Below are 54,861 nucleotides of genomic sequence, written 5' to 3'. Positions count from 1 at the left end.
TGATGCGCGAAATCTGCTACTGGTTGCTAAGCGGTCCGAATGGTTCGGAAATCGCGAGGCTGGCGTCGACCGAAAGCCCTTCTCACAGCCTGCTGCGGGCGGTGGAAAAATTGCGTGCGCGGTTTGCGGAACCCGTACGGGTGGAAGACCTGGCGGCAGTCGCCCAACTGAGTGCCTCGGCGTTCCACCGGCAGTTCAAGGCGCTGACAGGGCTGCCGCCCCTTCAGTACCAGAAGCAGTTGCGGCTGCTGGAAGCGCGCAGACTGCTGCTTTCGCAGTCGATGAGCGTACAGGCCGCCGCATTCGAGGTGGGATACGAGAGCGCCTCGCAGTTCAGCCGCGAATACACGCGAATGTTCGGGGCGCCACCGAAAAAAGATTCTTCTCAAGCGAAGACAATGCGCGAGGCCGCGTAGCCAGTTCCGGTGACACGCGGCGCGAGAGCGGTGCGTCCGCTCTCGCGCCGTGCACGTGTCACGCCGGACGCGTCACATCACTTGCCGTACACGTCGAAGTCGAAGTACTTCTTCTCGATCTTCTTGTACGTACCGTCCTTGATGATGCTGGCGATCGCGCCGTCGATCTTCGTCTTGAGCGCGGTGTCTTCCTTGCGCAGGCCGATGCCGGCGCCGTTGCCGAGCGTGGCCGGATCGTCCAGATCGCCGCCCGCAAAGCTGTAGCCCTGGCCGCGCGGCGTCTTCAGGAAGCCCACTTCGGCCTGCACGGCGTCTTGCAGCGCCGCGTCCACGCGGCCGGCCAGCAAGTCTTGATAGACCTGGTCCTGATTCTGGTAAGGCACGACCTCTACGCCAGCCGCTGCCCAATGCGCCTTTGCATAGGTCTCCTGAATCGTGCCCTGCTCCACGCCCACGCGCTTACCCTTGAGCGATTCCGCGGTCGGCATGATGCCCGAGCCCGTCTTGACGACGAGACGCGTCGGCGTGTTGAACAACTTGTCCGAGAACGCGATCTGCTCTCTGCGCGCCGGGGTCATCGACATCGACGACAGCACGCCGTCGAACTTGCGCGCCTTCAGCGCCGGAATCATGCCGTCGAAGTCGTTCTCGATCCAGACGCATTTGGCATTCAGACGGTGGCAGATCTCGTTGCCGAGATCGATGTCGAAGCCGACCAGTTTGCCGTCCGGGGCTTTCGATTCGAACGGCGGATAGCTTGCATCGACACCAAAACGAATGGTGTCCGCCGCAAAGGCACCGACGCTGGCCGTGGAGGCGATCAAGGCAATAGATACGGCTGCAAACAACTTTTTCATGGGATCCCCTCGGTTCTGGATATCAGGGTGGTCAAGACATGGACACCGCCCGCATGGTTGCGGCGCGGACATTCCCCCGCGGCGCCCGCCGCAAGCGTGATCGACGCTGCGGGGTGCACCTGTGCCCGGTAAGGTAGCAGTCCAGAATACTCGCGTCGAGTCGTCAAAAACAGGCGGAAACACCTATGGCAGGGAAGACCCTAAAGGGAGTTGCAGGTCCCGGTTGATAGCGGCAGTTGAGGGCTTACCGGAATGTCCAGTTGCTCTTGCCGGCGCGCGCCGGTTCGGCAGTTCCGTCATGTCGTCGATCAAGGCGCGTTGTGCGAGATGCTCGTTGGCGAGCGTGAGTTGTTCGATGAGCCGCTCGCGCTCGATATGCTCCGAGATCAGTTTCGCGAAGACATTCAGCGCGCCGCGCGCCCGCGCGTTGACTTCGAGACTCTCGCGGCTGATGCCGCATAGCGTGCCGATGACGGCGCCGCCTTCCGCGCAGACCGGCGCGCTCGCGTAGGTGCAAATGCCGAGGTCCGAGGCCGCCCGCGAATCGCCCCAAATATCCTTGACGTTGCTGACCACGCGCCGCCCGCTTTCCAGACTGCGCTTGCAGAGGGTGTCGAACCACTGAACCTGCAGGCCCTCCATCATCTGCACGTCGCCCTCGTTGCGCGAATAGAGGACGGTCTGCACCTCACGACGGAAGTCCACCGATGTCAGGTAGGTCGACTCAAGTCCGGTCAATATTCCAAGCATTTCGAGAAGCGGCCGCACGAGTCCTTCCAGATTCTGCGCCGCGACAACCTTCTGGGAAAGCCGCTCAAGCAATTCATCCATATTGGCGATTCACCGTAAAGCAATTGAAACCCTGTTGTGGCAACGGCCTGCCAGCCGGGGTTTTGTGCCAATGACAGTAGCAGGTTTTCTATGACGAATCCAAGCGGCTTTATCCCTGATAACGGGCGAGCGTAGTGCCGCTTTAAAAGCGCGTCGCCGGACGAACGGCGCGGCGAAGATCGCGGCGCACTGCGCGAAGCCGCCAGACGCGGCGGCGCGAGCGGGCCGCACGCATGCCCGCACTGTCACGCAATCGGGACAGACCGCTTTCCCGTTCGATGGCGGCGTCGTCTAGCGCGCAGCACGGGAAGTCGATCAGAGCGGAGAAGTCGGATTCTCGCCCAACGGGAACGAAGACTCGGGCGAGTTCGGAGAAGAGGCGCTTGAACATGGGCAGTTATCCGGCATGAACACCGTTGCGGACGCCATTGCCCGGGTAATGATTGGCCTGCCCGGTACGACGCGCCGGGTCGCACGAAGCCGGCGTCGCTGCCGGTTTTCGTCAGCGCGAATTTTCCCTGGAATAAATTTGCCGGGCAAGCATTTCTTTAACGCGATTCGGCGAGGTAGCGGGCTTCGCCTTCCTCGGCATCCGATGTCATGACGACGCGATTGCGCCCCGCCGCCTTCGCGACATAGAGCGCAGCGTCGGCGCGCACCATCGCGCTCTCCAGCGTATCGCCCGGCACGAACCTGCCGACGCCCGCGCTGAGGGTGCAGCGCACCCCTTCGGCGGACGATCGTTCGACAGCGAGCCGCAGCGTATTCGTCAACGTCGCTGCATCGTGCTTTTGCGCGTAGGCAAAGAGGATCGCGAACTCTTCGCCGCCCAACCGCCCGAACAGATCGCATGACCTCAATTGCGCGGAGACGACCGAGGCGACGTGCGCCAGGATGCGATCGCCGACCGCATGGCCGAAGCCGTCGTTGACGGCCTTGAAGTTGTCGATGTCGAGAATCGCGATCGACAACGGATCGCCCTTCTCCCGCGCCTGCGCGAGCAGGACCTGCGCCCTGGCGATGAACGCACGGCGCGTGAGCGCGCCCGTCAGTTCGTCGATCGTCGCGAGCTTTTCCATGCGCCCAAGGATCCGGTCGTGAGCGAGCATCACCATGCCGATCGACATGCAGGGCAACGTGACGATCGCAAGGCCGAGCAGCGCCACGTTCCAGGGCGACGGCTGCACGAACGTAAGCGACGGCACGGCCCCGGAGACGATCGCGGCGATGCGCGCGACATACACGAGCGCACCGACCCCGGCGGCCACGGCGATCAGCCGGCATGCGTAGCGCGTACCCTCGCGCGAGGCGTGCCGCAGCACCAGCGTACCGATCGCGAGCCGCCCATAGATGAGGCCCAGCGAGACGAGCACGCCTCGCGCGCCGACACTGGGCGACACCCACATGAAATAGACCAGCGCAGCGCAGATCATGACCAGCGCCGCCGATTCCGTGTGCCACACGGCGCGCATGCCGAAGAACTGGCGCGTGCCCTGCACGAGCAGCACGACCGCGCCCAGGGTCGCGACCGACGTCGCGACGATCGTGATCGCGCCAGCACCCGGGCCGGCGAGCACGATCCAGGTGGAGGCCGTGGCCACCAGCGCATAGCCCAGACACCAGCGGCCCACGCCCGGCACGGCGGTTCGGATCAGCGAGCCCAGGATGGCGACGCTCATCAGGCAAGATACGATCAAGATCCCGAATAGAGCGAAGGCGCTGAGCATGAGAACGGGCCGGGCAACGAAAGGAGAGAGTCACGACGCGTGAGGCGGCACTCGACCGGTGAAAGCAGATTGAAAAGAATTTCGGCCGCGTGTGGCGCATATTGCTTGAGCGTCGGGGACGTATCGTATCGCAGGTTCGGCCTGAATCCATGCAATCCGGATCGAGCTGGTCGGCCGGCAAGAATCCCGCGAACGATCGACGCTACACTAGGCGGCACTCGCGGACTCGACGATCGAGGTACTTGCCATGCCAGCACCTGACGCCAGGCGCTCAATGCGACTTGTCTGCACCTTGCTTTGCATGCTGTTCTGGCTAGGCGGCTGCGCGGGAATGATGGGAGACCCGCTGCGGGTCAACGTGGCAGGGCTCGAGCCGCTACAGGGCGAAGGCATGGAGATGCGCTTCAACGTGAAGCTGCGCATCCAGAATCCCAACGACACACCGGTCGAATTTAGCGGCGTGTCATTGCAACTGGACCTGAACGGTCAATCGTTTGCCAGCGGCGTGAGCGATCAAAGCGGCGTCGTGCCGCGCTTCGGTGAAGCCGTGATCGTCGTGCCGCTGACCGTGCCGGCCTTCGCCGCCGTGCGCCAGGCTTTCGCCTTTGCGGGCAGCGCACAGGCCGGCAACGTTCCCTACGAAATACGCGGACGCCTGGCCGGCGGCATCGGCGGCGGCACGCGCTTCGTCGATCACGGCAAGCTGTCGCTGCCGACGCAGGGGCTGTTCGGCCCGTGAACGGCGCCAGCGCTCCGGCCGGGTATACCGCGGCTTGCCGCGGCGCTCAGGCGTTACCTCCCTCGACGCCGAGCGCCGGACGCGCTTCGTCCGGCGGAAAGATGTACCAGCTGCCGTCGTCGTGACGGAAGAAGAACATGCCCGATTGGCCCACGGTGCCGTCCGCGCTGACGTAGACGCACGAGCGGTGCTTCCTTGCACCCTGCGCGACACGCGTGACGTGCACGCGCGTGTCCGGCCGCAAGATAAGCCATTTATCGGCCATGGCTCGCAATGATCGTGATTTCCTGCGCATCGTCGTTTCCCTCCCAGCTCACCCCGATGTTCCAACCCCGGCATCCCCATTTATCAGTGCATCGGGCATGCCGGCATGGTCAGACAATCGGCCTTATCGGATACCTTTAAATTCGCATCGCATGTTCCTGCGGCGCCCACGTGGCGGGCTCGTTGCAAACGCAACTGGATATAACCCTATTTACAAGCCGGCAACACACGGCTCTGACAAAGCCGCATAGAATATGCGGATTGCCGGTACTGGGCGCCCCCGTACAGAACCACTATGACGACGCGAGACGCAGATCCGTTAATCGTCGACGACCTGATGGAAGTGGCGCGCATCAACAGCGGTGCGATTGCGCTGCGCCGGCGCCGCATCGATATCCATACCGTGCTGGAAACCGCGCTTGACCTGAGCCGGCCGGCCATCGAGAAGGCGCGGCATGCGCTGGCGGTGAGCAAGGCGGCCGCGCCGCTGCATCTGCACGGCGACGACGTGCGGCTCGCCCAGGTGTTCGCCAATCTGCTCAACAACTCGGCGAAATACACGCCCGCGGGCGGCCGCATCGAGATTGCCGTGGAATGCGACCTGAACCGTGTGGTCGTCACGGTCACCGACAACGGCATGGGCTTCACGCCGGAGGAGTCGTCCCTGCTCTTCACGCTGTTCGGACGCCTGCAGCCCGAGCGGCACATGGACGGACTCGGCGTGGGGCTCGCGTTGTCGAAGAAGCTCGTCGAACTCCATGGCGGCACGATCTCGGCAACCAGCGAAGGCAGGAACCTCGGAAGCCGCTTCGTCGTTTCACTGCCCGTCGACCACGCCTTCGAGCCGGCCGCGCCCATTAACGGAGCCGCCGCCGTCGCCCGGCTCGACGGCACCAAGGTGTTGATCGTCGACGATAACCGCGACGCCGCGGACAGCCTCGGCGAACTGCTTGGCGTACTCGGCTGCGAGTGTGCCGTGTTCTACGACGGGGAAACGGCGCTCGCTGCGCTGGAACGGTCCACGCCGGCGATCGCATTCGTCGATCTCGACATGCCGGGCATCGACGGCTGCGAGTTCGCGCAGCGGGTACGCGCACGCGCAGGCTTGCGCGATCTGTGGCTCGTCGCGCTCACCGGCTGGGCGCAAGCCGGCGACGTGCTGCGCAGCGCGCAGGCCGGCTTCGACCGGCATCTCGTCAAACCCATCGGCCTCGATCAGATCACCGCCGCGCTCACGCTTGCGCGCGAGCGCTGATTCGCCTTTGCTTCATCGATCGCCGTGCTGCGGGCATTCGCGTTGCTCCACCGTGATTGCGCAAGTGGAGCGCGCATATTCAATGACCCACCCTGAGCACAGGAGCACGATCATGGACACGAGACACGCACACGCCGTCGCGAGCGAGGTCGCGGGAGAGGCGCAGCACCTGGCCGGCCGCATGCTGGGCGACCCCGCCATGGGCCTGGCCGGCAAGGCAAAGATCCTGTATGGCAAGTCCCAGCAGGCCCTGAACAATGCCGCCGACGCCACACGCGACAACGTCGCCGACAAGCCCATGACCGCGCTCGGGCTCGCCGCCGCCGTCGGCTTCGCGCTCGGCGCGGCATGGGTCTTGAACCGCAATAAATCGGAAGGCTGAGCATCCGCCGCGGCGCGGGAACGCTTTATGCGCGTGGTCTGAAACAGCCTCACTGATGCGAATCGTGTGTCATCGCGAGGCGTAGTCAGGAGCCCCGCCCATGACGATTGGCTGTCCCGAATGCGGCGCCCTCGAGGACATCCCTCCGCTCGGCCCGCGCATGCTCGCGCGCTGCAGGATCTGCCACTACCCGCTGGAGCGGCGCAGCGGGCGCAGCATCAGCGCTTCGCTCGCCTGCGCCATTACGACATTCGTCCTGCTGTTCCCCGCCAACCTCGCGCCGCTGATGACGGTGCACATGCTCGGCGCCGATCGTTCCGCCGTTCTCGCGTCGGGCATCGTGTCGATCTGGCGCGACGGCTGGCTCGCGCTCGCGCTGTTGCTCGGCGCGTTCGGCATCGTGCTGCCGTTCGTGCGCTTCGGTGTGCTCATGATCGTGCTTGGACTGGTCCGCTTCGGCGTGCGATTCAGGCATATCGGCACGCTCTTTCGCTGGTCCATCGCGCTCGACATCTGGGCCATGCCCGATGTGTATCTCGCGGGCTGCCTCGTCGGCTATGCGCGCGTCACGCAAAACCTCACCGGAACGATCGGGGCGGGAGGCTACTGTTTCATCCTCGCCGCGCTCATGTCGATGCTCACGCGCGCCTCGCTCGATCGCCGCACTGTCTGGCGCGCCATCGTCCCCGACCAGCAAGCGCCGCACGGGCATGGCGCGCTGTCCTGCCCCGTGTGCGACCTCGTCGTGCCCATTGCGCATGAGGGCCGGCCATGCCCGCGCTGCGGCCTGAAATTGCGCGCGCGCAAGCCCGACGCCGTGGTGCGCGCGGCCGCGCTCACGCTTGCGGCGCTCGTGCTCACCGTGCCCGCCAACTTCTATCCGATGACCATGTCGCGGCAGCTCGGGCGTTACGACTCGCACCGCATCATCGACGGCGTTTATCAGCTCTTCCACGTCGGGTTATGGCCATTCGGCATCCTGATCATCTGCACGAGCATCGTGATTCCCGTTGCGAAGCTCGGTGGCATGGCATGGTTCATCACCTCGGTGTTGTGCCATTCGCGCCGGCATCTGCGCGCCAAGGCCCATCTCTATCGCTGGATCGACGAGCTCGGACGCTGGTCGAACGTCGATGTCTTCACGATCGCGGCCTTCGTGCCGCTGATCCACTTCGACGGCGTGGCGGTGGCTAGACCCGCCATCGGCGCGACGGCGTTCGCGCTCGTCGTCTTCTTCACGATGATGGCTTCGCGCAGCTTCGACCCGCGCATGATGTGGGACGCGCATACGCGGAGAAAGCCATGAGCGGCCCGCGTCGCCACCGCACGCAGGCCGAAGTGCGGCGCAGCGCCTGGCCCGGCTGGATCTGGGCCGTGCCGATCGCCGCCATTGGCACGACGGGCTGGCTCGGCCTGCGCGCGCTCATCCATGACGGCGAGACCGTTGTCGTCACGTTCGACAATGCTTACGGCATGAAGCCCGACGACACGATCGTCACGCTGCACGGCGTGAAGGTGGGCACTGTCTCGGACGTATCGCTCGCGCCAGATGGAAAGCATGTCGAAACAAAGCTCCGGATCGACCGGGCGGAGAATCCGTATTTGCGCTCGGGCACGCGGTTCTACCTGCGCGGCGCGAAGGTGGATTTGAGCGATCCGGCCTCGCTGAAGGGCATGCTTTCGGGGCCCGAGATCGTCATGGAGCCGGGTCCCGGCAAACATGCCGACCACTTCGACGGCAGCGATCGCCGGCCTCCGCTCGCACCCGAACACGGCCCGATGGTGACCTATGCGGTGCGCTTCGACGGCGCGGTCGGCAACCTGGAGACCGGCTCGGAGGTGGATCTGCGCGGCTTTCCCGTGGGCACCGTCACGAGCGTGCGCCTGAGCTACGACGCGCGCACGGGCGCGCTGAGCACGCCCGTTCAGCTCGCGCTGGATCCGTCGCAGCTCGGCATCGTCGGCGCGCCGCCGCCCGCGGACGGCAACTGGCGGCCGCTCGTCGACGGCATGCTCGATCACCTCGTCGCCGACGGGCTGCGCGCGCGCCTTTCGCAGGACCCGCCGCTCGTCGGGCCGCGCAAGGTCAATCTCGACTTCGTTGCGGGCGCGGCGGGCGCGACGCTCACCGCCGACAACGGGCTTCCCGTGATTCCGAGCGTCGCCCCTGCCGATTTCGACACCATGACCTCGCGCGCCAGCGACGTGATCGCGAAGATCGACGACCTGCCCATCAAGCAAACGGGCGACGAAGTGCGCAGCATTGCGGCGCACGTGAACGCCATCAGCTCCTCGCCGCAGATCCGCGACAGCCTGAAGCACATCGACCGCTCGGTGGCGCAAATCGATCAGACGCTCGCGCAGGTGTCGCCCCAGATCGGCCCGCTCGTCGCGCAGCTGCGCGAGACGGCGAACGAAGCCGATCGCACCGTCGCGGCGGCCAATCGCACGCTGGGCGCCGACGCTTCGAGCCAGAACGACCTGCCCGCCGCGCTGCGCGAGCTGACCGATACCGCGCGCTCGGTGCGCGCGCTCGCCGACTATCTCGACCGGCACCCCGAAGCGCTGCTGCACGGCAAGGCGCAGGAGGAGAGCCAATGATGCGCCGCCAAGCGCGCTGCGCCGGATGCGCAGCGGCCTCGATCGCGCGACTGCTGCGTGCGGCCGTGGTCGTGGGCATCGGCGCCGGGTTCGCCGGATGTGGCCACAGTCCGCCCACGCGTTACGTCACGCTCAACGCGACGCCCGCGCAAGCGCCGCTTGCCACCGCCGCCATGGCGCCGGTGCAACTGAGCGCCGTGCATATTCCCGCCGTGCTCGACCGGCCCGAAGTGGTGACGCATATCGCGCCCAACCGGCTCGCAGTCGACGACAACGACCGCTGGGGCGCGCCGCTCGCGCAGATGATGCGCAGCACGCTCGCGCAAGACCTGCTGCCGCGCCTGCCGGCCGGCGCATTCGTTTTTCCGGACGCGCCCGCGCCCGCCGGCACGCGCACGCTCGTCGTCACGGTGCTCGACTGCAACGCGAGCGCAGGCGGCACGCTCACGCTGCAAGTGGCGTGGACGCTCCTGGCGGGACAGCCCGCACGCACCACGCTTTCCCAGCAGGCGGCGCTGAGCGCGCCGGTCGAGGGCCACGATGCGACCGCACAAGCCGCTGCGCTCAGTCGCGTGCTCGGCGAACTCGCCGACCGGATCGCGGCATCGATCGCCGTGCGCTGACACGGCGATCGACGGCACCGATGGCTCACCCCGCGGCGCTAACCTCCCGTCTGGAATCCTAACGACGCCGCCTTCGCGCGCAGGTCCGCGAAGCGGTCCACGTTCGGATTGGTCGCGAGCTGCGACTGATCGATCGACGACACCGGGTTCGACGACGACGTTCCGGGCGTCCCCGAGCACTCCCCGCCGAACGTGCCCTGGGCAATCGTGAACGCCGGCGCGTCGGTGCGCGGCGCATCAGTGAAGTCGAGCGCATAGGCGAGATTGAAGGTTGCCGAATCACTGCCGCGCACGCCGAGTGGCTGCAAGCCGAAGCGCCATTGCAGCAGTGCGTGAATGGAACTCGGGTCGAACGGGTAGCGCGTGACCGTGCCCGCGCGAACGCGCGGCCCCAGGAGCGCGAGCGGCACGCGAAAGCCCAGCTTGCCGTCGTTGCCGAGCGCGAGCTCGTTCTTGCTGATCGGCCGCGTGGGCGGCACCACGTGCTCGAGAAAGCCGCCCCATTCGTCGTACACGACGATCATCAGCGTGCGGTTCCAGGTCGGGCTCGTGCGCAGCGCCTCGTACACCTGGCCGAGAAACGCCTCGCCGTTGCGAATGTCCGCGTGCGGATGATCGTCCGCGGAAGTGCCTTGCGGCTCGCCCGCGAACGCCGGATCGACCATGCAGAACGGCGGCAGCGTGCCCGCCTCGGCACGCGCGACGAAATCCGCAAACGGACGCGAAATGCCGACATAGCGCGTGCCGTAGAGCGCCGTGAACGGCACGTCGTGATAGTAGTAGTTGCCGCCGATATTCGCGTCGCTGAGCCGGTCCCAGATCGTAGGGAGCGTCGAATTGTCGATACCGTCGTCGAGGCGGTCCGTTGCGCCGCTGTGCAGATAAAGGCGGTTGGGAAACGTGCTGGTGAGGATGCCGCTGAAGTAGAAGTCGCCGATCGTGTAGCTGCTCGCCACGGCGTCGAAGAACTGCACATCGGCCGACGTGTAATAACCGATGGGCAGCAAGTCGCCCTGATGCAGGCTCGTGCCCGGCGTGAGGAGAAAGCCGTTCATCTCGCCCGAAGCCAGTTGCGTGCGCGCGCCGTCGTAGCTGTGATTGGGGTCCTGGTACGCGCACGCCTGGTAGCCATAGGCGGCGTTCGCCGCGAGCGAAAACGGCGTTTGCGTCGCGCCGAACGCGTCCTTGAACTGGCGGTTCGCGGGCGTGCCTTCGGCGCCCGGCACCCAGCCGAGGAAGTGGTCGAAGGAACGATTTTCCATCGTGACCAGCACGATGAAATCGATGCCCGAACTCGCCGGATCGGGCAACCCCGGGCGCGGCAGGCTATAACGGTCGGCGCCGTCCGGTGAGGGAACGTCGCCGATCGATGGTGCAGGCGCGTCACTGTCGTGGCCGCCCGGGTCGTCACCGCCGCCGCCTCCGCAGCCCGATAGCGCAACACTGCCGGCAACCGCCGCTACGCCGGCGAGAAAACGGCGCCGGTCGTACCCGTGATGCGGGCCATTCTCGTCTCCCATGACACGTCTCCTGGTTGGATGCGACGCCGGCAATCCGCTCATGCCTCGCTGCGGCGAAGCGAAACGCGCTCGCCACGGCGAGCACCGGACGGCCTTTGCCCGCAAGCGTCGCGCCCGCTGTGGTGCAGTCAGGACAAGCCCGGAGTGTTGCGATGGGAGAGGAAGACGAGAGAGGTCAGCATGCGCGCGGCGGTGTCACGACTGCTCGATCAACGCCTTGATGCGTTCGGCCTGCCCGGCATCGACCGGGTTGTAGACGATCATGTGCAGGTCGGGCCGGCCATCGACGGAAAACGCCGACTGCTCGAGCGCGATCAGACCCAGCGTGGGATGGTGCAAGCGCTTCACGTGGTCGGCTTCCGCGTGCGCGAGCACTTCGTTCTCGCGCCACAGGGCGTCGAACTCGGGGCTCACGCTGCACAACTCGTCGACGAGTTCGCCAACGGCCGAAACGAGACCCGCGCGTGCAACGTCGGCCCGGAACGCGCCCACCACGAAGCGCGCCACGTTATCCCAGTCGTGCTGCTTGGCGCGCACGTCCGGGTTGCAGAACAGGAAGCGCAGGATGTTGCGCTGGCCGGGCGGCAGCTTGCCGTAGTCGGTGAGTACGATGGCCGCGGCGCGATTCCAGGCCACGACCTCCCAGGTGGCCGTCTTGACGATGGCCGGGCTGTAGCGCAGCGAGTCGAGCAGGCGTTGCAGCCGCGGATTGACGCCGTCCACGGGCTTGTAGCGCACTTCGGGCGGCCGCCCGAGCCCCAGCATGAAGAGGTGCTCGCGCTCCGGATCGGTGAGCATCAGCGCGCTGCAGATGCGTTCGAGCACCTCCGGCGAAGGCGCGCCGCCACGCCCCTGCTCGAGCCACGTGTACCAGGTCGGACTGATACTGGCCCGCTGCGCCACTTCTTCGCGACGCAACCCCGGCGTGCGCCTGCGACCGCTGAAACCGAAGCTCGCGGGGTCGAGCCGCGTACGGCAGCGCTTCAGGAAGTCGCCGAGCGAGCCCGCCGAGTGGATCGGAATGGAAAGCCTGTTAGTCATCTTAATATGATGAACTCACTACTTTAACGGTATAGAGAATTTGGAGATAGTACGCCAGTCATGACCCAGGAGAGATGACCATGCGTATTTTTCTGACCGGCGCGACCGGCTTCATCGGCTCGGCGCTCGTTCCGGAACTCATTGAAGCCGGTCACGAAGTGATCGGCATGACCCGCTCCGAAGCGGGCGCACAGGCGCTCGCGAGGGCGGGCGCACGCGTGCATCGCGGCACGCTCGAGGAACCGGCAAGCCTGCGCAGCGGCGCGGAGCAAGCGGACGCCGTGATCCACACGGCCTTCGACCACGACTTCTCGCGCTTCGTCGAAAACTGCGAGAAGGACAAGCGCGCCATTGCGGCGCTCGGCGCCGCGCTCGCCGGCTCCGATCGTCCGTTGCTGATCACGTCCGGCACGGGCATCGGTAATGCCCAGCCAGGCGAGCCGGCAAGCGAGGACGTCTTCAATCCGGGTCATCCCAACCCGCGTATTGCTTCCGAGTTGGCTGGGCAGGTACTGCTGGAACAAGGGCTCAATGTAGGCGCGGTGCGGCTGCCCCAGGTCCACAACCCGTTCCGGCAAGGGCTCATTACGCCGCTCGTTGCGATCGCCCGCGAAAAAGGCGTTTGCGCCTACGTGGGCGACGGCCAGAACCGCTGGCCCGCCGGCCATCTCTCCGACGTCGTGCGCCTCTATCGGCTCGCCGTGGAAAAAGGTCAGCCGGGCGCGCGCTACAACGCGGTCGGCGAAGAAGGCGTGACGAGCCGCGCAATCGCCGAGGCGCTGGGCCGCGGGCTCGGCCTGCCGGTCGTTTCGATCGCGCCGGAAGAGGCGGCCGCGCATTTCGGCTGGATGGGGATGTTCGTGGGCCTCGACATGCCCGCTTCGAGCGCGCTCACCCAGGCGCGGCTCGGCTGGCGCCCGACGGGTCCCTCGCTGATTGCCGATCTGAACGAAGCGCGCTTTGCGGAGGTGGGCGCTTCAAATTGATCCGATAGCGGTCCTGAATATCCTCACCTCACCGTCTCGTGGTCGCTAGCGGCCGCGAGACAGGCCCCGTGCTCGACGAGGTCATCGCGGCGCTCACGCGGGGTCGCGTCGCGCGCCCTGCGCGCGCAATGCCTCGGCGAACCGGCCCGGCTCCCAGTCCTCGCGCAGCGCGCGCTGCATGAGTGCCTGCTGGCTTTCCGGCGCGAGGCCACCCAGAGGCGGGTCACGGTCGAGATTCGTGGGAAACGGATAGCCCTCGGCACACGCTGCGATGACCGCCACGGTCGCGAGGTCGACTGCATCGCCTTGGCTCTTCCTGTGCCGCTCGCGCAGGACGGAATAAACCGCCTCGCACATGCTCGTGCGGTCGAGCGCTTCCATTGCGCGCCCCATTGCCGATGAAACCTGCAGCAGGTTCGCCATACGCTGCACGTCGGCGGTGCGGTTCGCGCCCGCGGCATGAAACAGCGCGGGATTGAAGAACAAGGCGTCGCCTTTGGCAAGCGGCAACTGCACGCAATGCGCCTCGAAATACGCGCGGAAATCGGCTCGCCGCCACGCAAGATAGCCCTCGGCATAGCGTTGCGAGTACGGCAGGAGTTTCGTCGGCCCGCTCTCGACCGGCATTTCGCTGTGCGCCACTGCCCCCTGGAGCGTGAGGAAGGCGGAGACGTGATGCACATGCGCCGGATAACGCTGCGCCTCTTCGATCGTCTGGAATCCCAGGTGATAGTCGCGGTGCGCTTCCTGCGCCGCGCCGCCCGGACGCACCACGTTGACCTGCGAGGTCATCTGATAGCACGGTCCGAGCCACGCCTCGCACACGGTCATGAGCGGCAGGTTCGCGAAGTAGTCGACGAATACGGCAGGCGCTTCGAGGCAGAGCTTCTGTTGCGCATTCCAGATGCGGTCGTTTGCGCCCGCCTTTGCAAAATGGTCCGCACCGCTCGTGCCCTGCTCCCGCTCGGCCCGGATGATGGCTTCGAACACGGCGGTCGCATCGTCCACTGGCTGCGTGTTGGAGTAAGCGCGCTCGAGCACCAGCACGCCAGCGCCGTCGCGCAGCACGTGCGCCCATTCCGCCTGCAATTGCGCGCGCTGCGCCGCGTCGAGAAGCACGCCTTCAAGCGCCGCGCAGTCGTACACCGGAATGCTCTGCCTCACATCGCATGCGTAACGCAACGGGCTGCCGTCGTCGCGCAGACGCTCCACGAAGGCCTCCAGCGAGCATTCGCGTTCGACGTACCATTGCCGCCCCAAATCCGTCACCGGTGTTTCGTGCTGGTCCATGCGTCTGCCTCCGTGTTGCGTCAAGCATAACGTCGGCACCGGGCGCCGTGGATACCAATAATCTATCAAGAACGCATCAGGAAGGCGGCGGCATGGCTGCGTGCGCCAGGTCACTCCAGCGGAAAGCCATCCTTGAACGTCTGCCGCAGAAACTCCGTAAAGTGCTTGACCGCTCGCGGCACCTGCGCCCCATACGGCCGCACGACGTGCAATTGCGAAGCGAACGCGCCCACGGGGCGCCAGTTGGGCAGCAGCACGACGAGCTTGCCGGCCTGCAGCGCGGCCTGCGCGCTGAAATCGGGCAACAGTGCGATGCCGAGATGCTCCAGCGCCGCGTCGCGCAACGCCTCGCTGTTGTTCGCCGAGAACGGGCCATTCACCGTCACCGTCTCGCGCGCGCCTTCGGCGCGGCGGCCGGCTTTCTCGAACGACCACACCCCCGCGCCCAGCGGGCGCGGATAGAACAGACAGTCGTGCTGCGCCAGATCGGCGGGCGTTTGCGGCATGCCGCGCTGCTTGAGGTAAGGCCGCGTGGCGACGATGACCGAGCGCGTGTCGCAGAGCTTCCAGGCCACGTGGGTTTCCGGCACCTGCGCGCTATGGCGAATCGCAAGATCGAACCCTTCGGTCGCGATCGAGCTGAGCCGGTCGGAAAGCTCCAGCTGCACGCGCACTTCGGGATGCGTGCGCGAAAACTGCGCGAGACGCGGCACCAGTTGCTGGCGCGCGAAGGCCACGGGCGCGGTGACGCGCACCGTGCCGCGCGCGACATCGGCCATCTCGCGCACGCTCGCAAAGCTGGCGGCAATGCTGTCGAACTGTGCGCGCGTGTCCTCCACGAGCCGCAGCCCCGCCTCCGTGAAGCGCACGCTGCGCGTGGTGCGCTGCACAAGCGGCACGCCCGCCACGCGCTCCAGTTCGGCAATGCGCTGGCTCACCGCCGCCTTGCTCACGCCGAGGCGCGTCGCCGCCGCGGTATAGCTGCCCTGGGTGGCCAGCACATTGAGCCAGTGCAAATGCGTCCAGAGTGCTTCGACTCGCTGTGTATCCATCGATAAAAAGTCCGCGTCAAAACTCGTGATTCCCGCGCCGATACTAGCATGCCGCTCGTGGACTTTTCACAGACCACGCGAGCGATTGTTCACAGCTGAAAACAATCAATTCAGCGCCAGCGTCTTTCCTCGCCCCCGCACCCTCCGTAGACTGGCGGCACGCACTCACCCAACGAGGAGATGACATGCAGCCCTATACCGATTCCGCAGACGTAGTCCACTTCATCGGCGGCAAGACCGGGCGTGGCACGGGCGACCGCACGCAAGCGATCTTCAACCCCGCGACCGGCGCCGCCGCGCGCCGCCTCGTGCTGGGCGAAGTTGCCGACGTGGATGCCGCCGTGGCGAGCGCGAAAGCCGCGTTCCCGAAGTGGCGCGACACGCCGCCGATTCGCCGCGCACGCGTCATGCTGCGTTTTCTCGAACTGATGAATCGCCACGCGGACGAACTCGCGGCAATCATCACGGCCGAGCACGGCAAGGTCTTCTCCGACGCGCAGGGCGAAGTGGCGCGCGGCATCGACGTGATCGAATTCGCCTGCGGCATTCCGCAACTGCTCAAGGGCGACTACACCGAGCAGGTTTCCACGGGCATGGACAACTGGACCGTGCGCCAGCCGCTGGGCGTGGTGGCCGGCATCACGCCGTTCAACTTCCCCTGCATGGTGCCGTGCTGGATGTTCCCGGTGGCACTCGCAGCCGGCTGCACGTTCATCCTCAAGCCTAGCGAGCGCGACCCTTCGGCATCGCTCTTCATGGCGCGTCTGCTCAAGGAAGCCGGCCTGCCCGACGGCGTGTTCAACGTCGTGCAAGGCGACAAGGTCGTGGTCGACGCCCTGCTCGCGCACCGCGACGTGAAGGCCGTGAGCTTCGTGGGCTCCACGCCGATCGCGAACTACATCTACGAGACCGGTGCGAAGCACGGCAAGCGCGTGCAGGCGCTCGGCGGCGCCAAGAACCATATGGTCGTGATGCCCGACGCGGACCTCGACAAGACCGTCGACGCCCTGATCGGTGCAGGCTACGGCTCGGCCGGCGAGCGCTGCATGGCGATCTCGGTGGCGGTGCTGGTGGGCGATGTGGCCGACAGGATCGTGCCGCGCCTCGCCGAGCGCGCACGCAGCCTGATCGTGAAGAACGGCATGGAAGCCGATGCGGAAATGGGCCCGATCGTCACGAAGCAGGCGCTCGAGCGCATCGAAGGCTATATCGCGAGTGGCGTGGAAGAAGGCGCGACGCTCGTGGTGGACGGGCGCGGCCTCAAGGTGCCGGGCCACGAAGCAGGCTTCTTCACCGGCGGCACGCTGTTCGACAACGTCACGCCCGAGATGCGCATCTACAAGGAAGAGATCTTCGGACCGGTGCTCGCCTGCGTGCGCGTGAAGGACTTCGCTGAGGCCGTGCAATTGATCAACGATCACGAGTTCGGTAACGGCGTCGCCTGCTTCACGAGCGACGGCCACGTGGCGCGCGAGTTCGGCCGCCAGATCGAAGTGGGCATGGTGGGCATCAACGTGCCGATTCCGGTGCCGATGGCATGGCACGGCTTTGGCGGCTGGAAGCGCAGCCTCTTTGGCGACATGCACGCATATGGCGAAGAAGGCGTGCGCTTCTATACGAAGCAGAAGTCGATCATGCAGCGCTGGCCGGAAAGCACCGAAAAGGGTGCGGAGTTTTCGATGCCGGTGGCGAAGTAACGGTTGTTGGTGAAAGCAAAAAGCCCACTTCGGTGGGCTTTATTTTTGGTTCATCGCGGGCGGCGTTACATCTGCCCCCGCCGCGAGCAGATCTGGGCGATGCGCGAGATCGCGGACGGTTCCCTCGCACCGGGCATATTCTGCAGGATGCACTCATGGTATGCCTTCTCGCGCGGCAACAGCATTTCGCCGTTCCGGTACAGCGCATAGCACGAGCGCTGGATATAGTTCGATGCCATCTCATTACGGGCGTCGCGCAAGCCAGCCAGCATGCAGTCATCATAGGACGACTGACCATAGGCCAGCGCGGCATGCGCGGTCAGGAGACCCAGCACGCCAATCGCAGTGCGCAGGGCGGCGCTCCATCTGCCATTCTTTACCATGACGTTCCTTATTATGCTTCTTGTCTGTCTGCGTGAGTTTGCGTGGCGTGGACACTGGCCTCGCAGTCGCAGCAGTGTAGCAAAGGACGTCATTTATGCATCGAAGGAAGTGTCACCTGAGAGTCGGCATTGGTCTCATGACGACTTCCGTATTGCGAGCTTCGTACGAGGTTCATGCGATTGAGGGAATACTGCTGCAAACGGACGGAGACGCCCCATGACGGACACCGCATCGCCGCGCCGCAAGCGCACGGCGCGTTTCGTGGAGATTGCCGAAGCCGCGGGCGTGAGCCCCGCCACGGTGGACCGCGTGCTCAACGAGCGCGGCAGCGTGTCCGCCGCGATGCGCGCGCGGGTCGTTGCGGCCGCCCGCCAGCTCGGCGTGCCGCGCGTATTACCCGAAACGCATCACGGGCTCGTGCATATCGACGTTCTGCTGCCGCAAAACAGCACGCCGTTTTTCCAGCGGCTGACGCTGGGACTCGAGCGCTCCATGCAGATGCTCGACCGGCGCATCGTGCTGCACCGGCAGTTCCTCCCCGAAGCCGACGACGCCGTCATTACCCGCGCCATCCTGCAGCCGAACTACAAGCGCGCGGGCCTGATCGTCACCACGCACGACACGGAGGCGGTGCGCGACGCGCTGCGCACCGTGATCGACCAGGGCGAGGCCGTGGTGACGATGGTCACCGACATCGACGGGGTCGAGCGCGTGCATTACGCGGGCATCGACAACCGGCTTGCGGGGCGCACGGCGGGCTATTTCGTCGGGCGCCTCGCAAAAGCGCCGGGCCGCGTGCTGCTGATCTGCTCGCGCAAGGACTATCACGCGCATATCGAACGGATCAGCGGGTGCCGCGAACAGCTGGCCGAATCGTTTCCGCACCTCGTCTGCGACGAAGAGGCAGTGGAAACGCTCGACGACGTGGACCAATGCCATCGCGCGGTGCTCAAGTCGCTCAAGCGCGGCGGCGTGGTCGGCATCTACAACAGCGGCTATGCGTCGGCAGGAATCGAGGCCGCGTTGCGCAAGGTGGGCGCGACGGGAAAGATCGTGTGGGCAGGCCATGAAATGCTCGACCTGCATCGCCAGTACATCGAGCAAGGAACGATGGATATCGCCATCGACCAGGACCCGGACGGTCAGGTCATTTCAGCGTTGCAGCACGCGCTCAACGCATGCGGCGTGCTCGAAACGCCCGCGCCGCCGGGGCCGGTGGAGTTCCGGATTTTTTGCTCGGCGAATGTGCGGCGCAATCCGTATCTGGGCGTGGGGAATTGAGTGACTGGCTTCACGCCGCGGCACTGTCGCGCGCGGATTCCTTTTCGACCGCTTGCCACAACTCGCGAATCCAGTCGCGCATGAGCAGCGATTCGCGCCAGCGGTCGGTCGTGTCGTTGCCATCCGGCCCGATGATCGCGTAAGGCTGCGGCCCCAGCTCGCAGGTGAACGCGAGCGTGTCGTCCGCGCCCGCGCGCTTGCGCCACGAATGAAAGCCGTAGCGCCACCAGTCGAGAAAGAGATCCACCCATTTGCGGTGCGGCGCGAACGACAGCTCGATCTGCACCTGCTCGCGGCTCGCCACACGGCCATGAAACGCCCACGATGCGTCGAGTATGCGATGCATGAGCGCGTGATTCTCCTGCGAAACCGGCCACGCGAACTCGCGCCCCACCAGGTAGTGCGAAATGTCGCCGAGCAGCTTGAGGTCCGGGCGCGCATCGAGCAGATCGAGCGTGAAATACAGGTCCGTCGTCATGCGGTCGCGATGCGTTTCGATGTAGACCGGGATCTCCACCTGCTCGGCTAGCCGCTGCCAGCCGTCCAGCAACGCGAGCGCCTCGCGCTGCGTGCGCGGGCGCACGTCGGGCTGCAGGTCGACGTGGTGCAGGCCGAATTCGGTTGCGAGTTCGAGCACCGGTTGCAGGTCGTCGACGGTCGTCGGGAAGCATTGGCCTTCCGCCGCCAGCCCGTAGGTCTTGCGCAGTTCCGCGAGGCGCTTCACGTCCTCGCGCTGCGTGCAGTGCGCGCTCACGCCGTCGAAGCCCGCCTCGGCGATCATCCGCACGTTTTGTTCGAGCGTGCGCTCGTAGCCGTCGCTATGGCGGCGTTCCATCGACCAGAGCGACTGGAACACCAGGAGTCGTTGCGCCATCATGTCTCCGTTTTTCGTCTCAAAGCAGCCTCTTGAGCTTGACCTCGGGGTTGGCCAACGCCGATGGCAACGCGTAGCGCACCTCCTGGGATCAAACATAAGCGGCGCGCCTGTCGCGCTCAACGGAAACCTTGATGAAATTTCGTCAATTTTCGTCCGGGTCGATGAGGTCCATCGGGTTCATAGGGTCTTGTTCAGTGCCGAGCATGCGCGAAATATCCGCGACGAGCGCATCCACGGCCACGCGCACCTTCGACGGTATGTGCCGCGCCTTCTGCCGCACGACGTGAACTTCGTCGCCCATCACGCTCTTGCTGTCCATGACGAGTTCGAGCCGACCGTCGCTCAGATACGGGCTCATGAGCCAGCACGGCAGCCACGCGAGACCGGCGCCGGCGGCGGCCGCGTCGGCGATCGCCAGCAGGTCGTCGAAGCACAGCCGCGACGCGAGCCGGCACTCCTCGACTGCGCCGCCGGGGCCGCGCACGCGCCACGCCGGGCTCTGTCCCGCGCGGCCATAGGCGATGCCGGTGTGCGTGGCGAGCGCCGCGACGTCCGCGGGCTTGCCGTGCTGCGCGAGATACGCCGGCGACGCGCAGATGCCCATGCGCTGCACCCCGAGCCGGCGCGCGACGAGCGTGCCGTGGTCGGGCAGCGTGCCGATGCGCACGGCCAGATCGAAGCCGTCCTCGACGAGATCGGCCACGCGGTCGCTGAACGAGAGTTCGACATTGAGACGCGGATGCGCCTCGACGAGCCGCCGCACCACGGGCGCCACGCACTGGCGCCCGAACAGCACCGGCGCGCTGATCCGCAGGCGCCCCGCCGGCTCGCGCCGTCCGTGATCGAACGCGGCTTCCACGGCGCTCAGCTCGCCCAGCACGCGGCGGCACTGTTCGTAGTAGGCGTGGCCTTCGTCGGTAAGGCTCAAGCTGCGCGTGGTCCGCTGCAGCAGGCGCACGCCGAGGCGCTGTTCGAGCCGCGCGACGATCTTCGCGACCGCCGAGCGCGTCACGCCAAGGCGCTCGCCCGCGGCGGAGAAGCTGCCCGCGTCCACCACGTCCACGAATTCGGCCACGCCGCTCAGGCGGTCGTTCATATCCCCACTCCTTTTGTATCCCTTACGGCGACAACCAAGCTCCAGAATCTCACCAATGTCGCCTCGCAAGCAACACTATCATAGGTGTTCCCACTCGTACTGGAGCAGTCATGAACGCATGGAAACTGAAGGCCGGCAGCGGCCATGGCGCACTCGTGCGCGCCGACTTCACGCCGCGCACGCCCGGCCCGCATGACGTGGTCGTGAAGATTCACGCGGCCTCGCTCAACTATCGCGACCTGATGTTCGCGCGCGGCGATTACCTCGGTCTTGGCGACACGCCGCTCGTGCCGGTCGCCGACGGAGCGGGCGAAGTGGTCGAAGTCGGCGCGGCCGTCACGCGCTTCAAACCCGGCGACCGCGTGATCAACACCTACTTCCCGCATTGGGTGGACGGCCCGCCCACGCCGTCGAAAGTGCGCGAGACGCCCGGTGCGCAATTCGACGGCGTGCTCGCCGAACGCTTCGTCGCCGCGGAAACTTCGCTCGTTGCGATTCCCGCGCACCTGAACTACGAGGAAGCCGCGACGATCTCGTGCGCCGGCATCACCGCCTGGAACGCGATCTTCGCCGATGGCGGCGCACGGCCCGGCGCGACCGTGGTGCTGCTCGGCACCGGCGGCGTGTCGATCTGGGCGTTGCAACTCGCCCATGCGGCGGGCTTGCGGACCATCATCACGTCGTCGAGCGACGAGAAGCTCGAACGCGCCCGCACGCTAGGCGCGAGCGAGACGATCAACTATCGTTCGCATCCCGAATGGCAGGACGAAGTGCTGCGGCTCACGGGCGGCGAAGGTGCGGATATCGTCGTGGAAGTGGGCGGACGCGATACGCTGCCGCGCTCGGTGGCGGCCGCGAAGATGAGCGGGCTCGTGACGATCATCGGCGGCGTGACGAGTTTCGCGGGCCCCGAACTGGGACTGCTTGCGGTGATCGGCGGAATCAAACGTCTGCACGGCATCATGGTCGGCAGCCGCGCGATGCTCGACGACCTCACGCGTTTCGTCGCCGCCCAGCAGATTCGCCCCGTGGTGGATCGCGTGTTCGCATTCGACGAAGCGCCCGAAGCTTATGCATGGCTGGAAGCCGGCAAGCATTTCGGCAAGGTGGTGATACGCTTGGCCTGACGGCACGTATGCAGAAAAGCGAGGCGGGCACGCCAGGTGCCCGCTTCTTTTTGGATGTCCCGGTCGCTTTAGAAAACCGGATGCCCGTTGATCACGCTGGGCAGCCACGTCGAGAAGAACGGAAAGTAGGTGACCAGATTGATCGCGCTAAAGATCGCGAGATAGTACGGCCACGCGACCTTGGTCGTCTCCCCGATCGACACGTCGCCGATTGCACAGCCGATGAACTGCACCGAGCCGATTGGCGGATGCACGAGGCCGAGTGCGCAGTTCAGCAGGATCATGATGCCGAACTGCACCGGGCCCACGCCGCTATGCATGGCGAGCGGCAGGAACAGCGGCGTCGTGATGAGGATGTGCGCCGCCATGTCGATGAACGTGCCCAGAAACACCTGGATGATGTTGATGTAGAGAAGCATCAGCCAGGGTAGCGTCGTGGCATGTTCGAGCACGCGCTCGATGGCCTCCGGAATCTCCAGATACGCCATCTGATAGCGCAGCATGTTCGACACCGCGATCAGCAGCAGCACGACGCCCGTCGTCTTGGCCGCGCGCGAGAGGGCGAAGAACAGCTTCTCCTTCGTCATCGAGCGATACACGACCACGGTGAGCGCGAGCGAATACACCACGGCAATCGCGGCCGCTTCGGTTGCGGTCGCAATGCCCCGCGCCACGCAGAACAGAATGATCGCGATCACGAGCAGCCCGGGCAGCGCGCCGAGGAACGCCCGCACCACGGCGAGCCAGCCGGGAAACACCTGCAGCCTGGTCGAACCGTCCGCACTGCGCGGATAGCCGAAGCGGCGCGCCTGCCAGTACGCGGCAACCAGCACGAAGCCCATGACCCACAACACCGGCAGCAGGCCCGAGAACAGCAGGTCGCCAATCGACACGCCGCTCATCTGCTGGCCGTTCAGCGTGCCCGTGATGCCTTGCGCCGCGAACGCGTAGATGATCATGTTCGTCGAGGTGGGCATCAACGCGCCCGCCAGCGACGAGTGCGTCGTCACGTTGACGGCGTAGGCCGCGCTATAGCCCTCGCGCTTCATGAGCGGAATGACCACGCCGCCCATGGCCGACGTGTCGGCGGAAGGCGAACCGGAAACGCCGCCGAACAACGTGCAGGCGACGACATTGGCCATGCCGAGACCGCCGCGAAAATGCCCCACGGTGGCCTGGGCGAAGCGCAGGATGCGGTCGGCAATGCCGCCGTGCAGCATCAGCTCACCGGAGAAGATGAAGAACGGCACCGCGAGAAACGAAAACGCGTTCATGCCCGAGATCATCGACTGCATGGCAGTCGCGGCCGGCAGTCCTTCGTAAAGGTACGTGCTGACGCAGGCGAGACCGAGGGAGAAAGATACCGGCACCCCAACGGCGAGGAGCACCAAAAAACTGAGCGAAAGAATTGCGAGTTCCATGTTTTCCCTACTTTGCCTTGCGTACGAACAGCGCCAGCAGATGCTCGAGCGAGAACAGCACGATGCAGGTGCCGGCCACGACCGGAATGACATAGCGCACCGCTTCCGGTATGCCGAGAATCGCGATGTGGTCGTCCATGGTCGTGTCCGCCATTTGCAGGCAGCCGAAGAAAATCGCCACGCCGAGCGCGATCAGGCAGAGGTGCTGGAACGCCTCCGCGATCAACTGCCCCCGCGGGGACAGCTTCTTGACGAGCGAATCGAGACCGATATGGCCGCGCTCGCGCACCTTGAGCGCGGCGCCGAACATGGCGATCGTGACCACCAGCAACAACGCGACCGGCTCGACGAAATCCGGCGCGCTCTCGAACACGTAGCGCATGATCACGCCGTAGAAGACGAGAACCGTCAGCGCGGCGAGCGCGACCGAGGCAACGATCGTCAGCAGGCGAAACAGCAAATCGTTGGGGAGTTTCAGGAAAGTCATGATCCATCCTTGCACGGCACACACGACACAACTGCGTTGCTTCGGCTCCGCGCCGCTCGCGACGCGGAGCCCCGGGCTTTAGTGAATCGCCTGGATTTCGTCCACGATCTTCTTCATGTCGGCCGTCTTTTCATACTTCGTCCAGACCGGCTGCATCGCCTTCACGAAGGCCGCGCGATCGACCTGCGCGGCCGGAATGATGGTCGCGCCGCCCTTCTCCACCGTCTTGCCCGCCGTATCTTCGCGCGCCGTCCAGAGCTTTACGTAGTACGGCACCGAGTCGGCGGCCGCCTTCTTGATGATCTCCTGCTCCTGCGGCGTGAGCGTGTCCCATACCTTCTTCGAGAACACGAGCACTTCCGGCGTCATCGCGTGATCGGTCTCGGAGTACACCTGCGCCACTTCGTAGTGCCTGGTTTCCTCGTACGACGGCAGGTTGTTTTCCGCTGCGTCCACGAGGCCGGTCTTCAGGCCCGTATAGACTTCGGCGAACGGCATCGGCGTGGGCGTGCCGCCCATCGCCTTGATTTCGTCGACCATGAGGTCGGACGGCTGCACACGCACCTTCAGGCCCTTCATGTCGGCCGGCGACTTGATCGGACGCTTCGCGTAGATCGAGCGCGCGCCGCTCTCGTAGAACGTCAGCGCGATCATGCCCTTGGCCTTGAACGCGTCGAGAATCTTCTGGCCTTCGGGGCCGTACATCACCTTGCGGAAATGGTCGATGTCGCGAAAGAGGAACGGCAGCGAGGGAATCATCGATTCCGGCACGATCTCGTTGAACGCGGCGCCATTGGCGCGCACCATGTCGAGCGCGCCGATGCGCACCTGATCGATCGTGTCGTTCTCCGAACCGAGCGCGCTGTTGCCGAACACCTTGATGGAATCCTTGCCGCCCGTGGCCTGCGAAATTTCCTCGCCCATGTGCTTGAGCGCCATGTTGGTCGGGAAGGTGTCGCTGTGCACGTCGGCGACGCGGAACACGCGCGCGTGCGCGGCGCCTGCGGTGAGCGCGAGCGCCGCCGCCAGAACGGTCATTGCGGCGCGTGCGCTACGTGAATTGCGAAAGGTCTTTTTCATCGCTTGCCCCAAGAATGGATGAGTTGTTTTCGAGCCGTGTTTGGGCTGATTCGCTGGCCAACCGGGTGTCTCATAACCGGTGGATGATGCCTGCACCTGCTGCGACCATGCTGCGTGACGAAGACGGCGCGGCCTGGAAGCCGTCGCCGCTCGTTGCGGTCGCGTTGATGATCTGCGTAGCGTTGCCTGCGGGCGTGAGGGTCTTGCCGTTGGCACGCTGGAAAGCCTGCAACGCGTAAAGTCCCGTGCGCCTGGAACGCGTGAAGGACTGCGAGAGATTGAACTGCCGGTATTGCGCGGTGCTCGTGATGCCGTTGGCTCGCGTGGCGCGTGTCGGTGTAGCCGGTCGCAAAGACCTGCGTCGGGACTGGCTTCCCGTGCAGGACGACGCAAAGGCGGGTGCGGCGCCCGCAATCGCCACCCCGACCACAGCGCACTTCAACCGGCGCCTGTTCTCCGCCATTTCCCGATCTCCTTTTGTTCTTCGCGCGCCATTTCTGGAAAACGTTTTCTCGAAATTTAATGCGTTCCTTTTGAAATGGCTAGTAGGTAGTTACGCGGAGCGGCGCAGGGTCGGCGCAGGGTCGGCGCAGGGTCGGCGCAGGGTCGGCGCAGGGTCGGCGCAGGGTCGGCGCGGGCGAGGCGGCGGATCGGGAGCGGGCGTGGCGAGGCCGCCGGCCGTTGTCTGGCGGCCAGCGCGGGGGATCTACAGCGATCAGGAAATCAGCGGCAGGCGACGGTCGAGTCGCGCACGACGAGGCGGGGTTCGAGCACGACCTGCTCGACATCGGCGCGGCCGGCGAGGACGTCGATGAGCTTTTGCATGGCCAGCTCGCCCATGCGCTCGCTCTGCCCGTCGATCGTGGTGAGGCGCGGCTCGACATATTCGCCGTAGGGCACGTTGTCGATGCCGGCGACCGAGACGTCCTGCGGCACGCGAAAGCCGAGCGACCGGGCCTCCTTCATGAAGCCGAGCGCGATCAGGTCGTTGTAGCAGATCACCGCCTGCGGGCGCTTCGGTCCCAGCATCACCCGCGAGCAGGCCTGCTCGCCCGCCTGGGCGGTCGGCGCGTGCGTCTCGTAGACGTCGAGCGTGAGGCCGGCCTCGGCCAGCGCCTCGGTGGCGCCGGCAATACGCTCGTCGTTGATGGTCGCCGCGGCGAAGCCCAGATAGGCCACATGGCGGTGCCCGAGATTGAGCAGGTGGCGCACCAGCATGGACGTCGCGAGCCGGTTGTCGAATCCCACGGTGGGCATGTCGAGCCCGCGCACGGTCCGGAGCATGACGACCGGCTTGCCCAGATTCATCGTCCACCGGGCGATCTCCTCGGAAGCCCGCGAGCTGACGATCAGCCCGTCCACGCGCGGCGCGAGCGCTTCGATGAGCGAGCGCTCGCGCGCGAGATTCTCTTCGGCGTCCACGAGAAGCAGCGTGTAGTCGTGCTGGAGCGCCACGCGGTTCGCGCCCTTGACCACGTTCGTGAAGTGCGGGTTCGCGATGTCCAGAATGGCGATGCCGATGGTGCGCGTGCGCCCCGTGATCATCGAGCGCGCCAGCGGATTGGAGCGGTAGCCGAGCCGCTCGATGGCGTCCTTGACCTTCGCTTCCACCGCCGGCGAAAAGCGCTGCGTGCCGTTCACGTACTTCGATACCGTCGCGACCGAGACGCCGGCCATGGCGGCGACATCGCGAATCGTCGGGGAACCACTTTTCATAGATTGGCAACGCCAGGGAGGATCGACGGCGAGCATTGTCGCAGAAACGGACCTGGGGTGAACCCCGGGTATTCGCCGCAGGTATTCCTCCATTGACGCTGCGACTCGCGATGGCTATATTCGGAAAACGTTTTCCTCGCGTTTTCCATATCAAAATAATTCCCAGGGAGCCCTGATGTCGCAACACTCACTTGCAGCCAAACCGTTCGGCCGCCTTCTTCTCACTGGCGCGGGCGGCAATCTGGGCCGTCAGTTGCGCGGCGCGCTCGCGAACTGGGCCGACGTCGTGCGCGTCAGCGACATCACGGAACTGGGCGAGGCGGCGCCGCACGAGGAAACGCGCCGCGTCGACCTCTCGGACCGCGAGGCGGTCATGCAACTCGTGGAAGGCGTGGATGCGATCGTGCACCTGGGCGGCATCTCCATCGACGCGCCGTTCGACGATCTGCTCGAAGCCAACATCCGCGGCACGTACAACCTCTATGAAGCCGCGCGCAAGCACGGCATCAAGCGCATCGTCTACGCCAGCTCCAATCACGTCACGGGCTTCCATCCTGTGACGAGCGTGCTCGATACCGATGCCGCGCACCGGCCGGACAGCCTGTACGGCGTGACGAAATGCTTCGGCGAATCGCTGTCGCGCTATTACTTCGATCGCTTCGGCATGGAAACCGTCTGTCTGCGCATCGGTTCGTCGTTCGAAGAACCGAAGAACGCACGCATGCTCGTCACGTTCCTGAGCTATCGCGACTTCATCGAACTCGTGCGCTGCTCGCTGTTCACCAACCGCGTGGGCCATGCGATCGTCTATGGCGTGTCGGACAACCCGGCAAGCTGGTGGGACAACGGCAAGGCGGGTTTCCTCGGCTACCGGCCGCGCGACAGCTCGGCGGCGTACGCCGAGCGCTTCCCGGCGACCGCGCCGAACGCCGAGCTGGCCGACGCCGCGCAGCAGTATCAGGGCGGACCGTTCGTGCTTGGCGAGCCGATGCAAGGCGCCGAACTCTGATCGGAGTCCTGATAGAAAGCGGAGACTGGCGCAGACGCCTGAAAGCAGACCGCTCTGGCCGCGAAGCGGCTGGGGCGGGGTTGGGCGGCGATTGACAGTTAGTTGCACATTCGCCGGCACCACGCGCGCCCAAGGCGCCCTCGCCCGGCAGCGAATACAACCTGCAGGCTGTATTTTCAAATTACAGCCTGTGATTTGTATTTTTACTTTACAGGGTATAGACTGTATTCGACCGCGCCGCGCGTTTCCGTTTGCCGCGGCCGTCTGCATCGGCATGTCGCCGCCCGGAGTTGCCGTGGACTACCCTCTCAAGACCCTGAGCCAGCTGCGCCCGATTCTCGTCGGCTTCCGCAAGAAGGCCGGCCTCACCCAGCAAGACCTCGCCGCACGGCTCGGCATCTCGCAGCAGAGCTATGCCGCGTTCGAGGCGAATCCCGAAGCGGCGAGCGTCGAACGGCTCGTGCGGGTCCTGCGGCTCCTCGACGTCGAAATCAAGCTCGGCGCGCCCGAAGCCAAGGCCTCGCCGGTCGCTGCGAAAGCCACACCCCGGCCGGCAAAGACGCCTGCAGCCACCGCCAGGATGTCGAGCGCGGCCAAGCCCCCGGCCGGCCGCAAACGCACCCGCACCACGCCAGAGGCCGCAGCGCCGCAGCGCCAGTCCACCGCCCGCCGCAAGCCGAGGGAGGACTGGTGAGCGCACGCCCCCGCCTGCCCAACCGGCTCGACCTGTGGATGAACGGCCTGCCGGTCGGATACTGGGAGAACGCGCGCGGCAACGAACGCCTCGTCTACCTCGACAGCTGGCTCGACGACGAGCAAGGCCGCCCCCTCTCCCTTTCGCTGCCGTTCACGCCCGGCAACCAGCCCTACAGCGGCCAGATCGTCGCGGACTATTTCGACAATCTGCTGCCGGACAGCGACCGCATCCGCAGACGCATCGCCGCGCGCTACCAGACCGGCGGCACCTCGCCGTTCGAACTGCTCGCTACGCTCGGCCGCGATTGCGTGGGTGCGCTGCAGATTCTTCCCGCTGGCGTTGCTCCCACCGGCCTGAAGAGCATCAAGGGGCGCGCCCTGAGCGACGGCGACATCGCGCAACTCCTGCGCGATACCACCGCCACGCCGCACGCGGGCGAGCACGATGCCGTGGACAGCCTGCGGCTGTCGATCGCGGGGGCGCAGGAAAAGACCGCGCTGCTGCGGCATGGCGGCGAGTGGCTGCTTCCGCAGGGCAGCACGCCGACCACGCACATCCTGAAGCTGCCGCTCGGCCTCGTCGGCAATATGCGCGCCGACATGCGCACTTCGGTGGAAAACGAGTGGCTGTGCACGCAAATCATCGCGGCGTACGGTCTGCCCGTCGCACCGTGCGAAATCGCGCAATTCGAGGACACGAAGGCACTGGTCGTGGAGCGCTTCGACCGGCGTCTCGCGAGCGACGCGAAATGGATCGTGCGCCTGCCGCAGGAGGATCTGTGCCAGGCCACGGGCACGTCCGGCCTCGCCAAATACGAAGCCGACGGCGGCCCCGGCATCGACGCAATCATGCAGGTGCTGGACGGCTCCGCGCAAGCCACGGCCGACCGCCGCAACTTCTTCGTCACGCAGGTCATCTTCTGGCTGCTCGCGGCCACGGACGGCCACGCGAAGAACTACAGCATTGCGCTGCTGCCCGGCAGCCAGTACGCGGCCACGCCGCTCTACGACGTGCTCAGCGCGCATCCGGTCATCGGCCGGGGCCGCAATCATATTGCACCACAACGCGTGAGCCTTGCGATGGCCGTGCGCGGACGCAACCGGCACTACCGCGTCGAGGAGATCTATCCGCGCCACTGGATCGCGCAGGGCCAGCGCGTGGGATTCGCCGCGGCGGAGGTCGAAGCGATGCTTGCGCAGTTGGCGGCGCAAACACCGCGCGTGATCGAAGCCGTCGCGGCGCAGATCCCCGCCGGCTTCCCCGCAGACGTAGCCGACGCCGTTTTCGCCGGCATGCGCCGGCTCGCCGCGCGGCTCACCGCGTAGGCAAAATCAGCCGCACACGAGCTCCTCGCCGTCGATCGCGCGCGTGAGCAGGTCGAGGAAGGCCTGCATGGTCTGCGGCAGCGTGCGGCCCGCCATCGTCTGGATCTGCAGCGTACGCTGATGCAGCTCCGGATTCGTGAGCGGCACGGCGGCCAGCCCCTCCACCTCGAGACGGCCGCGCACGGTCAGAAAACCGGTGAACGTCACGGCATCGGTCAGGCGTACGAATCGTTGCAACGCCACATGATAGTTGCTGACGAACACCGGCTCGAAGATCAACCCTTCGAGGCTGCAGGCGATGTCGAGCAGTTGGCGGATCGTCACGCCCTGGCTGTTCATGGCGACCGGCCACGGGATCAGATCGCGCAGCGACAGCGACTCGCTCGCCGCCAGCGGATGATCGCGCCGCATCAGCGCGAAGATCGGCGCACGCTGCGAACAGTGCACGGCAATCTCCTTCTCGGGCGCGACGCTGAAGCACAACGCGATATCGGCCGTGCCCTCGCGCACACGCTGCGTTGCAACAGAAGGCGCCGACACGTCCAGCTGAAAATGCGTTTGCGGGTACGTCCGGAGAAAGTGCGCAAACACCTGCGGCAGAAAATCCGGCGCGAGGCCTTCGGAACTCGCCACGCGGATGGTCGCGCGGCCGCCCTCGCTCAGCCCGCGAATCTCGCCGACCACGCGCTCCGTTTCGAGCAGGCTGCGCCGCGCGTGCTCGGCCAGCATGCGTCCCGCCTCGCTCAGCACCATGCCGCGCGGGCGCCGTTCGAATAGCGGCGTGCCGAGTTCTTCTTCGAGCCGGGCGATCTGGCGGCTGAGCGCCGAAACGGCGACGTAGAGCCGCTCGGACGCCTTGCTCAGCGAGCCGCTGCGGGCCACTTCCAGAAAATAGCGCAGTGCGGTGTTGTCCATGTCGATGCGCGCGGTCTCGTCCGCTTTGCCGTTTCGGCAAAGATAAATCACAAATATTGTAATTGTGCAGAAATATCGGCGGTTGCACGATCGTTCGACGGCTGCAGACGGCCTCAACCAGAGGGAGACGCGCGTTGACCCGTGACACCGCCATTCAAACCGCAACCGCTCAATACGATTCAGGCCGCTTCCTGAACGATCTGCGCCGCCGCGTGGCGTTTCGCACCGAGAGCCAGGAGCCGGAGAGCGGCGGCCGTTTGCGCAGCTATCTGGACGAAGAACTCACGCCGCTGCTCACCCAATGGGGTTTCACCTGCCGGGTCGTCGAGAATCCCGCCAAAGGCGCGGGCCCGTTCCTGATTGCCCACCGCCACGAAGACGACGCGCTGCCCACCGTGCTCAGCTACGGCCACGGCGACGTGGTGCGCGGCTACGACGCGCAGTGGCGCGCGGGCCTCACGCCATGGGACGTGACCGTCGACGGCGAGCGCTGGTACGGCCGCGGCACCGCCGACAACAAAGGCCAGCACAGCATCAACCTCGCGGCACTCGAGGCGGTGCTCGACGCGCGCGGCGGCCGGCTCGGCTTCAACCTCAAGCTGCTGTTCGAAACGGGCGAGGAAGTGGGCTCGCCGGGCCTGCACGAACTGTGCACGCGGCTGCGCGACGAACTCGCCGCCGACGTGCTGATCGCCTCCGACGGACCGCGCCTCTCCGCGCACCGCCCGACGATCTTTCTCGGCTCGCGCGGCCTCGTCAATTTCAGGCTCGAACTCACGCTGCGCGAAGGCGGCCATCATTCGGGCAACTGGGGCGGCCTGCTGCGCAATCCGGGCGTCGTGCTCGCGAATGCGATCGCTTCCATGGTCGATGCGCACGGCAAGATCCTCGTCGATGGCCTGCGCCCGCCGCCGATTCCGGAATCCGTGCGCCGCGCGCTCGCCGAAATTCGCGTGGGCGGCAATCCGGGCGAGCCCGAGATCGATCGCGATTACGGCGAGCCGGGCCTCACGCCCACCGAGCGCGTGTTCGGCTGGAACAATCTGGAAGTACTCGCGTTCCGCACGGGCAACCCTGAGAAGCCCGTGAACGCGATTCCGCCGCACGCCATCGCTTACCTGCAGATCCGCTTCGTCGTCGGCACGAACTGGCAGGACCTCGAACGGATCGTGCGCGCGCACCTCGGCGCGCACGGCTTCGACATGATCGAACTCGAAGTGGAACGCGGCGCACCGGCCACGCGTGTCGATCCCGACAACGCCTGGGTGCAGTGGGCGCTACGCTCGCTGCGCGAGACCACGGGCGCCGACCCCGTGCTGCTGCCGAACCTGGGCGGCACGCTGCCCAACGAGGTATTCGCCGAGGTGCTCGGCATGCCCACGCTGTGGGTGCCGCATTCGTATCCAGGCTGCTCGCAGCACGCGCCGAACGAGCACCTGCTCGGCCCGGTCGTGCGCGACGGGCTGCGCATCATGGCTGGCCTCTTCTGGGACCTCGGCGCAAGAGAGGCCGGCGCGTCCAACCCCGCACCGCATCCAACCACGCTTGCATGAGGACGTCCCAATGAGCATCGAATCCCTACCCGCGCACGGCAGCGAACACTGGTCAGAGCCCGCTCAAGGCACGTCAGGCAAGAACGTCTCGCGGCTCATCCTCGCGACTTCGATCGGCAACGCGCTCGAGTTCTACGACCTGCTGGCGTACGGCTACTTCGCCTCGACGCTCTCCAAGCTCTTCTTCCCCGTTCACAACGCGACGATGTCGCTGCTGCTCACGCTCGGCACCTTCGCGCTCTCGTACCTCGCACGGCCGGTCGGCGCGCTCGTGCTCGGCTCGTACAGCGACCGCAAGGGCCGCAAGGCGTCGCTCACGCTCTCCATTGCGATGATGACGATCGGCACCGGCATGGTCGCGCTGATGCCCACCTACGCGACGATCGGCATCCTCGCGCCCATCGGCATTTTTGCCTCGCGTCTTCTACAGGGCTTTTCGGCGGGCGGCGAGTTCGGCAGTTCGACCGCCTTCCTGATCGAGCACGCGCCGCAGCGCAGCGGTTTCATGTCGAGCTGGCAGTTCTCGAGCCAGGGCGCGAGCACGCTGCTCGTCTCCTTGTTCGGCGCGGTGCTCACGGGCATGCTCACGCAGCCGCAGCTCGAAGGCTGGGGCTGGCGCATTCCATTCCTGTTCGGCGTGCTGATCGGTCCCGTGGGTCTTTATATCCGCAGACGCATGGACGAAACGCCCGAATTCGAGCGCATCGAAAAAGCCGAGTCGCCCGTGCGCGAACTGTTCGCCACGCAGAAGTCGCGTGTGATCGCATCGATCGGCGTGCTGATCCTGACCACGTCGGCCCAGTACGTGCTGCTCTACATGCCGACTTATGCCGCGCGGCAGCTCGGCCTCGCGCCTTCGTCGGGCTTCATTGCCACGCTCGTGGCCGGCCTGATCGCCATCGTGCTCACGCCGATCGTGGGCCACTGGTCGGACAAAGTGGGCCGCACGCGCATCATGTTCGTGGCGGGCGTGCTGTTCCTGCTCACCGTCTATCCCGCGTTCGTGTTCGTCAATACCCATCCTTCGCTGCCCTCGCTGCTGGCCGCCGTGGTCTGGATCGCGGTGCTGAAGGTCACCTACTTCGCCTCGATTCCGGCGCTCATGGCCAGCTTCTTCCCCACGCGCACGCGCACCACGGGCATGGCGCTCGCCTATAACGTCGGCACGACCGTGTTCGGCGGCTTCACGCCGCTGGCCGTGGCCTCGCTCATTGCGGCGACGGGCAACAATCTCGCGCCGGGGCTCTGGCTGATGTTCGCGGCCGTGCTGAGCCTCGCCACGCTGATCTGGGCCAGCGTACGCCTCGGCGCCCGTTGAAACGGCGCCTTACAAGAACACCAACAGGAAACACGCACGTATGCAACACGATTTGCCGCAGGAAGTTCAGGACGCCATCCAGTTTTCCGTCGATCACGAATCGGCATGGGACCGCAATGCCGATGGCAACTTCGGCGTGCACGTGAACGACCCGCCACCGTGGAACCGCTTGCTGGGCCCCATTCACGACCGCGGCCCCGTGTCCGGCGCCATCGCCGTGAATGGACAGCCACTCGCGCAATGGGGCGCGCCCGATCGGCCCGATCTGACCTTCAGCATCGCGAAGACGTATCTGGCGCTGCTTGCGGGCGTGGCGCACGACCGCGGCCTGCTGCCCGATCCCGACGAGCCCGTCCACGTGCGCGTGCCCGGCATCGGCTTCGATGATGCCCACAACGCCCAGGTCACGTGGACGCATCTGCTGCAACAGACGAGCGAATGGCAAGGCACGTGCTTCGGCCTCTCCGATCAGGCCGATCACTATCGCGCCGTCACGTTCGGCGAGCCGCCCGATGGGAAAAAGGGCGACTTGCGCCCGTTGCGCGCGCCAGGCACGTATTGGGAATACAACGACGTGCGCATCAACCAGCTTTCGTTCGCGCTCCTACGCCTGTTCGGTCGTTCGTTACCCGAAGTCTTTCGCGAGACGATCATGCGACCCGTCGGCGCGAGCGAGAACTGGCAATGGGTCGGCTACGACGACGCGTGGATCGACCTGGGCGGCCGACGCGTGCAGTCGGTGCCGGGCGGCTCGCATTGGGGCGGCGGCATGTCGGTGAGCGCCAACGATCAGTTGAAGGTCGCACAAATGCTGCTCGACGATGGCGTCGCCGCGGGCCGCCGCGTGCTTTCGAGCGAATGGATCGCGCGCATGCGCACGCCCTGTCCGCTCGCGCCGTTTTACGGTTCGCTGGTCTGGCTCAACACGGGGCGGCGCATGTTTCCGGGCGTGCCGGAGTCGAGCTGGTTCGGCGTCGGCGCGGGCAGTTCGTTCATGTGGATCGAGCCCGAGCGCAGGATCGCGCTGATCGTGCGCTGGCTCGATTCACAATTCGCCGATGCGTTCTTCGGCAAGATGCTGCACGCCGTGGATGCCGTGCGCGCGCGCCAGGGCGCGAGCACGCTGGCGACCTAGCGCATCGCCATTTCCAGCACCCGCGCCACGTGCAGCGCCGTGGCGTTTGCGCCGTCGTGGATCTGGTGGCGGCAGCTCGTGCCGTCCGCCACGACGAGATCGGCGCGATCCACCTTGCGCACGGCGGGCAACAGCGCCAGCTCGGCCATCGCCAGCGAAGCTTCGTAGTGCTCCGCTTCGTAGCCGAAGCTGCCCGCCATCCCGCAGCATGACGATTCGATCGGCTTGACCTCGAGGCCCGGAATCCAGCCTAGCACCGTGAGCACGGGCCGGAAGGCATCGAACGCTTTCTGGTGGCAGTGGCCGTGCACCCACGCGCGCGGCGCGTCGAGTTCGTGCAAGGTCAGATCGAAGCGGCCCGCGCCCTTTTCGCGCACGAGGAATTCCTCGAACAGGAACGCCGCGGCCGACAGCTCGCGCGCTTCGTCGCCGTAGCCGTATTGCAGGAATTCGTCGCGCATCGAGAGCAGGCACGAAGGTTCGAGCCCGACGATCGACACGCCGCGCGCCACGAACGGCATGAGCGTATCGAGCAGGCGCCGCGCCTCGTGCTTCGCCTCGTCCACCAGCCCCGCAGCGAGGAACGTGCGGCCGCAGCAGAGCGGGCGCTCTTCGCCGCGCACGTTGAAGTGCACGAAATAGCCGGCCGCTTCGAGCACGCGTTTCGCGGCGCGGGCGTTTTCGGGCTCGAAGTTGTCGTTGAAGGTGTCGACGAACAGCACCACTTCCTTCGTTGCCGCTGCTGCGTCGGGCTTTGCGGCCGCGACCTCAGCAAGGAACGAAGGCCGGAACTGCGGCAGCGAGCGTTGCGGCGCGATGCCGAGCACGCGCTTCGCCCACGCGGAGACCAGCGGAATGCGCTCGCCCGCCGCCGCAAGGCCGCCCGCTTGCGCCACGCGTCGCGCATAGCGCGGTAAATACGCAATCGTCTTCTCGCGCAGCTTGAGGCCGTGCTTCGTGTTCCAGGCCGCGCGCGCCTCGATCTTCAGCTTCGCCATGTCCACGCCGGTCGGACAGTCGCGCTTGCAGCCCTTGCACGAGACGCACAGGTCGAGCGTGTCCTTGACGTCGTCGCTCGCGAGTCCGTCCTCGCCCAGCTGCCCTGAGATCGCGAGCCGCAACGTGTTCGCGCGACCGCGCGTCACGTGCTTCTCGTCTTTCGTCACGCGGTAGCTCGGGCACATCGTGCCCGCGTCGAACTTGCGGCAGTGGCCGTTGTTGTTGCACATCTCCACGGCTTTCGCGAGGCCGCCCGTCAGGTCGTCGCCGCTGCCGGGCGGCGTTTCCACACCCGTCAGCGGATCGCGGCCCACGTCCCACGCCGACCAGTCGAGCATCGGCCGCATCTGGCGCTCGCGATAGCCCGGCGCGAAGCGGAACAGCTTCGCGTCGTCCATCTTCGGCGGCCGCACGATCTTGTCGGGATTGAAGCGGTTCTCCGGGTCGAACAGCTGCTTGATTTCCATGAACGCCTGGTTGATCTTCGGTCCGTACTGCCAGGCAATCCATTCGCCGCGGCACAAACCGTCACCATGCTCGCCCGAAAACGCGCCCTTGTACTCGCGCACCAGTTCCGCAGCCTGCTCCCCTATCGCGCGCATTTTGGCCGCGCCGTCGCGGCGCATGTCGAGTATCGGCCGCACATGCAGCGTGCCGACGCTCGCGTGCGCGTACCACGTGCCTTCGGTACCGTGCCGATGGAAGATTTCGGTCAGGCGGCTCGTGTACTCCGCGAGATGTTCGAGCGGCACCGCGCAGTCCTCGATGAACGAGACGGGCTTGCCGTCGCCCTTCATGCTCATCATGATGTTCAGGCCCGCCTTGCGCACTTCCCACAGCGCCTTTTGCTCGTTTGCATCGGTCATCTTCACGACCGAGTCCGGCAGACCGTGGTCGCCCATCAGCTCGACCAGTTCATCGAGGCGGCGCAGTTGGGCGTCGCGTTCGTCGCCCGCGAACTCGACCAGCAGGATCGCATCGGGCCTGCCCACCAGCGCCTTTTCGATCACCGGCTTGAAGCCCGGATTGCCGAGCGCGAGTTCGATCATCGTGCGATCGACCAGTTCGACCGCAGTCGGCTTGAGCTTGACGATGTGCTGCGCCGAGTCCATCGCCTGCCAGAACGTAGGAAAGCTCACCACGCCCAGCGTTTTGTGCGCGGGCAGCGGCGCGAGCTTCAGCGTGATCTGCCGGCTGAACGCGAGCGTACCTTCGGAGCCCACGAGCAGATGCGCGAGATTCGCCACGCCGTCGTCGGTATACGCGAGCGGGTTCTGGCAATCGAACAGGTCGATGTTGTAGCCGGCCACGCGGCGCAGCACCTTCGGCATGCGTTCGGCGATCTCGCCGCGCTCGCGCGTGGCGATGCGCTGCACGCCTTCGAGCAGCGCCGCCAGCCGCGCGCCTTCGTGCGGCAGGTTCAGCGACTGGAAGCGCGCTTCGGTGCCGTCCGCGAGAATGGCGTCGATGCCGAGCACGTTGTGCACCATGTTGCCGTATTCGATCGAACGCGAGCCACACGAGTTGTTGCCCGCCATGCCGCCGATCGTGCACTGCGCGGCCGTCGAAACGTCCACGGGAAACCACAACCCGTGCGGCTTGAGCCACGCGTTCAGATGATCGAGCACGACGCCCGGTTCGACCGTCACCGTGCGCGCGTCGGCGTCGAACTCGACGATGTTGTTGAGCCACTTCGACGTGTCGATCACGAGCGCCTCGCCCACCGTCTGCCCGCACTGGCTCGTACCCGCGCCGCGCGCCAGCACGGGAGCGTGCGCGAGGCGCGCCACTTCCAGCGCGGCGCGCAAATCGTCCTGATCGCGCGGCACGACCACGCCGATGGGCATGATCTGATAGATCGAGGCGTCGGTCGCGTAACGGCCGCGGCTCGCGGCGTCGAACAACACGTCGCCGCGCAGCGCTTCACGCAGGCGCCGCGCGAGCGGCGAGCCGTGGCCCGCGCTCGAGGGAACGAGATGAACCGGCTTGACCAGCATGCCCGAGGTGCGTGCGCCTTCCATCGCCGTTCACACTCCTTGACGGGAACCCGCGGGTTCCTCAGCCTTCTTGCCCAGCTCGAAGCGGCTCTCCGGCTGCATGCGGAACGCGAGAATCACGCCGCACCCCATCAGCACCATGCTGCCCACGAACGGCAGGTCCCAGTTGCCGAAGCGGTCGATCAAAAAGCCGCCCACCACGGGCGAGATGATCGCGGCCAGCGCCGAACCCGTGTTCATCATGCCGCTCGCCGTGCCCGAGAACTCCGGGGCGATGTCCATGGGAATCGCCCACATCGGCCCGATCGTCATTTCGGCGAAGAAGAAACCCGCCGCGAGGCACGCCATGGAGATGACGGGATCGTGCACGAACATCAGCGGCACGAGCACGATCAGCGTGATCAGCATGCAGACGGAGACCATCCAGCTGCGCGCGCGCTTGAGGTTGCCCGTGCGCTGAAAGAGCCAGTCGGTCACGAGGCCGCCGAGCGTGTCGCCCACCACGCCCGCGAGGAACACCACCGAGGCGAAGATCGCCGACTTGCCCAGCTGCAGGTGATAGTTGTGCAGGAAGTATTGCGGAATCCAGCTAAGGAACAGCCACAGCGTCCAGCCGTAGCAGAAGTAGACGATCGTCACCGGAATCATGCGCTTGAAGAGCGCCATCCACGGCAGGCCGGTCACGCGCGGCTTGGGCGGCGGCAGGATCGCGAGTTCGGCCTCGGTGATGCGCGGGTGATCCTTCGGATGTTCGGTGAACGTGAACGCCCACACCACCACCCACAGCAGGCTGAGCGCGCCGCACACGTAGAACGATTCGCGCCAGCCGTAGCGCGCCATCACCAGCACGACCACCGCGGGCGCCACCGCATTGCCGATGCGCGACGCGGAGTGCGTGATGCCCTGCGCGAAGCCGCGCCGCTCTTTCGCGACCCAGCGCGACATGGCCGAGGTCGAGGCGGGAAACGTCGCGCCCTCGCCGAAGCCGAGCAACAGGCGCGCGGCGAGCAGCGTGGCGAGGCCGCCCGCCATGCCCGTGAGAATCGTGGCCACGCCCCACAGCGCGCCGCAGAACAGCAGCGTGCGGCGCGCGCCGAAGCGGTCGCTCACCCAGCCGCCAATGATCTGAAACAGCAGATACGGATACGCAAACGCCGAAAAGACCAGCCCCACTTCGGTATGCGAGAGCTGGAACTCCTTGCCGAAGCCCGCCGCCGCCGTGCTCACGTTCACCCGGTCGAGGTAGGTGATGAAGTACATGATGCAGAGCATGATCAGCACGATGCTGCTCGCGCTCGTCAATCGAAACCGTTTCATCGTCAGTCTCCGTTGCTGGTTCTATCGGCCGCATCGCCCTTCTCGAAGTGGCGTCCGGCATGGGAACGACCCTGCATCACCCGGAATCGGCCTGGCATGCCGCGCCCCGTGCGCGGCATGGGCAAACGCGCCTCGTCAGGCGGCTTTCAGCGACACCACGTTGGGTTGCGCCGCGAGATATTCCATTGCGGCGGGCAAGCCGCTGTCCTTCAAGGGCACGCCCGCAATGCGCAGGCCCATCTCGCAGCCGGCCAGGGCCGCCAGCAGCGTGAGATCGTTGCAGTCGCCCAGATGCCCGATACGGAACATGCGCCCCTTGACCTTGCCGAGGCCCGTGCCGAGCGAAAGATCGAAGCGCTCGTAGATGAGCTTGCGCACGGCGTCCGCATCGACACCTTCGGGCATCATCACGCCCGTGAGCACGGGACTGTAGACGGCGGGATCGACGCACTGGATCTCGAGGCCCCACGCGCGCACGGCGCGCCGGCACGCCTCGCCCAGCCGCTGATGGCGCGCGAACACGTTGTCGAGCCCTTCGTCCTGCAGCATGTCGAGCGCTTCGCAAAGGCCGTAGAGCAGGTTCGTGTTGGGCGTATACGGCCAGTACCCGCTCTTGTTCATCTCGATGATCTCGGCCCAGCCCCAGAAGCTGCGCGGCAGCTTCGCATGCTCGCTCGCGGCCAGCGCCTTCGCCGAAACGGCGTTGAAACTGATACCCGGCGGCAGCATGAGACCCTTCTGCGAGCCGGAGACGGTCACGTCCACGCCCCATTCGTCATGGCGATAGTCCGCGCTCGCGAGACCCGAAATCGTGTCGACGAGCAGCAGTGCCGGGTGGCCCGCGGCGTCGATCGCGCGGCGCACCGCGGCGATGTCCGAGGTCACGCCAGTCGAGGTCTCGTTGTGCACCACGCACACCGCCTTGATGGCGTGCTGCGCGTCCTCGCGCAGCCGTTTTTCGATCATGTCGGCCTGCACGCCGCGCCGCCAGCCCTCGATGCCCGGCAGGCCGAGAAATTCCGGCTTCAGGCCGAGGCGTTCGGCCATCTGCTTCCATAACGCCGCGAAATGGCCCGTTTCATACATCAGCACCGTGTCGCCGGGGCTCAACGTATTGGCGAGCGCGGCTTCCCACGCGCCGGTGCCGGAGGCCGGATAGATCACCACCGGCTGCTGCGTCTTGAAGATCTTCTTGATGCCATCGAGCACCTTGAGTCCGAGCACGCCGAACTCGGGGCCGCGATGGTCGATGGTCGGATAGCTCATCGCGTGCAGGATGCGATCGGGCACCGGGCTCGGCCCCGGAATCTGCAGGAAATGGCGACCAGCGGGATGGAAATCGAGCTTCAACATACAATCGCTCCTGTTTTGAATTTTGCATTCAAAAAACTATAATCCAGTCAGCTCACGTATAGACAGACAATTCTGACGTGGTTTACCCCAATCACGCGTTGCTTCTTTGGGGTCCCGTCCTTGGGCTAGAATTCGCTGGAAATCGATGGAAATGCCTTTTGCATGCAAAACCCGAACCTGAACTCCTCTGCGATCAGCCCGGAACTGCCGCCCATTCCGCGCCAGCAACTCCATGACACCGTCGTCGACCATCTGCGACGGTTCATCGTGGAAGGCGTGCTCGAGGCCGGGCGCAAGCTCAACGAGCGCGAGCTATGCGAAACCCTGGGCATTTCGCGCACGCCGCTGCGCGAGGCGCTGAAGGTGCTCGCGTCCGAAGGGCTGATCGAGATTTCGCCGAATCGCGGCGCCTCGGTCTCGAAAATGTCGGAGGCGGAGTTGCGCGAGACCTTCGAACTCATGAGCGGGCTCGAAGCGTTTTCAGGCGAACTGGCCTGCGAGCGGATCACCTCGGCTGAGATCGCCGAGATCAAGGCGTTGCACTACGCCATGCTCGCCTGCCGCGCGCAGAACGATCTGGCCGGCTATTACAGCCGCAATCAGGCGATTCACGACAAGATCAACGAAGCGGCGCGCAATTCGGCGCTGCGGCAAACGTATATCGCGGTGAATCGCCGTTTGCAGGCGCTGCGGTTTCGCTCGAACTTCGAGACCCCGAAGTGGGACCGCGCGATTCAGGAGCACGGCGAGATGCTGGAGGCGCTCGACGCGCGCGACGGCAAGCGGCTGGCCGCGATACTGCGGCAGCATTTGCTCGCCAAACGCGATGCGGTGTTGCGGATCGGGGACACGCCTTCGGTGCAGGACGCCGGCAACTGATTCGTTGCGCGCGCAACGTCTTTCGACTACTTCGCCGCCGACTCCAGAAAACTCTGCGCCAACTGCTTCCTCAGGTGATCGGCGGCGGGCGAGAGCCTGCGGCCCACGCGCGTGACCATCTGGCTCGAAAAGCCCGCCGCGATCGGATGATCGATCGGCACGGCCACCAGCTCGCCCAGATCGATGCCGCGGCGCGCCGTAATCGACGACATGAACGCCACGCCCAGCCCGGCGGCTGCGAGCGTCTGCGCCGTGTTGAACAGGTCCACGCGATACGCCGGCATCACGTTCAGACGCGCGTCTTCGAACAGCGACTGCACGAAGTGCTGCACACCGAACGACTCGGTCATGAAGATCAGGCGCTCGCTGGCGAGTTCGGCGGGCGCCACCTTCTGCAGTTTCGCAAAGCGGTGCGAGGGCGCGACGAGCGCACAGAGCGGCCGCGACGCGAAGGGATGAATGCGCATGGCAGGGTCGTCGGAGGTACGCGTGCACAGGCCGATGTCGACGACGTCGTCGCGCACGAGCGACAGCACGACCGGCGTCGGTCCCGAGCGGATCTCCACGAGAATGTCCGGGTACGTCATCGAAAAGCGCTGCAGCGCCCGCGCGATCAGATTGCCGATGAAGCCCTCGCCCACACCCAGCGCCACGCGGCCGCGCCGCAGGTGCCGATACTCCTCCAGACGCGCGGCCAGATCGCGCTGGCGCCGCTGCCCGTCGCGATAATGGTCCACGAGCACCTGACCGATCTCGGTCACGGCCACGCTGCGCCCGCGCCGCTCGATCAACGGAAAGCGCAGCCGCCGCTCCAGCGCCGCCACCTGCCGGCTGATGACCGAGGCGTTGATACCCAAAGCCTCCGCGGCCATGCGCACGCCGCCCGCAGCCGCAATTTCGGCCAGATAGCGCAGCGGCCGCTCGCCGATATCGTCGATCGCGTCTCGCGCCGCATCTTCCCAATCCGCCTTTCCCCGCATTGCATTGCTCCTACCGCGCGCGCTGTCCTTGATCTCGCGATTCAAGAATGTTGTCATGAGGTTGAATTTGACCACGCCTGAGTTCGATCAAAAAATATAACCTGCTGGCGTGACGTCCGTGCTTCGCGATCCGGAGCACGTGCGATGGCACGCATCATAACGACGACACGCTCGCAGAAAAAGATAACTTTCCTGTATCAGATGAGCGGCGCCCAGGCATGACAGTGCATTTCCGAAAGAACCAACTCTTTGAGTGTGACGCGACCACATGGGCTACGCGCTTTCCGGGCGGATGGTGGAGGGTCAATTGCGCAAGATCGCTGTCGACGTCTGCAGCGAGCCTGGCGGGCATCCCGAACCGTGGAGGTAGAAGCGTGCCCTATCGCAGCCCCATCCGTCGACGAGGCGCGGCCATGCATCGTCTCAAAGCGCGCGTTGGCGCGATCGTGATGTTCGGCGTCTGCGCTGCCTGCGCAGTCGCCGGGGTCCGTGCCGATTCGATCGACACGTCCGCGCCGCTGGCACAGTATCGACTCGATCCAGGCCGCTCGGGTGTCACGTTCGATGTCGCGAACGTCTGGCACGCGAACCTGACGATGCGCTTCAGCCGCATCGGTGCCCAGCTTGAAGGATTCCAGGGCTTTGCCGTGGGCCGCGTCATGGTGACGATCGACGCGACAAGCCTCGAATCGAATACCCCGTTTGTCGCCGGATTCGTCGCAGGCGGCGACATGCTGGACGTAGCGCATTTTCCGGCCATTCGCTTCGTGAGCACCCGCTTTGTCCGAACCGGTACATTGACCGGCCTTTTGACCGGCGATCTGACGATCCGCACGACGACGTGTCCGGTCACGCTCGCCGTGGCGTTCGACGAAGACCCGCGCGATCCACCGGGCGCCCGCCGAACGCTGTTTTTTTTCGCCGACGGCCACTTCAGCCGGGCGGCGTTCGGACTGTCGAAGTGGTCGCGCGCTGTCGGGGACGAGGTGCACTTGAGGATCCACGCCGAATTTGTGCAGGAACGCGCGGATCCTTGAACCGTCTCGCTGCCGTTTCACCCGCGGAGTCCCGTCATGACCCAGGCCTTGCAGGGCATCGCGACCGCGGCGACGTGTACGGCAAAGAACGCGATGTGACGACGGGCTGCTGGAATAGGCCTCCCGCCACGCACGTTTACTGCACGTATCGTGCTGCAGAAAACGTTCATGCCATCTCACCGGGCAAGAGCAAGCGCGTGTCGTTCAAGCTCGCGCCCGGCCACTACGCGCTGATCTGCAACAAGCCGGGACACTATGCAGCGGGGATGCATACGGCACTTGTCGTGGCGCCGTAGATCACCCTGTGAGTCAGAAAAAGCTCGAAAGGCGGCAAAAAAGAGCCATGCGCCGACGGCGGCAATATATCCGCGTTGGCGCGGCGCTTCGACCAAACGGGCATCATTGTTGCGCACGAGGAATAAGGCGTCGGTGCGCCGCGTTTATAGCTATGTAGGTGCCTGCGTTCGCGATGAGCCGCGTGACGCGTCCGCGCCGCATGCGACGTTCGGCGTCGTCAGCCATTGCGCGGTCAATGCCTCGCTGGTTACCCCTCAGCGCGACTACCAGCGAACTTCCCCCGGAGGAAATCATCATGAAGCGGCTTCGGATGGTTCTTGCATGTCTCGTTTGCCTCGGATTGGCCGCGGTTTCTGGATCCGTAGCCGCGAGCGGCGATATGAATCAAGGCGGCAATGGCGCGTCAAGCACCTCGACCAATTCCTCAGGCGGTGGTTACTGAGCGCGGCAGGCGGTAATGCGCAGCACGTCGCCGGGCTCTCCGCGTGATCCGCAGCGTTACCTTGTGACACTGCTCCCGGCAGCGACCCACCTTTGAATGCTGACCCCTCGTGTCAGATGGCGTTGCGCCGGACCGGAATGGGGTCCGCACCCCGGTCCGGCGCGTGGATCGTGATTGCCGGAGAACTTCCGGGAAATCCGCACGCTTTCTCTTACATTGGCGGAACGACCCCGTTCTTTTCGACCACCAGGCGCTGCGCGGCATAGGTACCCTGTGACGCCGGTTTCGCAACCACGAAGACTTGCTTGCCTGGCGCCAGATCGGAGCGCGCAGCCGGCATGAAGGTGACGATCGGGACATTCGGAGGCACCGTAATTTCATTGCTGCCGCCCTTGTACGACAGCTTGAGATTGCGACCTTCCGTGCCCTGCACGACGGTATCAACATTCGCATTGGTCATCGTGCTGTTCGGACCGAGGTCCCACGCGTAGTGCCCCTCCCCCGTGCCGCGTGCGGCTTCGGGAAAGACGACGACTTCGGTCGCCGTCAGCTTGCCATCAGTGCCCGTCGTCGCGGCCGTGCCGACGAACGTACCCGGCTTGATGTCGGACAGTTGCATCGCTTTGACGGACGACACTGGAACGTTTGTCTCGAGGGCGATTGAGACCGTGTCGCCACTGCGTCGATGGACCTTGAGCACATCGCCGTCGAGAGAAACGATACTGCCGCGAATACGTACCGGCCTGGTGTCAGCAGTCTGCGCCAGCACGCTGCCGGCTATCGCCATTGCGGCAATGGCCGCTCCAGCTTTCAGTCGAATGGTCACGAATGCTCCATATAGCGGATATGCGTTGAGGAAGGAATCAATTGCACTTCAGGAACCGCCGAACCAGTTATAGCCCTGGTTCTCCCAATAACCACCGGGATACTCGTTCGTCAGCGTGATTGCGACGATATGCTTCGGATTCTTGTAGCCGAGTTTGGTCGGCATGCGCAGCTTCATCGGGAAGCCGTATTTGGGCGGCAGCACATCGCCGTCGTAGGTCAGCGTAAGCAGCGTTTGCGCGTGCAGGGCTGTCGGCATATCAATACTGGTCCAATAGTTATCGGCGCAATGGAGCGCGACGTACTTCGCTGTTGTGTCCGCGCCCGCACGGCGGAGAAAGTCGGAGAAACGCACCCCGCCCCAATGGCCAATGGCGCTCCAACCCTCGATGCAGATATGGCGCGTGATCTGGCTTTCCTGTGGCAGCGCTCGAAGTTCGTCGAGCGTCCATATGCGCTTGCCATTCGCGAGTCCCCCCACCTGCAGCCGATAAGTCGCGGCGTCGACTTCCGGCACGTCGTCGATGTCGTAGAACGCGTTGAAGGGAAAAGGCCGCGTGATCATCGACTCCGGATACGTCGGCGCCATCTTGTCTGGATCGAACAGCAGCGCCTGCACGCGGTCGTTGAAGAACGACATCTTGCGCAGCGCGGTATTCACCGACTTGTCGTTCGAGAGATCGCAGCCCGAGAGCATGGCAATGCCGCCGAGTGTGAGTATCTGTTTGCCGAGCAGTCTGCGCGCGGGACTCTTCAATTCACTGCGCACGTCCTTGATGATCGAATCGGCGTTCGAGACGAGAAACGCATTGGCTTGTTTTTTGCGTGGGCGCATCATCGTTTACCGTCCGCGTATCATCAGGAGCAGTGAGCGCGGCACGAATGCGACCATGACGACGTGCACGACGAAAAACGCGACGAGAATGCTCATCGAGAAAAAATGGACAACACGCGCGTTGTCGTATCCCCCCATCAGCGTTCGCAACAGAGGCAACTGAACCGATTTCCAGACCGCCAACCCCGAAAGGATCACGATCGCGATGTCCACGATCGTCACCACATACGCCAGCTTTTGAACAGCGTTGTAGCGCGCAAGATCCTCGTGCCCCAGCTTGCCGCGCATCGCGGCGGCAAGCTCCCGGGCTACGGCACTGAAACGAATCGGGAGAAGCTTCCGCCACAGACGCTTTGAAAGCACGTTCAGGAACAGGTATGCAAGATAGTTCGCGACCAGCAGCCACATGATCGCGAAGTGCCACTGCAAGGCGCCACCCAGCCAGCCGCCCAAGGTCATGCTTGCGGGAAATTTCAGTCGCGCGAAGACAGGCGAGGCGTCGTATATCTGCCAGCCGCTTGTCACCATCAGCACGACCGCCACGGCATTGATCCAGTGTGTCGTGCGGACCCAGAGAGGCTGAATTATCGTTCGGCTCATTTGCAGGCTTCGTGGAAGTTGTTCGTTGGCGACCGGACCCGACTCGATCGTTCCGTGGTCGCACCGTGCTGTTGGGTAAACCACGCACGTGCATCCCTATTCCACTGCTGCCGAGAAATTTCTCCTTACAGAAATCCAGCGAGGCGAGTCGACATTCAAGGGCACCTTCAACGACGACCCGCGTGATCCGCCGGGCGCCAGCCAACGCTCGACGCGTCCGGCGGCTCCCTGAGTAAAGGTAGCGAATCGGTCAAGCGGGCCGTAGCGCGCGATCCAGGTCGTCGAGCAAGCGCTCGATCGCCTCGCGATTGGGCTTGTAGTACACCCAGTTTTTGATTTTCTTCGAAGTCACGAGGTCTGCCGCTGCCAGCGCCTGCATATGCGTGGTGACAGTGGGTTGACTCAGGCCTGTTTTCTCCGTGATGAAACTGACACACACCCCGTCCTTCACGAGGTCCGCGTCCCGCTGCGGTGGAAAGTGCTTTTCCGGCTCGGTAAGCCAGATGAGGATCGTCAGCCGGTGGCGATTTGAGAGTGCATGCAGCGCGTCCTGCAGCGGGCTCTCATCGAGGTTGTCCATTTTCGACATTGCTCAGATTTTCCTTGACGGGACCAATCTATATTGTACTCTATCTATATAGACATTTATCGATATAGGTCGATTATGGCGACGGATGCAATGACTTCCACAAGCACTCAGTCGATCGTGCGCACGATCAGCGTTGCCGTCGTCTTCACGCTGTTCGTGGCGGTCGTGTTCGGTTTTGGGCTCTATCTTTTTGCGCTGGTCGTGCCAGTGATGCGGCAGAGTCTCGGGTTCGACTATACGGCGATTGGCATCGTAACTGGCGGGGCCCAGACTGCGTATCTCGTTGCGGCGCTGGTTTGTCCGCGTCTCGCAACCCGCTTCGGCGAGGGGCAGGTCATTGTGGTCGCCGTCGCTGCGGCAGCCTTGCTTTTGCTCCTGTTCGCGCAAGTCCAGAGCGTAATGTCGGTCGGACTCGTTCTCGCCGGACTGGGCGCGACGGCGGCTTTCATGATGGTCCCGAGCGTCGGCGCCATCTCCGGGACAGTCCCTTTCGGGTACCGGTCGCGCGTCAATGGTCTGGTTTCGAGCGGCACGGCCTATGGGCAGTTCGCGAATGGCGTTCTGGTGTCGCGGGTTTTACCGGAATACAGCTGGCACTCGATATGGATTGTGGCGGCGTCGGTCTCGCTCGTCATTGCGCTCGTGGGACTGCTTGCGCTGCGCCGCTTCGCTCCACAGGTTTTCAGCCGCAAGGCGCCAAAGCGCGCCGAAAGTCGCCACGCGTCGGGCGACCGGTGGCGCCTGGTGACTCGCCCCAACCTGACGGTCTGGATCCTGCTCGCGTTGAGCGGAATGGCTTGCGGGCCGTGGCAAAACTATCTGTCGAGCTTTCTGGCCGATGAACAGGGGCATTCGCTGGAAACGATCGGGCAGGTCTGGTCGACGATTGGCGTGGTCGGACTGTTCAGCGGATTTGCGGCGGGCATGGCGGCCGACAAGGCAGGGGTGCGGATTGCGCTCGCATTCTCTTTCACTGCACTCGCCGGCTCCGGTCTCCTGATCGCTTTCCATTCCGACGCATGGCAATTGCGAGCGGCCGCCGTGTGTTTCGGTCTCTCGTTCTATGCGATTTACGGACTGATTCCCGCGTATATCAGCAAGACCATGGACCCTCGCTCGGCAACCACGGTGTTTGGGGTTGCCAACGTCTTTCTCGGTCTGGGAACGACATTGGGCAACGTGATGGGGGGCAACTTCGCAGGCTGGTTTGGGTCGCTCAAGGACGTTTTTATCACCGCGTCGGCGCTTGCATGCGTGGCGCTGATACTTACAGCGACGCTCCGTGATGAACGAGCAGTGACCTCCTGAGATATCGTTTGGTCCTTCGATGTGGGCGCCAGACCAGACCAACTTGCAGGCCAGATCGCCGGTCAAATGCGCCCGGCAACCCTTGTGCAGTTCGACGCGGTATGGGTCAATGGAGGGAACGCATTCAAACTTCGTCGGGCAATGAAGCGGATTCGATGTCGCGATAGCGGATTGGCTCGAACGAGCCTAACTGTTTTGCCAGCGGAGGTTGCAGATGGGTTCTGATGAACGCGCGATTCGCGAGGTGCACGCGACCTGGATTGATGCAGTCAACGCCGGCGATCTTGTCCGCCTGCTCCCCCTGATGGCGGACGATGTCGTGTTTCTCACTCCGGGCCAGGCACCGCTCGGTCGGGAAGGATTCCCCGTTGGCTTCTCGGCCGCGCACCAGCAATCCCGAATCCGTTGCATCAGCGAGTTGGAAGAAGTCGTGATCGTCGGCGAAGTCGCCTACACCCTGTGCCGGGACTCGTTATCTGTGACACCGCGCGCCGGCGGAGAAGCAACGCAGCTGGCCGGTCACCGGATCACCCTATACCGCAAACAAGCCGACGGCCGCTGGCTTCTGGCCCGCGACGCCAACACGCTCGCCCCGGTGGCAAGCTGAGATCGTGAGCATTGTCTCAGTCGACCTATCGGCGCCCTTCGATCGCCATCCGAACGGCCAGACCCGTCAACACGGTTCTCATCATCCAGCGCTGCATCGCCAGCCATCCGGGCCGGCGCGCGAGGAACCCGGCGATCGAACCCGCAGCCATCGCAATGAATGCGTTCACGCTGAGACTCAAAGCAATCTGCACGAAGCCCGTGGCCCGACAACGGTCTGCCGATCGACTTTGTTGTCGAGTCGGATCGTTCTCAACTGCGTGAGATTGTCCAGCGGGTGCGGGACGGGCGCCTGCGGACGAATATCGGCAACATCGTGCCCCTCGACGAAGCCGTCGCCACGTTCAATTCCACCAAACGGATCAGCGGGAAGACGACCGTACAGGTTCGTTAGTCAACGCTCGGGGAGGTCGAGCCGTGCTGCGCTTCGCCTTCCCCGCCATTGCGGAACAAAACCGGGCGCGCCCCGCAAATCCCGTTTTGCGGCAACGCTCAAAGTAGCCGGGAAGGTTCGAGCCCGGCTAGGCGCACACGCTCGTGGTCGATCACCGCGTGCCGCACTCCACATCGCGGATGCCGCTGACGGCCTTGATTCGCAGGGGACAGAATTTTATTTCCAGGATCATCTTGCTGCGCCGCGACAATCGATCGTTGACTTAAAGTCAACGTTTTCGATGCATTTCCGTCATGGGTCGAGTTTTTCGTCGATGCAATACTCGGCCTTTGGCGTGTGTCCAAACCTATTCCAATAAAAGGAGTCCCCCGTGAGCGAGCAGCACTACTGCGAAGTCGCCGACCTGGCCGAAGCCCGATCGGAACTCGACGAAATCCGTCATCACCTCCACAAGCACCCCGAGCTGTCGTACGAGGAAGCCGACACGTCGCGCTTCGTCGCCGACAAGCTCGAGTCCTGGGGCTACGAAGTCACGCGCCACGTGGGCGGGCACGGGGTCGTGGCGGCGCTCAAGGCGGGCACGAGAACACGCACCGTAGGCGTGCGCGCCGACATGGACGCCCTGCCGATCCAGGAGCTGACCGGCCTCGACTACGCCAGCGTCCACGCGGGCAAGATGCACGCGTGCGGCCACGACGGCCACACGACCGTGCTGCTCGGCGCAGCACGCCAGCTCGCCAGAACGCGCAATTTCGACGGCACCGTCCACCTGATCTTCCAGCCCGCCGAGGAAGCCGGTTCGGACAGCGGCGCCGAGCGCATGATCGCCGACGGCCTGTTCGAGCGTTTCCCCTGCGAAGCCATCTTCGGGCTGCACAACCATCCGGGCGTGCCCACCGGCACCTTCGGCTTTCGCGCAGGCCCGCTCATGGCCGCGTGCGACACCGTCAAGCTGCGCGTTCACGGCAAGGGCGGCCATGCCGCGCGCCCGCATCTGGCCGTCGACCCGGTGCTCGTGGGCAGCAGCATCGTGATGGCCCTGCAATCGGTGGTGTCGCGCAACGTCGATCCGAACGAAGCCGCGGTCGTGACCGTCGGCGCGTTCCGTTCGGGCCACGCGCCGAACGTGATTCCCGAAGACGCCGTGCTCGAAATGAGCGTGCGCTCGTTCTCGCCCGAGGTGCGCGCGACGCTCGAAGCGCGCATCCGCGCGCTCGTGCAGGCGCAGGCGCAAAGCTACGGCGCAACGGTAGACATCGAATTCATCCGCGGCTATCCCGTGCTGATCAACAGCGAAGCCGAAACCGAATTCGCACGTCAGGTCGCCGAGGAACTGGTCGGGCCGGAGCACATCATCGCACCGTTCCCGCCGATCGCCGGCAGCGAGGACTTCGCGTACTACCTGCAGCAGCGCCCCGGTTGTTTCGTACGCCTTGGCAATGGCGAAGGCCGCCCGATGCTGCACAACGCGCGCTACGACTTCAACGACGAGAACCTGACCATCGGCGCGGCGTTCTGGACGCGCCTCGTCGAACGCTTCCTCAGCAAGGACCGTGCATGAACGCCGCCACCGAACCGCTCCTGGAAGCGGCCGAAGAAGCGACACTCTCGCCGGGCTACCAGCGCAAGATCGTTCTCGCGGCGGTGATCGGCAACCTGCTCGAATTCTTCGACTTCACCGTCTATAGCTATTTCGCGCTCACGATCGGCCATCAGTTCTTTCCGGCCGACAGCCAGGTCACGTCGCTCCTGCTCGCGTTCGCGGTGTTCGCCGTGGGCTTCGTGATGCGCCCGCTCGGCGGCATCGTGCTCGGCCGCTACGCGGACCGCGCGGGCCGCAAGCCGGCGCTCACGCTCACCATCCTGCTGATGGCGGTGGGTTCCGCGTCCATCGGTCTCGCGCCCACCTATGCGCAGATCGGCCTCGCCGCGCCGCTGTTGATCGTCGTCGCGCGCCTCGTGCAGGGGTTCGCGCAAGGCGGCGAGTTCGGCGCCGCCACCGCCACCCTCCTCGAAATGGGCGGCCAGGCGAGCCGCGGCTTTCGCGCGAGCTGGCAGCTCGCGAGCCAGGGCGCGGCGGCGCTGCTCGGCTCGGGCCTCGCGGCGAGCCTCGGCTTTCTGCTCTCCGCGGAAACGATGCATAGCTGGGGCTGGCGCATTCCGTTCCTGCTCGGCACGCTCATCGCGCCGGTCGGCATCTATCTGCGCCGGCACATTCGCGAAGAGCCGCCGGCGCAGCGCGTGGTCGCGGACCGCAACGACCCGAAGCGCGGCCTGTACGTGCGCAACTGGTTTCTCACGATCTTCGCGATCATGGGCATGTCGGTTTCGACCTACGTGATGATGTACTACATGCCGACCTACTGCATCCAGTACCTGGGACTGCCACCCAAAATGTCGATCCTCGCTGGCGTGGCGTCCAGCACGATCTCGCTCGTGATGTGCCCGATCTACGGCGCGTGGTCGGACCGCATGGGACGCCGCAAGCCGCTCACGGTGATCGGCCGCGTCGCGCTGATCCTGCTGCTCTATCCGGCGTTCTGGCTCATGACGCACTTTCCGTCGCTGCCGGTCGTGCTCGCCGCGCTCGTCGTGCTCATGCTCTGCTATACGATGGGCTCCGCACCCGCTTACGCGCTGATGCCGGAAAACTTTCCGAAACATCTGCGCGCGAGCTATATGTCGAGCGCGTACGCGATTGCGGTTTCCGTGTTCGGCGGTACGGCTCAACTCGTGGCCGGCTGGCTCATCCACGTGACGGGCAACAAGATGGCGCCCGCATGGTACATGATCGGCTGCGTGCTGATTTCACTCATCGCCGTTTCGATGTTCGAGGAAACCGGCAACAAGCAGATCGACTGACCGCTCGCCTGAAAAGATGCAGCCCTAAAAAGGGCGGCCGACGCACGCTGCGTCGCCCGCCCTTCGCACTACACCCCGATTCTTCTTCTTTAGTCAGTTCGACTACATACCACGCCCTTATTGGCTGCCGCCAGGCTGCGTGCTCATCCCGCCATTGCCGTTGTCGTTATACGGCATGCTTTGGGGGGTTCCCGTGGCAGGCGCAGGCGCCGCGCCAGTCCCCGTCCCCTGGCCGCCGCCGGTCGCTGTAGTGCCGGGCGCGCCATAGCCGCTATTGTTATAACGGGTGCCTGCGGTGCTGCCCGGCGGACGCGCCGTATTGATGCCCGCCGCGCCCGTCGTGCCGCCGCCCGCGCCTACGCCATTGCTACCGCCGCCGGCGCCACCGCCCCCCCCGCCGGCTCCCCCGCCTGCGCCCTGCGCGAGCGCCGCTGCCGAACACGTTGCGATGATGACCCCAGCCAGCAATTGTTTGATCGATCCATTCATTTCGCTCTCCTTGAGGATTGTGGATGGAACTGCTACGTGGCGAACCGGCGGCGCACCACGCCTGCCTGTTGTTCCGCAAGCGCCATGCCGCCGCAGAGTCGAACCCGGCTGCGCGCCGTTCGCTCTGATTCGAGGTTTCACGCACCGCGCGGTATCCGCCTTGCTACAGTTGAGATTGGTTGCAAACGGTCTCAGACGGTCTCACTCAAGGAGGAAATGCAATGGCTAACATGCTCGACAACTGCAAGGTCGCAATCCTTGCCATGGACGGATTCGAGGAAGTCGAACTTACCGAGCCGCGCCGCGCATTGAAGGAAGCGGGGGCGCACGTGGACGTGATATCGCAGAAAAGCGGTGAAATTCAGGGTTTTCGTCACGTCGACAAGGGCAGCAAGATCAAGGTCGACCGCACCTTCGGCAGCGCGAAGGCGGATGACTACGACGCGGTCGTATTGCCCGGCGGCGTGGTGAACTCTGACGCCATCCGCCTGATTCCGGAGGCGCAGGCGTTCGTGCGTGCGGCCAACGACGCGCATAAGACGATTGCCGTGATCTGCCATGGCGGCTGGCTGCCGGTCTCGGCCGGTATCGTCAAGGGGCACACCATGACGAGCTGGCCCTCGCTGCAGGACGATATTCGCAATGCAGGCGGCAAGTGGGTCGACGAGACCATGGTCCACGACGGCAACTTCATTACGAGCCGCAAGCCCGACGATATACCTGCCTTCAACGCCGAGATCATCTCCACCCTTTCGGCGGCGGCGGGCACGGCATGACGGCGCCGGCCGGCGTCATGCTCACAGCGCCACCTGCACGCCCAGCTCGACCACATGCGCGGGAGCCAGACCGTAATATTCGGCGCTCGAAGTGCAGTGGTACGACATGAACGCGAAGAGCCGCGCACGCCAGCGGCTCACGTCGTGCTGGGCTTGCTCGCGCAGCACCTCGTCGCGCGGCAAGTAGAACGTGGTCTGTTGCGGGTCGAAACGCCAATCGCCCAACCTGCCTTGCAGCGATGCCAAAAGCCGCGGCAGATTGGGCCGCTCGACGAAGCCATGATGCGCGACGATCTCCCAGCAACCCGCGCCGAGGTCGCGCGCTTCGATGCGCGTTTCATCGTCGGCCTGCGGTGCGGACTCCGAAACATTGGCGAACACGATCACCGTGCGATGCAGGACGTGATTGTGGCGCACGTTGCTCGCGAGCGCGGCCGGCGTCATGCCGGGTGCGTTGCCCGGATACACGGCCGTGCCCGGCACGCGAGGCGGCTTCGGATCGGCAGTGCAGATACCACGCAAAAAGACGTCCACCGATTCGCCGCGTGCCGCATGACGCGCCTCGAGTTCGCGGCCACGGTGCCAGGTACTCGTCATGATGAACAGCAATGCGCCCACGGAAACCGGGAACCAGCCACCGGTGGGAATTTTCGGCAAGCTCGCGGCAAGCAGCATGCCGTCCACGATCAGCAGCGGCACACATGCCAGCCATGTGGCGACGCGCGGCCAGCCCCATACTTCGCGACATACAGATAGCATCTGCATCGACGTGGTCACCATCGTCATCGCCACGGCGAGGCCGTAGGCGGACGTGAGCCGCTCGGAGCTGCGAAAGAACAGCACGAGAAACACCACGGCCACGAGCAAGCCCGCGTTGACCGCCGGAACATAAATCTGGCCGCGCCGCGTGCTCGAGGTTTCGATCGTACGCATGCGCGGCAGGAAGCCCAGTTCGATGGCCTGGCTCGTCATGGAAAACGCGCCCGAGATCACCGCCTGCGAGGCGATGATGGTGGCGAGCATGGCAATACCCACTGCCGGAATCAGTGCCCAATGCGGCACCGAGCGAAAGAACGGCTGGCTGGCGCCGCCCGGCTCGAACAGCACGGTCGCGGCCTGGCCGAAATAGCCCGCGACGATCGCGGGCAGCACGACGCAAAAGAACGCCATGCGGATGGAGCGCGTGCCGAAATGGCCGATGTCGGCGTAGAGCGCCTCGGCGCCCGTCAACGCGAGAATCACGGCGGCTAGCACGCCGAACGCGAGCCCCGGATGCGCGAGCGCGAGCCGCACGGCCCAGACCGGCGACGCCGCGGCGAGAATCGCCGGATAGCGCACGATGTGATACACGCCCACCGCGCCGAGGCTCAGGAACCAGAGCGCCATGACGGGCCCGAACGTGCGCCCGACCACGGCGGTGCCGCGCGACTGGAACAGGAAGAGCGCCACGAGAATCGCCAATGAAACCGGCAGCACGGCACTGTCGAATGCGGGATTGATTTCCTTGAGCCCTTCCACCGCGGAGAGCACGGAAATGGCGGGCGTGATCATCGAGTCGCCGTAGAACATCGCCG

51 protein-coding genes and 4 pseudogenes (2 of these 55 only partly in view) are annotated in these 54,861 nt (G+C 65.1%); 26 read left to right on the top strand and 29 right to left on the bottom strand.

The genetic code is table 11. From position 1 onward, the window contains the following. Positions 1-416, top strand: the final stretch of a protein-coding gene (locus tag AB4Y40_RS28715) for an AraC family transcriptional regulator (RefSeq protein WP_368690725.1). 457 nt of this gene lie to the left of the window's left edge; only the last 416 of its 873 coding nucleotides appear in the window; its start codon lies off the left edge, out of view; its stop codon occupies positions 414-416. A gap of 77 nt (positions 417-493) precedes the next feature. Here the strand turns inward: AB4Y40_RS28715 and AB4Y40_RS28710 are convergent, their stop codons facing one another. The 4 genes from AB4Y40_RS28710 to AB4Y40_RS28695 all read right to left on the bottom strand — a co-directional run bounded on the left by AB4Y40_RS28710 (position 494) and on the right by AB4Y40_RS28695 (position 3,783). Next, positions 494-1,273 (bottom strand): ABC transporter substrate-binding protein, encoded by a 780-nt coding sequence (locus AB4Y40_RS28710; protein ID WP_324153421.1) that lies wholly within the window; start codon positions 1,271-1,273, stop codon positions 494-496. Between the two features lie 183 nt (positions 1,274-1,456). Next, positions 1,457-2,104, bottom strand: coding sequence for a hypothetical protein (locus tag AB4Y40_RS28705; protein ID WP_368690724.1), 648 nt, complete (start codon positions 2,102-2,104; stop codon positions 1,457-1,459). 142 nt (positions 2,105-2,246) lie between these two features. Further along, complete coding sequence (locus AB4Y40_RS28700; RefSeq protein ID WP_368690723.1) at positions 2,247-2,495, bottom strand: hypothetical protein; 249 nt, start codon at positions 2,493-2,495, stop codon at positions 2,247-2,249. A gap of 157 nt (positions 2,496-2,652) precedes the next feature. After that, a complete protein-coding gene (locus tag AB4Y40_RS28695; protein ID WP_368690722.1) occupies positions 2,653-3,783 on the bottom strand; it encodes a diguanylate cyclase in 1,131 nt (376 codons plus the stop codon). A 322-nt stretch (positions 3,784-4,105) separates the two neighbouring features. Here AB4Y40_RS28695 and AB4Y40_RS28690 point away from each other — a divergent pair, with 322 nt between their 5' ends. Next, positions 4,106-4,570: an LEA type 2 family protein gene (locus AB4Y40_RS28690; RefSeq protein WP_368690721.1), complete on the top strand. Its 465-nt coding sequence runs from the start codon at positions 4,106-4,108 to the stop codon at positions 4,568-4,570. Positions 4,571-4,616: 46 nt separating this feature from the next. Here AB4Y40_RS28690 and AB4Y40_RS28685 read toward each other — a convergent pair whose 3' ends face one another. Then, a complete protein-coding gene (locus AB4Y40_RS28685) occupies positions 4,617-4,835 on the bottom strand; it encodes a hypothetical protein (protein WP_368690720.1) in 219 nt (72 codons plus the stop codon). Between the two features lie 294 nt (positions 4,836-5,129). Here AB4Y40_RS28685 and AB4Y40_RS28680 point away from each other — a divergent pair, with 294 nt between their 5' ends. The 5 genes from AB4Y40_RS28680 to AB4Y40_RS28660 all read left to right on the top strand — a co-directional run bounded on the left by AB4Y40_RS28680 (position 5,130) and on the right by AB4Y40_RS28660 (position 9,695). Further along, positions 5,130-6,089 (top strand): ATP-binding protein, encoded by a 960-nt coding sequence (locus AB4Y40_RS28680; RefSeq protein WP_368690719.1) that lies wholly within the window; start codon positions 5,130-5,132, stop codon positions 6,087-6,089. A 112-nt stretch (positions 6,090-6,201) separates the two neighbouring features. Continuing rightward, positions 6,202-6,471: a CsbD family protein gene (locus tag AB4Y40_RS28675; RefSeq protein WP_342924616.1), complete on the top strand. Its 270-nt coding sequence runs from the start codon at positions 6,202-6,204 to the stop codon at positions 6,469-6,471. A gap of 100 nt (positions 6,472-6,571) precedes the next feature. Then, positions 6,572-7,777: a paraquat-inducible protein A gene (locus tag AB4Y40_RS28670; protein WP_368690718.1), complete on the top strand. Its 1,206-nt coding sequence runs from the start codon at positions 6,572-6,574 to the stop codon at positions 7,775-7,777. Beyond that, positions 7,774-9,072: an MlaD family protein gene (locus tag AB4Y40_RS28665; protein ID WP_368690717.1), complete on the top strand. Its 1,299-nt coding sequence runs from the start codon at positions 7,774-7,776 to the stop codon at positions 9,070-9,072. Before AB4Y40_RS28670 ends, AB4Y40_RS28665 begins: the two co-directional genes overlap by 4 nt. Beyond that, positions 9,069-9,695 carry a membrane integrity-associated transporter subunit PqiC gene (locus AB4Y40_RS28660; protein WP_368690716.1) on the top strand — a complete coding sequence of 209 codons (627 nt, stop codon included), beginning with the start codon at positions 9,069-9,071 and terminating at the stop codon, positions 9,693-9,695. The genes AB4Y40_RS28665 and AB4Y40_RS28660 overlap by 4 nt, the downstream gene beginning before the upstream one ends. A 38-nt stretch (positions 9,696-9,733) precedes the next feature. On the opposite strand, the gene AB4Y40_RS28655 is transcribed toward AB4Y40_RS28660, so the two are convergent. Both AB4Y40_RS28655 and AB4Y40_RS28650 read right to left on the bottom strand, forming a co-directional pair. Next, positions 9,734-11,215, bottom strand: a complete 1,482-nt coding sequence (locus AB4Y40_RS28655; protein ID WP_368690715.1) for an alkaline phosphatase family protein — start codon at positions 11,213-11,215, stop codon at positions 9,734-9,736. A 195-nt stretch (positions 11,216-11,410) separates the two neighbouring features. Continuing rightward, a complete protein-coding gene (locus tag AB4Y40_RS28650; protein ID WP_368690714.1) occupies positions 11,411-12,256 on the bottom strand; it encodes a helix-turn-helix transcriptional regulator in 846 nt (281 codons plus the stop codon). A gap of 80 nt (positions 12,257-12,336) precedes the next feature. On the opposite strand from AB4Y40_RS28650, the gene AB4Y40_RS28645 reads away from it, so the two are divergent. Then, a complete protein-coding gene (locus AB4Y40_RS28645) occupies positions 12,337-13,242 on the top strand; it encodes an SDR family oxidoreductase (protein ID WP_368690713.1) in 906 nt (301 codons plus the stop codon). 93 nt (positions 13,243-13,335) lie between these two features. Here the strand turns inward: AB4Y40_RS28645 and AB4Y40_RS28640 are convergent, their stop codons facing one another. Then, a complete protein-coding gene (locus tag AB4Y40_RS28640; RefSeq protein WP_368690712.1) occupies positions 13,336-14,532 on the bottom strand; it encodes a phytanoyl-CoA dioxygenase family protein in 1,197 nt (398 codons plus the stop codon). A 110-nt stretch (positions 14,533-14,642) separates the two neighbouring features. Beyond that, a complete protein-coding gene (locus AB4Y40_RS28635; RefSeq protein WP_368690711.1) occupies positions 14,643-15,584 on the bottom strand; it encodes a LysR family transcriptional regulator in 942 nt (313 codons plus the stop codon). 185 nt (positions 15,585-15,769) lie between these two features. Here AB4Y40_RS28635 and AB4Y40_RS28630 point away from each other — a divergent pair, with 185 nt between their 5' ends. Further along, positions 15,770-17,281 (top strand): CoA-acylating methylmalonate-semialdehyde dehydrogenase, encoded by a 1,512-nt coding sequence (locus AB4Y40_RS28630; protein WP_368690710.1) that lies wholly within the window; start codon positions 15,770-15,772, stop codon positions 17,279-17,281. A gap of 65 nt (positions 17,282-17,346) precedes the next feature. Here AB4Y40_RS28630 and AB4Y40_RS28625 read toward each other — a convergent pair whose 3' ends face one another. Beyond that, positions 17,347-17,664, bottom strand: coding sequence for a VF_A0006 family four-cysteine protein (locus AB4Y40_RS28625; RefSeq protein WP_368690709.1), 318 nt, complete (start codon positions 17,662-17,664; stop codon positions 17,347-17,349). Between the two features lie 217 nt (positions 17,665-17,881). On the opposite strand from AB4Y40_RS28625, the gene AB4Y40_RS28620 reads away from it, so the two are divergent. After that, entirely contained in the window at positions 17,882-18,946 is a 1,065-nt protein-coding gene (locus AB4Y40_RS28620) for a LacI family DNA-binding transcriptional regulator (protein WP_368690708.1), read from the top strand. Between the two features lie 10 nt (positions 18,947-18,956). On the opposite strand, the gene AB4Y40_RS28615 is transcribed toward AB4Y40_RS28620, so the two are convergent. Continuing rightward, positions 18,957-19,823, bottom strand: coding sequence for a sugar phosphate isomerase/epimerase family protein (locus AB4Y40_RS28615; RefSeq protein WP_368690707.1), 867 nt, complete (start codon positions 19,821-19,823; stop codon positions 18,957-18,959). A gap of 142 nt (positions 19,824-19,965) precedes the next feature. Continuing rightward, the gene (locus tag AB4Y40_RS28610) at positions 19,966-20,919 is read right to left on the bottom strand and encodes a LysR family transcriptional regulator (protein WP_368690706.1); all 954 of its coding nucleotides are present in this window, start codon (positions 20,917-20,919) and stop codon (positions 19,966-19,968) included. A 110-nt stretch (positions 20,920-21,029) separates the two neighbouring features. Between AB4Y40_RS28610 and AB4Y40_RS28605 the strand changes: the two genes are divergently transcribed. Next, complete coding sequence (locus AB4Y40_RS28605) at positions 21,030-22,046, top strand: NAD(P)-dependent alcohol dehydrogenase (protein ID WP_368690705.1); 1,017 nt, start codon at positions 21,030-21,032, stop codon at positions 22,044-22,046. A gap of 68 nt (positions 22,047-22,114) precedes the next feature. Here the strand turns inward: AB4Y40_RS28605 and AB4Y40_RS28600 are convergent, their stop codons facing one another. The 5 genes and pseudogenes from AB4Y40_RS28600 to AB4Y40_RS28580 form a co-directional block, all read right to left on the bottom strand. Beyond that, on the bottom strand, positions 22,115-23,467 hold the full coding sequence (locus AB4Y40_RS28600; protein ID WP_368690704.1) for a TRAP transporter large permease: 1,353 nt from the start codon (positions 23,465-23,467) through the stop codon (positions 22,115-22,117). Positions 23,468-23,474: 7 nt separating this feature from the next. Then, positions 23,475-23,954, bottom strand: coding sequence for a TRAP transporter small permease (locus tag AB4Y40_RS28595; RefSeq protein ID WP_368604437.1), 480 nt, complete (start codon positions 23,952-23,954; stop codon positions 23,475-23,477). 78 nt (positions 23,955-24,032) lie between these two features. After that, on the bottom strand, positions 24,033-25,034 hold the full coding sequence (locus tag AB4Y40_RS28590; protein WP_368690703.1) for a TRAP transporter substrate-binding protein: 1,002 nt from the start codon (positions 25,032-25,034) through the stop codon (positions 24,033-24,035). Between the two features lie 70 nt (positions 25,035-25,104). Beyond that, positions 25,105-25,387 (bottom strand): annotated as a pseudogene (locus AB4Y40_RS28585) (porin); the annotation flags it as partial. Between the two features lie 370 nt (positions 25,388-25,757). Beyond that, a complete protein-coding gene (locus AB4Y40_RS28580) occupies positions 25,758-26,750 on the bottom strand; it encodes a LacI family DNA-binding transcriptional regulator (RefSeq protein ID WP_368690702.1) in 993 nt (330 codons plus the stop codon). A gap of 175 nt (positions 26,751-26,925) precedes the next feature. Between AB4Y40_RS28580 and AB4Y40_RS28575 the strand changes: the two genes are divergently transcribed. From AB4Y40_RS28575 to AB4Y40_RS28565, 3 genes are all read left to right on the top strand, one after another. Then, on the top strand, positions 26,926-27,759 hold the full coding sequence (locus AB4Y40_RS28575; RefSeq protein WP_368690701.1) for an NAD-dependent epimerase/dehydratase family protein: 834 nt from the start codon (positions 26,926-26,928) through the stop codon (positions 27,757-27,759). 295 nt (positions 27,760-28,054) lie between these two features. Continuing rightward, positions 28,055-28,453, top strand: a complete 399-nt coding sequence (locus AB4Y40_RS28570; RefSeq protein ID WP_368690700.1) for a helix-turn-helix domain-containing protein — start codon at positions 28,055-28,057, stop codon at positions 28,451-28,453. Between the two features lie 38 nt (positions 28,454-28,491). Beyond that, positions 28,492-29,781, top strand: coding sequence for a type II toxin-antitoxin system HipA family toxin (locus AB4Y40_RS28565; RefSeq protein ID WP_368690819.1), 1,290 nt, complete (start codon positions 28,492-28,494; stop codon positions 29,779-29,781). Between the two features lie 6 nt (positions 29,782-29,787). Here the strand turns inward: AB4Y40_RS28565 and AB4Y40_RS28560 are convergent, their stop codons facing one another. Beyond that, a complete protein-coding gene (locus tag AB4Y40_RS28560) occupies positions 29,788-30,696 on the bottom strand; it encodes a LysR substrate-binding domain-containing protein (protein ID WP_368690699.1) in 909 nt (302 codons plus the stop codon). A gap of 134 nt (positions 30,697-30,830) precedes the next feature. Between AB4Y40_RS28560 and AB4Y40_RS28555 the strand changes: the two genes are divergently transcribed. The 3 genes from AB4Y40_RS28555 to AB4Y40_RS28545 are packed head-to-tail and all read left to right on the top strand — an operon-like array spanning position 30,831 to position 34,702. Beyond that, on the top strand, positions 30,831-32,249 hold the full coding sequence (locus AB4Y40_RS28555) for a M20 family metallopeptidase (RefSeq protein ID WP_368690698.1): 1,419 nt from the start codon (positions 30,831-30,833) through the stop codon (positions 32,247-32,249). A 10-nt stretch (positions 32,250-32,259) separates the two neighbouring features. Then, on the top strand, positions 32,260-33,567 hold the full coding sequence (locus tag AB4Y40_RS28550) for an MFS transporter (RefSeq protein WP_368690697.1): 1,308 nt from the start codon (positions 32,260-32,262) through the stop codon (positions 33,565-33,567). A gap of 40 nt (positions 33,568-33,607) precedes the next feature. Then, complete coding sequence (locus tag AB4Y40_RS28545; RefSeq protein WP_368690696.1) at positions 33,608-34,702, top strand: serine hydrolase domain-containing protein; 1,095 nt, start codon at positions 33,608-33,610, stop codon at positions 34,700-34,702. On the opposite strand, the gene AB4Y40_RS28540 is transcribed toward AB4Y40_RS28545, so the two are convergent. The 3 genes from AB4Y40_RS28540 to AB4Y40_RS28530 all read right to left on the bottom strand — a co-directional run bounded on the left by AB4Y40_RS28540 (position 34,699) and on the right by AB4Y40_RS28530 (position 40,368). Next, the gene (locus AB4Y40_RS28540) at positions 34,699-37,722 is read right to left on the bottom strand and encodes an FAD-binding and (Fe-S)-binding domain-containing protein (protein ID WP_368690695.1); all 3,024 of its coding nucleotides are present in this window, start codon (positions 37,720-37,722) and stop codon (positions 34,699-34,701) included. The two genes, AB4Y40_RS28545 and AB4Y40_RS28540, sit on opposite strands and share 4 nt — an antisense overlap. A 6-nt stretch (positions 37,723-37,728) precedes the next feature. Beyond that, on the bottom strand, positions 37,729-39,015 hold the full coding sequence (locus AB4Y40_RS28535; RefSeq protein ID WP_368690694.1) for an MFS transporter: 1,287 nt from the start codon (positions 39,013-39,015) through the stop codon (positions 37,729-37,731). A gap of 135 nt (positions 39,016-39,150) precedes the next feature. Beyond that, the gene (locus tag AB4Y40_RS28530) at positions 39,151-40,368 is read right to left on the bottom strand and encodes an alanine--glyoxylate aminotransferase family protein (RefSeq protein ID WP_368690693.1); all 1,218 of its coding nucleotides are present in this window, start codon (positions 40,366-40,368) and stop codon (positions 39,151-39,153) included. Between the two features lie 162 nt (positions 40,369-40,530). Between AB4Y40_RS28530 and AB4Y40_RS28525 the strand changes: the two genes are divergently transcribed. Next, positions 40,531-41,247 carry a GntR family transcriptional regulator gene (locus tag AB4Y40_RS28525; RefSeq protein WP_368690692.1) on the top strand — a complete coding sequence of 239 codons (717 nt, stop codon included), beginning with the start codon at positions 40,531-40,533 and terminating at the stop codon, positions 41,245-41,247. 26 nt (positions 41,248-41,273) lie between these two features. Here AB4Y40_RS28525 and AB4Y40_RS28520 read toward each other — a convergent pair whose 3' ends face one another. Next, a complete protein-coding gene (locus AB4Y40_RS28520) occupies positions 41,274-42,227 on the bottom strand; it encodes a LysR family transcriptional regulator (protein ID WP_368690691.1) in 954 nt (317 codons plus the stop codon). A gap of 262 nt (positions 42,228-42,489) precedes the next feature. On the opposite strand from AB4Y40_RS28520, the pseudogene AB4Y40_RS28515 reads away from it, so the two are divergent. The 3 genes and pseudogenes from AB4Y40_RS28515 to AB4Y40_RS28505 all read left to right on the top strand — a co-directional run. After that, positions 42,490-42,597 (top strand): annotated as a pseudogene (locus AB4Y40_RS28515) (anti-sigma factor); the annotation flags it as partial. Between the two features lie 4 nt (positions 42,598-42,601). Beyond that, positions 42,602-43,264, top strand: coding sequence for a YceI family protein (locus AB4Y40_RS28510; protein WP_368690690.1), 663 nt, complete (start codon positions 42,602-42,604; stop codon positions 43,262-43,264). Between the two features lie 173 nt (positions 43,265-43,437). Continuing rightward, positions 43,438-43,560 (top strand): annotated as a pseudogene (locus tag AB4Y40_RS28505) (plastocyanin/azurin family copper-binding protein); the annotation flags it as partial. 654 nt (positions 43,561-44,214) lie between these two features. Here the strand turns inward: AB4Y40_RS28505 and AB4Y40_RS28500 are convergent. The 4 genes from AB4Y40_RS28500 to AB4Y40_RS28485 form a co-directional block, all read right to left on the bottom strand. Further along, positions 44,215-44,829 (bottom strand): hypothetical protein, encoded by a 615-nt coding sequence (locus tag AB4Y40_RS28500; protein ID WP_368690689.1) that lies wholly within the window; start codon positions 44,827-44,829, stop codon positions 44,215-44,217. 48 nt (positions 44,830-44,877) lie between these two features. Then, positions 44,878-45,666: a molybdopterin-dependent oxidoreductase gene (locus AB4Y40_RS28495; RefSeq protein WP_368690688.1), complete on the bottom strand. Its 789-nt coding sequence runs from the start codon at positions 45,664-45,666 to the stop codon at positions 44,878-44,880. A 3-nt stretch (positions 45,667-45,669) separates the two neighbouring features. Continuing rightward, positions 45,670-46,263, bottom strand: coding sequence for a cytochrome b/b6 domain-containing protein (locus tag AB4Y40_RS28490; RefSeq protein ID WP_368690818.1), 594 nt, complete (start codon positions 46,261-46,263; stop codon positions 45,670-45,672). A 250-nt stretch (positions 46,264-46,513) separates the two neighbouring features. Continuing rightward, positions 46,514-46,852 (bottom strand): ArsR/SmtB family transcription factor, encoded by a 339-nt coding sequence (locus AB4Y40_RS28485; RefSeq protein ID WP_368690687.1) that lies wholly within the window; start codon positions 46,850-46,852, stop codon positions 46,514-46,516. 90 nt (positions 46,853-46,942) lie between these two features. Between AB4Y40_RS28485 and AB4Y40_RS28480 the strand changes: the two genes are divergently transcribed. Both AB4Y40_RS28480 and AB4Y40_RS28475 read left to right on the top strand, forming a co-directional pair. Continuing rightward, complete coding sequence (locus tag AB4Y40_RS28480; RefSeq protein WP_368690686.1) at positions 46,943-48,160, top strand: MFS transporter; 1,218 nt, start codon at positions 46,943-46,945, stop codon at positions 48,158-48,160. 214 nt (positions 48,161-48,374) lie between these two features. After that, the gene (locus AB4Y40_RS28475) at positions 48,375-48,767 is read left to right on the top strand and encodes an SgcJ/EcaC family oxidoreductase (RefSeq protein WP_368690685.1); all 393 of its coding nucleotides are present in this window, start codon (positions 48,375-48,377) and stop codon (positions 48,765-48,767) included. Between the two features lie 25 nt (positions 48,768-48,792). On the opposite strand, the pseudogene AB4Y40_RS28470 reads toward AB4Y40_RS28475, so the two are convergent. After that, positions 48,793-48,972, bottom strand: a pseudogene (locus AB4Y40_RS28470) (LysE family translocator); the annotation flags it as partial. 558 nt (positions 48,973-49,530) lie between these two features. Between AB4Y40_RS28470 and AB4Y40_RS28465 the strand changes: the two are divergent. Beyond that, a complete protein-coding gene (locus AB4Y40_RS28465) occupies positions 49,531-50,721 on the top strand; it encodes a M20 aminoacylase family protein (protein ID WP_368690684.1) in 1,191 nt (396 codons plus the stop codon). After that, positions 50,718-52,022, top strand: coding sequence for an MFS transporter (locus AB4Y40_RS28460; RefSeq protein ID WP_368690683.1), 1,305 nt, complete (start codon positions 50,718-50,720; stop codon positions 52,020-52,022). The genes AB4Y40_RS28465 and AB4Y40_RS28460 overlap by 4 nt, the downstream gene beginning before the upstream one ends. A gap of 117 nt (positions 52,023-52,139) precedes the next feature. Here AB4Y40_RS28460 and AB4Y40_RS28455 read toward each other — a convergent pair whose 3' ends face one another. Beyond that, positions 52,140-52,511 (bottom strand): hypothetical protein, encoded by a 372-nt coding sequence (locus AB4Y40_RS28455; protein ID WP_368690682.1) that lies wholly within the window; start codon positions 52,509-52,511, stop codon positions 52,140-52,142. 221 nt (positions 52,512-52,732) lie between these two features. Between AB4Y40_RS28455 and AB4Y40_RS28450 the strand changes: the two genes are divergently transcribed. Beyond that, entirely contained in the window at positions 52,733-53,287 is a 555-nt protein-coding gene (locus AB4Y40_RS28450) for a type 1 glutamine amidotransferase domain-containing protein (protein ID WP_342948876.1), read from the top strand. 21 nt (positions 53,288-53,308) lie between these two features. Here the strand turns inward: AB4Y40_RS28450 and AB4Y40_RS28445 are convergent, their stop codons facing one another. Next, positions 53,309-54,861 carry the 3' portion of a potassium transporter Kup gene (locus AB4Y40_RS28445; protein ID WP_368690681.1) on the bottom strand. It continues 385 nt past the right edge of the window, so 1,553 of the gene's 1,938 nt are visible here — the last part of the coding sequence; its start codon lies off the right edge, out of view; it ends in the stop codon at positions 53,309-53,311.

Source organism: Paraburkholderia sp. EG287B, from assembly GCF_040965595.1.
Classification (GTDB): Bacteria; Pseudomonadota; Gammaproteobacteria; order Burkholderiales; family Burkholderiaceae; genus Paraburkholderia.
This window is presented reverse-complemented; position numbering and strand designations above follow the sequence as displayed.

Excerpts from the sequence above, each read along its gene's own strand:
- AB4Y40_RS28710 (WP_324153421.1), bottom strand. The coding sequence starts at position 1,273 with ATGAAAAAGTTGTTTGCAGCCGTATCTATTGCCTTGATCGCCTCCACG.
- AB4Y40_RS28705 (WP_368690724.1), bottom strand. The coding sequence starts at position 2,104 with ATGGATGAATTGCTTGAGCGGCTTTCCCAGAAGGTTGTCGCGGCGCAG.
- AB4Y40_RS28700 (WP_368690723.1), bottom strand. The coding sequence starts at position 2,495 with ATGTTCAAGCGCCTCTTCTCCGAACTCGCCCGAGTCTTCGTTCCCGTT.
- AB4Y40_RS28695 (WP_368690722.1), bottom strand. The coding sequence starts at position 3,783 with ATGAGCGTCGCCATCCTGGGCTCGCTGATCCGAACCGCCGTGCCGGGC.
- AB4Y40_RS28690 (WP_368690721.1), top strand. The coding sequence starts at position 4,106 with ATGCGACTTGTCTGCACCTTGCTTTGCATGCTGTTCTGGCTAGGCGGC.
- AB4Y40_RS28685 (WP_368690720.1), bottom strand. The coding sequence starts at position 4,835 with ATGGCCGATAAATGGCTTATCTTGCGGCCGGACACGCGCGTGCACGTC.
- AB4Y40_RS28680 (WP_368690719.1), top strand. The coding sequence starts at position 5,130 with ATGACGACGCGAGACGCAGATCCGTTAATCGTCGACGACCTGATGGAA.
- AB4Y40_RS28675 (WP_342924616.1), top strand. The coding sequence starts at position 6,202 with ATGGACACGAGACACGCACACGCCGTCGCGAGCGAGGTCGCGGGAGAG.
- AB4Y40_RS28670 (WP_368690718.1), top strand. The coding sequence starts at position 6,572 with ATGACGATTGGCTGTCCCGAATGCGGCGCCCTCGAGGACATCCCTCCG.
- AB4Y40_RS28665 (WP_368690717.1), top strand. The coding sequence starts at position 7,774 with ATGAGCGGCCCGCGTCGCCACCGCACGCAGGCCGAAGTGCGGCGCAGC.
- AB4Y40_RS28660 (WP_368690716.1), top strand. The coding sequence starts at position 9,069 with ATGATGCGCCGCCAAGCGCGCTGCGCCGGATGCGCAGCGGCCTCGATC.
- AB4Y40_RS28655 (WP_368690715.1), bottom strand. The coding sequence starts at position 11,215 with ATGGGAGACGAGAATGGCCCGCATCACGGGTACGACCGGCGCCGTTTT.
- AB4Y40_RS28650 (WP_368690714.1), bottom strand. The coding sequence starts at position 12,256 with ATGACTAACAGGCTTTCCATTCCGATCCACTCGGCGGGCTCGCTCGGC.
- AB4Y40_RS28645 (WP_368690713.1), top strand. The coding sequence starts at position 12,337 with ATGCGTATTTTTCTGACCGGCGCGACCGGCTTCATCGGCTCGGCGCTC.
- AB4Y40_RS28640 (WP_368690712.1), bottom strand. The coding sequence starts at position 14,532 with ATGGACCAGCACGAAACACCGGTGACGGATTTGGGGCGGCAATGGTAC.
- AB4Y40_RS28635 (WP_368690711.1), bottom strand. The coding sequence starts at position 15,584 with ATGGATACACAGCGAGTCGAAGCACTCTGGACGCATTTGCACTGGCTC.
- AB4Y40_RS28630 (WP_368690710.1), top strand. The coding sequence starts at position 15,770 with ATGCAGCCCTATACCGATTCCGCAGACGTAGTCCACTTCATCGGCGGC.
- AB4Y40_RS28625 (WP_368690709.1), bottom strand. The coding sequence starts at position 17,664 with ATGGTAAAGAATGGCAGATGGAGCGCCGCCCTGCGCACTGCGATTGGC.
- AB4Y40_RS28620 (WP_368690708.1), top strand. The coding sequence starts at position 17,882 with ATGACGGACACCGCATCGCCGCGCCGCAAGCGCACGGCGCGTTTCGTG.
- AB4Y40_RS28615 (WP_368690707.1), bottom strand. The coding sequence starts at position 19,823 with ATGATGGCGCAACGACTCCTGGTGTTCCAGTCGCTCTGGTCGATGGAA.
- AB4Y40_RS28610 (WP_368690706.1), bottom strand. The coding sequence starts at position 20,919 with ATGAACGACCGCCTGAGCGGCGTGGCCGAATTCGTGGACGTGGTGGAC.
- AB4Y40_RS28605 (WP_368690705.1), top strand. The coding sequence starts at position 21,030 with ATGAACGCATGGAAACTGAAGGCCGGCAGCGGCCATGGCGCACTCGTG.
- AB4Y40_RS28600 (WP_368690704.1), bottom strand. The coding sequence starts at position 23,467 with ATGGAACTCGCAATTCTTTCGCTCAGTTTTTTGGTGCTCCTCGCCGTT.
- AB4Y40_RS28595 (WP_368604437.1), bottom strand. The coding sequence starts at position 23,954 with ATGACTTTCCTGAAACTCCCCAACGATTTGCTGTTTCGCCTGCTGACG.
- AB4Y40_RS28590 (WP_368690703.1), bottom strand. The coding sequence starts at position 25,034 with ATGAAAAAGACCTTTCGCAATTCACGTAGCGCACGCGCCGCAATGACC.
- AB4Y40_RS28580 (WP_368690702.1), bottom strand. The coding sequence starts at position 26,750 with ATGAAAAGTGGTTCCCCGACGATTCGCGATGTCGCCGCCATGGCCGGC.
- AB4Y40_RS28575 (WP_368690701.1), top strand. The coding sequence starts at position 26,926 with ATGTCGCAACACTCACTTGCAGCCAAACCGTTCGGCCGCCTTCTTCTC.
- AB4Y40_RS28565 (WP_368690819.1), top strand. The coding sequence starts at position 28,492 with ATGAACGGCCTGCCGGTCGGATACTGGGAGAACGCGCGCGGCAACGAA.
- AB4Y40_RS28560 (WP_368690699.1), bottom strand. The coding sequence starts at position 30,696 with ATGGACAACACCGCACTGCGCTATTTTCTGGAAGTGGCCCGCAGCGGC.
- AB4Y40_RS28550 (WP_368690697.1), top strand. The coding sequence starts at position 32,260 with ATGAGCATCGAATCCCTACCCGCGCACGGCAGCGAACACTGGTCAGAG.
- AB4Y40_RS28545 (WP_368690696.1), top strand. The coding sequence starts at position 33,608 with ATGCAACACGATTTGCCGCAGGAAGTTCAGGACGCCATCCAGTTTTCC.
- AB4Y40_RS28540 (WP_368690695.1), bottom strand. The coding sequence starts at position 37,722 with ATGGAAGGCGCACGCACCTCGGGCATGCTGGTCAAGCCGGTTCATCTC.
- AB4Y40_RS28535 (WP_368690694.1), bottom strand. The coding sequence starts at position 39,015 with ATGAAACGGTTTCGATTGACGAGCGCGAGCAGCATCGTGCTGATCATG.
- AB4Y40_RS28530 (WP_368690693.1), bottom strand. The coding sequence starts at position 40,368 with ATGTTGAAGCTCGATTTCCATCCCGCTGGTCGCCATTTCCTGCAGATT.
- AB4Y40_RS28525 (WP_368690692.1), top strand. The coding sequence starts at position 40,531 with ATGCAAAACCCGAACCTGAACTCCTCTGCGATCAGCCCGGAACTGCCG.
- AB4Y40_RS28520 (WP_368690691.1), bottom strand. The coding sequence starts at position 42,227 with ATGCGGGGAAAGGCGGATTGGGAAGATGCGGCGCGAGACGCGATCGAC.
- AB4Y40_RS28495 (WP_368690688.1), bottom strand. The coding sequence starts at position 45,666 with ATGATGCGCCCACGCAAAAAACAAGCCAATGCGTTTCTCGTCTCGAAC.
- AB4Y40_RS28490 (WP_368690818.1), bottom strand. The coding sequence starts at position 46,263 with ATGAGCCGAACGATAATTCAGCCTCTCTGGGTCCGCACGACACACTGG.
- AB4Y40_RS28485 (WP_368690687.1), bottom strand. The coding sequence starts at position 46,852 with ATGTCGAAAATGGACAACCTCGATGAGAGCCCGCTGCAGGACGCGCTG.
- AB4Y40_RS28480 (WP_368690686.1), top strand. The coding sequence starts at position 46,943 with ATGACTTCCACAAGCACTCAGTCGATCGTGCGCACGATCAGCGTTGCC.
- AB4Y40_RS28475 (WP_368690685.1), top strand. The coding sequence starts at position 48,375 with ATGGGTTCTGATGAACGCGCGATTCGCGAGGTGCACGCGACCTGGATT.
- AB4Y40_RS28460 (WP_368690683.1), top strand. The coding sequence starts at position 50,718 with ATGAACGCCGCCACCGAACCGCTCCTGGAAGCGGCCGAAGAAGCGACA.
- AB4Y40_RS28455 (WP_368690682.1), bottom strand. The coding sequence starts at position 52,511 with ATGAATGGATCGATCAAACAATTGCTGGCTGGGGTCATCATCGCAACG.
- AB4Y40_RS28450 (WP_342948876.1), top strand. The coding sequence starts at position 52,733 with ATGGCTAACATGCTCGACAACTGCAAGGTCGCAATCCTTGCCATGGAC.